The organism is Paraburkholderia caffeinitolerans (genome assembly GCF_902859945.1).
GTDB lineage: Bacteria > Pseudomonadota > Gammaproteobacteria > Burkholderiales > Burkholderiaceae > Paraburkholderia > Paraburkholderia caffeinitolerans.
Map to the genome: position 1 here is coordinate 1 of NZ_CADIKL010000032.1, position 57,357 is coordinate 57,357.

At 64.5% G+C, this 57,357-nt stretch carries 48 protein-coding genes and 1 pseudogene (1 of these 49 only partly in view); 29 read left to right on the forward strand and 20 right to left on the reverse strand.

Annotated features, from left to right (window positions below; genetic code table 11):
• On the reverse strand, nt 1–819 hold an 819-nt coding region (locus HV773_RS37290; protein WP_281365300.1), incomplete at its 3' end, for an ESPR-type extended signal peptide-containing protein.
• Nucleotides 820–1,420: 601 nt separating this feature from the next.
• On the opposite strand from HV773_RS37290, the gene HV773_RS25690 reads away from it, so the two are divergent.
• The 4 genes from HV773_RS25690 to HV773_RS25705 all read left to right on the forward strand — a co-directional run bounded on the left by HV773_RS25690 (nt 1,421) and on the right by HV773_RS25705 (nt 7,433).
• Entirely contained in the window at nt 1,421–2,377 is a 957-nt protein-coding gene (locus HV773_RS25690; RefSeq protein WP_174220049.1) for a hypothetical protein, read from the forward strand.
• A gap of 100 nt (nt 2,378–2,477) precedes the next feature.
• Nucleotides 2,478–3,695: an HlyD family secretion protein gene (locus tag HV773_RS25695; RefSeq protein ID WP_129561937.1), complete on the forward strand. Its 1,218-nt coding sequence runs from the start codon at nt 2,478–2,480 to the stop codon at nt 3,693–3,695.
• Nucleotide 3,696: 1 nt separating this feature from the next.
• Nucleotides 3,697–5,811 carry a peptidase domain-containing ABC transporter gene (locus HV773_RS25700; protein ID WP_129561938.1) on the forward strand — a complete coding sequence of 705 codons (2,115 nt, stop codon included), beginning with the start codon at nt 3,697–3,699 and terminating at the stop codon, nt 5,809–5,811.
• 23 nt (nt 5,812–5,834) lie between these two features.
• On the forward strand, nt 5,835–7,433 hold the full coding sequence (locus HV773_RS25705; RefSeq protein ID WP_129561939.1) for a TolC family outer membrane protein: 1,599 nt from the start codon (nt 5,835–5,837) through the stop codon (nt 7,431–7,433).
• Between the two features lie 120 nt (nt 7,434–7,553).
• On the opposite strand, the gene HV773_RS25710 is transcribed toward HV773_RS25705, so the two are convergent.
• Both HV773_RS25710 and uraH read right to left on the reverse strand, forming a co-directional pair.
• Nucleotides 7,554–8,747 (reverse strand): urate hydroxylase PuuD, encoded by a 1,194-nt coding sequence (locus tag HV773_RS25710; RefSeq protein WP_129561940.1) that lies wholly within the window; start codon nt 8,745–8,747, stop codon nt 7,554–7,556.
• Between the two features lie 194 nt (nt 8,748–8,941).
• Nucleotides 8,942–9,295 (reverse strand): hydroxyisourate hydrolase, encoded by a 354-nt coding sequence (gene uraH, locus HV773_RS25715; protein ID WP_129561941.1) that lies wholly within the window; start codon nt 9,293–9,295, stop codon nt 8,942–8,944.
• A gap of 612 nt (nt 9,296–9,907) precedes the next feature.
• On the opposite strand from uraH, the gene HV773_RS25720 reads away from it, so the two are divergent.
• On the forward strand, nt 9,908–11,311 hold the full coding sequence (locus tag HV773_RS25720) for an 8-oxoguanine deaminase (RefSeq protein ID WP_129561943.1): 1,404 nt from the start codon (nt 9,908–9,910) through the stop codon (nt 11,309–11,311).
• Between the two features lie 147 nt (nt 11,312–11,458).
• On the opposite strand, the gene HV773_RS25725 is transcribed toward HV773_RS25720, so the two are convergent.
• On the reverse strand, nt 11,459–12,391 hold the full coding sequence (locus HV773_RS25725; RefSeq protein WP_035532552.1) for a LysR substrate-binding domain-containing protein: 933 nt from the start codon (nt 12,389–12,391) through the stop codon (nt 11,459–11,461).
• A gap of 279 nt (nt 12,392–12,670) precedes the next feature.
• Between HV773_RS25725 and HV773_RS37560 the strand changes: the two are divergent.
• From HV773_RS37560 to HV773_RS25745, 5 genes and pseudogenes are all read left to right on the forward strand, one after another.
• Nucleotides 12,671–13,210: pseudogene (locus HV773_RS37560) on the forward strand (ATP-binding cassette domain-containing protein); the annotation flags it as partial.
• A complete protein-coding gene (locus HV773_RS25730; protein WP_377729205.1) occupies nt 13,205–14,320 on the forward strand; it encodes an ABC transporter ATP-binding protein in 1,116 nt (371 codons plus the stop codon). The pseudogene HV773_RS37560 and the gene HV773_RS25730, both read left to right, overlap by 6 nt.
• Nucleotides 14,321–14,400: 80 nt before the next feature.
• Nucleotides 14,401–15,507, forward strand: coding sequence for an ABC transporter permease (locus tag HV773_RS25735; protein ID WP_129561945.1), 1,107 nt, complete (start codon nt 14,401–14,403; stop codon nt 15,505–15,507).
• Nucleotides 15,508–15,562: 55 nt separating this feature from the next.
• Complete coding sequence (locus tag HV773_RS25740; RefSeq protein WP_129561946.1) at nt 15,563–16,492, forward strand: ABC transporter permease; 930 nt, start codon at nt 15,563–15,565, stop codon at nt 16,490–16,492.
• 101 nt (nt 16,493–16,593) lie between these two features.
• Nucleotides 16,594–17,679 carry a BMP family ABC transporter substrate-binding protein gene (locus tag HV773_RS25745; protein WP_129561947.1) on the forward strand — a complete coding sequence of 362 codons (1,086 nt, stop codon included), beginning with the start codon at nt 16,594–16,596 and terminating at the stop codon, nt 17,677–17,679.
• A gap of 43 nt (nt 17,680–17,722) precedes the next feature.
• Here the strand turns inward: HV773_RS25745 and HV773_RS25750 are convergent, their stop codons facing one another.
• Entirely contained in the window at nt 17,723–17,932 is a 210-nt protein-coding gene (locus HV773_RS25750) for a dodecin (RefSeq protein ID WP_129561948.1), read from the reverse strand.
• Between the two features lie 224 nt (nt 17,933–18,156).
• Between HV773_RS25750 and HV773_RS25755 the strand changes: the two genes are divergently transcribed.
• The gene (locus HV773_RS25755; RefSeq protein ID WP_129563325.1) at nt 18,157–19,059 is read left to right on the forward strand and encodes an NAD(P)-dependent oxidoreductase; all 903 of its coding nucleotides are present in this window, start codon (nt 18,157–18,159) and stop codon (nt 19,057–19,059) included.
• Nucleotides 19,060–19,296: 237 nt separating this feature from the next.
• Nucleotides 19,297–20,889 (forward strand): ABC-F family ATPase, encoded by a 1,593-nt coding sequence (locus tag HV773_RS25760; protein WP_129561949.1) that lies wholly within the window; start codon nt 19,297–19,299, stop codon nt 20,887–20,889.
• 97 nt (nt 20,890–20,986) lie between these two features.
• On the opposite strand, the gene HV773_RS25765 is transcribed toward HV773_RS25760, so the two are convergent.
• Nucleotides 20,987–21,727 carry a PA3715 family protein gene (locus tag HV773_RS25765; RefSeq protein WP_129561950.1) on the reverse strand — a complete coding sequence of 247 codons (741 nt, stop codon included), beginning with the start codon at nt 21,725–21,727 and terminating at the stop codon, nt 20,987–20,989.
• Between the two features lie 158 nt (nt 21,728–21,885).
• Between HV773_RS25765 and HV773_RS25770 the strand changes: the two genes are divergently transcribed.
• The 3 genes from HV773_RS25770 to HV773_RS25780 all read left to right on the forward strand — a co-directional run bounded on the left by HV773_RS25770 (nt 21,886) and on the right by HV773_RS25780 (nt 25,410).
• Complete coding sequence (locus HV773_RS25770) at nt 21,886–23,319, forward strand: aldehyde dehydrogenase family protein (protein ID WP_129561951.1); 1,434 nt, start codon at nt 21,886–21,888, stop codon at nt 23,317–23,319.
• A 171-nt stretch (nt 23,320–23,490) separates the two neighbouring features.
• Nucleotides 23,491–24,681 carry an NAD(P)H-dependent flavin oxidoreductase gene (locus HV773_RS25775; RefSeq protein WP_129561952.1) on the forward strand — a complete coding sequence of 397 codons (1,191 nt, stop codon included), beginning with the start codon at nt 23,491–23,493 and terminating at the stop codon, nt 24,679–24,681.
• 84 nt (nt 24,682–24,765) lie between these two features.
• Nucleotides 24,766–25,410 carry an OmpW/AlkL family protein gene (locus HV773_RS25780; protein WP_129561953.1) on the forward strand — a complete coding sequence of 215 codons (645 nt, stop codon included), beginning with the start codon at nt 24,766–24,768 and terminating at the stop codon, nt 25,408–25,410.
• Nucleotides 25,411–25,485: 75 nt separating this feature from the next.
• On the opposite strand, the gene HV773_RS25785 is transcribed toward HV773_RS25780, so the two are convergent.
• On the reverse strand, nt 25,486–25,689 hold the full coding sequence (locus tag HV773_RS25785) for a DUF1289 domain-containing protein (RefSeq protein WP_129561954.1): 204 nt from the start codon (nt 25,687–25,689) through the stop codon (nt 25,486–25,488).
• 481 nt (nt 25,690–26,170) lie between these two features.
• Here HV773_RS25785 and HV773_RS25790 point away from each other — a divergent pair, with 481 nt between their 5' ends.
• The 6 genes from HV773_RS25790 (at nt 26,171) to HV773_RS25810 (ending at nt 31,526) form a co-directional block, all read left to right on the forward strand.
• Nucleotides 26,171–27,271 carry a polyamine ABC transporter substrate-binding protein gene (locus tag HV773_RS25790; protein ID WP_129561955.1) on the forward strand — a complete coding sequence of 367 codons (1,101 nt, stop codon included), beginning with the start codon at nt 26,171–26,173 and terminating at the stop codon, nt 27,269–27,271.
• Between the two features lie 146 nt (nt 27,272–27,417).
• On the forward strand, nt 27,418–28,578 hold the full coding sequence (locus HV773_RS25795; RefSeq protein ID WP_129561956.1) for an ABC transporter ATP-binding protein: 1,161 nt from the start codon (nt 27,418–27,420) through the stop codon (nt 28,576–28,578).
• Entirely contained in the window at nt 28,575–29,510 is a 936-nt protein-coding gene (locus HV773_RS25800; RefSeq protein WP_129561957.1) for an ABC transporter permease subunit, read from the forward strand. Before HV773_RS25795 ends, HV773_RS25800 begins: the two co-directional genes overlap by 4 nt.
• A complete protein-coding gene (locus HV773_RS25805; RefSeq protein ID WP_129561958.1) occupies nt 29,507–30,325 on the forward strand; it encodes an ABC transporter permease subunit in 819 nt (272 codons plus the stop codon). The genes HV773_RS25800 and HV773_RS25805 overlap by 4 nt, the downstream gene beginning before the upstream one ends.
• Nucleotides 30,326–30,532: 207 nt before the next feature.
• A complete protein-coding gene (locus HV773_RS37295; protein ID WP_257791192.1) occupies nt 30,533–30,661 on the forward strand; it encodes a hypothetical protein in 129 nt (42 codons plus the stop codon).
• A gap of 46 nt (nt 30,662–30,707) precedes the next feature.
• A complete protein-coding gene (locus HV773_RS25810; RefSeq protein WP_129561959.1) occupies nt 30,708–31,526 on the forward strand; it encodes a class I SAM-dependent methyltransferase in 819 nt (272 codons plus the stop codon).
• Here HV773_RS25810 and HV773_RS25815 read toward each other — a convergent pair.
• The 4 genes from HV773_RS25815 to HV773_RS25830 all read right to left on the reverse strand — a co-directional run bounded on the left by HV773_RS25815 (nt 31,508) and on the right by HV773_RS25830 (nt 36,032).
• Nucleotides 31,508–33,010 (reverse strand): flavin-containing monooxygenase, encoded by a 1,503-nt coding sequence (locus HV773_RS25815; RefSeq protein ID WP_129561960.1) that lies wholly within the window; start codon nt 33,008–33,010, stop codon nt 31,508–31,510. The two genes, HV773_RS25810 and HV773_RS25815, sit on opposite strands and share 19 nt — an antisense overlap.
• 105 nt (nt 33,011–33,115) lie before the next feature.
• Nucleotides 33,116–34,294, reverse strand: coding sequence for a tetratricopeptide repeat protein (locus tag HV773_RS25820; protein ID WP_129561961.1), 1,179 nt, complete (start codon nt 34,292–34,294; stop codon nt 33,116–33,118).
• Nucleotides 34,295–34,399: 105 nt separating this feature from the next.
• Complete coding sequence (locus tag HV773_RS25825) at nt 34,400–35,080, reverse strand: PspA/IM30 family protein (protein WP_129561962.1); 681 nt, start codon at nt 35,078–35,080, stop codon at nt 34,400–34,402.
• 355 nt (nt 35,081–35,435) lie between these two features.
• Nucleotides 35,436–36,032 carry a plasmid mobilization protein gene (locus tag HV773_RS25830; RefSeq protein ID WP_129561963.1) on the reverse strand — a complete coding sequence of 199 codons (597 nt, stop codon included), beginning with the start codon at nt 36,030–36,032 and terminating at the stop codon, nt 35,436–35,438.
• A 505-nt stretch (nt 36,033–36,537) separates the two neighbouring features.
• Here HV773_RS25830 and HV773_RS25835 point away from each other — a divergent pair.
• Nucleotides 36,538–39,048: a penicillin-binding protein 1A gene (locus HV773_RS25835; protein WP_129561964.1), complete on the forward strand. Its 2,511-nt coding sequence runs from the start codon at nt 36,538–36,540 to the stop codon at nt 39,046–39,048.
• A 291-nt stretch (nt 39,049–39,339) separates the two neighbouring features.
• Here HV773_RS25835 and HV773_RS25840 read toward each other — a convergent pair whose 3' ends face one another.
• On the reverse strand, nt 39,340–39,759 hold the full coding sequence (locus HV773_RS25840) for a YfiM family lipoprotein (RefSeq protein ID WP_129561965.1): 420 nt from the start codon (nt 39,757–39,759) through the stop codon (nt 39,340–39,342).
• Here HV773_RS25840 and HV773_RS25845 point away from each other — a divergent pair.
• Nucleotides 39,758–39,946 carry a hypothetical protein gene (locus tag HV773_RS25845; protein WP_175197113.1) on the forward strand — a complete coding sequence of 63 codons (189 nt, stop codon included), beginning with the start codon at nt 39,758–39,760 and terminating at the stop codon, nt 39,944–39,946. The two genes, HV773_RS25840 and HV773_RS25845, sit on opposite strands and share 2 nt — an antisense overlap.
• 113 nt (nt 39,947–40,059) lie before the next feature.
• Here HV773_RS25845 and HV773_RS25850 read toward each other — a convergent pair whose 3' ends face one another.
• The 3 genes from HV773_RS25850 to HV773_RS25860 are packed head-to-tail and all read right to left on the reverse strand — an operon-like array spanning nt 40,060 to nt 46,003.
• Entirely contained in the window at nt 40,060–41,667 is a 1,608-nt protein-coding gene (locus HV773_RS25850; protein WP_129561966.1) for an efflux transporter outer membrane subunit, read from the reverse strand.
• Nucleotides 41,664–44,843 carry an efflux RND transporter permease subunit gene (locus HV773_RS25855; protein ID WP_129561967.1) on the reverse strand — a complete coding sequence of 1,060 codons (3,180 nt, stop codon included), beginning with the start codon at nt 44,841–44,843 and terminating at the stop codon, nt 41,664–41,666. The genes HV773_RS25850 and HV773_RS25855 overlap by 4 nt, the downstream gene beginning before the upstream one ends.
• Nucleotides 44,840–46,003, reverse strand: a complete 1,164-nt coding sequence (locus HV773_RS25860; protein ID WP_377729207.1) for an efflux RND transporter periplasmic adaptor subunit — start codon at nt 46,001–46,003, stop codon at nt 44,840–44,842. The genes HV773_RS25855 and HV773_RS25860 overlap by 4 nt, the downstream gene beginning before the upstream one ends.
• A 421-nt stretch (nt 46,004–46,424) precedes the next feature.
• Between HV773_RS25860 and HV773_RS25865 the strand changes: the two genes are divergently transcribed.
• Nucleotides 46,425–47,057 carry a TetR/AcrR family transcriptional regulator gene (locus HV773_RS25865; RefSeq protein WP_129561968.1) on the forward strand — a complete coding sequence of 211 codons (633 nt, stop codon included), beginning with the start codon at nt 46,425–46,427 and terminating at the stop codon, nt 47,055–47,057.
• Between the two features lie 19 nt (nt 47,058–47,076).
• Here the strand turns inward: HV773_RS25865 and HV773_RS25870 are convergent, their stop codons facing one another.
• From HV773_RS25870 to HV773_RS25890, 5 genes are all read right to left on the reverse strand, one after another.
• On the reverse strand, nt 47,077–47,307 hold the full coding sequence (locus HV773_RS25870) for a DUF2795 domain-containing protein (RefSeq protein WP_129561969.1): 231 nt from the start codon (nt 47,305–47,307) through the stop codon (nt 47,077–47,079).
• Nucleotides 47,308–47,506: 199 nt separating this feature from the next.
• Nucleotides 47,507–47,776, reverse strand: coding sequence for a hypothetical protein (locus HV773_RS25875; RefSeq protein ID WP_129561970.1), 270 nt, complete (start codon nt 47,774–47,776; stop codon nt 47,507–47,509).
• Between the two features lie 260 nt (nt 47,777–48,036).
• The gene (locus HV773_RS25880; protein ID WP_129561971.1) at nt 48,037–49,785 is read right to left on the reverse strand and encodes a ClcB-like voltage-gated chloride channel protein; all 1,749 of its coding nucleotides are present in this window, start codon (nt 49,783–49,785) and stop codon (nt 48,037–48,039) included.
• Nucleotides 49,786–49,831: 46 nt separating this feature from the next.
• Nucleotides 49,832–50,566, reverse strand: coding sequence for a glutathione S-transferase (locus tag HV773_RS25885; RefSeq protein ID WP_129561972.1), 735 nt, complete (start codon nt 50,564–50,566; stop codon nt 49,832–49,834).
• Nucleotides 50,567–50,865: 299 nt separating this feature from the next.
• Nucleotides 50,866–51,930: a YeiH family protein gene (locus HV773_RS25890; RefSeq protein WP_129561973.1), complete on the reverse strand. Its 1,065-nt coding sequence runs from the start codon at nt 51,928–51,930 to the stop codon at nt 50,866–50,868.
• 117 nt (nt 51,931–52,047) lie between these two features.
• Between HV773_RS25890 and HV773_RS25895 the strand changes: the two genes are divergently transcribed.
• The 5 genes from HV773_RS25895 to HV773_RS25915 form a co-directional block, all read left to right on the forward strand.
• Entirely contained in the window at nt 52,048–53,016 is a 969-nt protein-coding gene (locus HV773_RS25895; protein ID WP_129561974.1) for a LysR family transcriptional regulator, read from the forward strand.
• 196 nt (nt 53,017–53,212) lie between these two features.
• The gene (locus HV773_RS25900; protein WP_129561975.1) at nt 53,213–54,010 is read left to right on the forward strand and encodes a TIM barrel protein; all 798 of its coding nucleotides are present in this window, start codon (nt 53,213–53,215) and stop codon (nt 54,008–54,010) included.
• A gap of 66 nt (nt 54,011–54,076) precedes the next feature.
• Nucleotides 54,077–55,054: a sugar kinase gene (locus HV773_RS25905; protein ID WP_129561976.1), complete on the forward strand. Its 978-nt coding sequence runs from the start codon at nt 54,077–54,079 to the stop codon at nt 55,052–55,054.
• A gap of 113 nt (nt 55,055–55,167) precedes the next feature.
• On the forward strand, nt 55,168–56,454 hold the full coding sequence (locus HV773_RS25910; RefSeq protein WP_129561977.1) for an MFS transporter: 1,287 nt from the start codon (nt 55,168–55,170) through the stop codon (nt 56,452–56,454).
• A gap of 61 nt (nt 56,455–56,515) precedes the next feature.
• A protein-coding gene (locus HV773_RS25915) for a 2-hydroxyacid dehydrogenase (protein WP_129561978.1) crosses the window boundary here: on the forward strand, nt 56,516–57,357 show its 5' portion. It continues 124 nt past the right edge of the window; the window shows 842 of its 966 coding nt (coding positions 1–842); it begins with the start codon at nt 56,516–56,518; the stop codon falls past the right edge of the window.

Here is a 57,357-nt window from a genome sequence, read left to right on the forward strand (position 1 = left end):
GCCGGCGAGGTTCGAGATGTTCGAGTTCGTGGCGTAGAGCTGGCCACCGTTGACCGCATCGGTGCTGGCCGCCGAGAGTTCGCCGTTGGCGACGTTGTGCAGTGCGACCGGCTTCATGGCTGCCGCGCCGCCCAGCGTGACAGAATCCTGTGCCGGCGAGTCGTACTGCACCGCGTTGCCGACGCCGATGCTGAGGGCGTAGAGCTGCGAGCCGTTGACCGCTTCCGTGCTGTCCGCCGATACCTTGCCCGGCGCGAGTTGCACGATCTTCTGGTTGCTCATCGTGACGACGCTATCGAACGTGGTCGGTCCGTAAACCATCACGCTGGCGCCGCGGATAGCGAGCGTGCCGTTCTCGTAGCCGGCCACCTGCGCGGTCGACGCGCTGAATCCATAGCCGCCCTTTGCGTCCCCGGCGTTGTTCAGCGAGAAGGCGAGGCCGTCCGACGTGCCGTTGCCGCTGGAACAATCGAGCGACTCGCTGCCACCACTGGAGCCCCACGAATATCCCGATGCACCCGAGCAAATCTCAAGGCCGCCCTGGCCCACGGTTCCCGGCACCGGGGCGACGGTTGTGCCCGTTGCGGGGCTTGTGGTGGTTTTGGAAGCGGAGGACGCCGCGGAGAGAGCGGCAAGCTGCGCGGGTGTCAGCGTTGCAGCGCCGGTTGTTGCGGAAGAGAGGCCTGCGGCGAATCCAACAGCGCCGGTGGCAAGGACAGCAAGCCGACGTGAAGATTTGCGGTGTGCCGTTGCGGTTTCGGGCGCGGCGACCCAGGTTTGGTCTGTTTCGCTCCAGACAGAGCGATAGGTCTTATTCATTCAGGCAACCATATTAGAGTTGATTTTCGTCAGCGCATGCGCCACTGACCTCCGTGTGAGTGCACGGCTGTCGAAAAAGGAAACCCTATTTCGGCGATGCGTTGCGCAACTCTATGGGTGGAATACCGGTGTCAGGAATACGAATATTCTTAATTCGAGCTATAAGGATGACGTAATTTATGATTTGGAATTTTTTTACATAAATATAGAAATGAAATTTCTACCCCTTGACGGCAGTGATAAAAGCAAAATTCTTATTTTTCCGGCCATAAAAACTATTTAATTAAGAAATATGTGGAATTTTGCGAATTAATATGAAAATTTGTCAAAAATGGATTGGATTTAATTCGGGCTGTTAAGATAGCCGCGCCACCAAAACGGGGTGGCTTTCATCTGAAAATTGGAGAACCAAAATGGAAAAAATCGATCGTGGCCAACTGGCCAATGCCAAGCTCGCAGGCGGTTGCTGCAAGTCGAAGAACCAACCGCAGCCGGATCCGACGCCGGTTCCGCGTTGATCGTCTGATCTGATCGAAAGGGGGCATGTACCCCCTTTCGGCTTTTGAGACTTCGGTTCATTCCGGCATCGTTGGACCATGCAATGTCCGTCGGCACACTCTCACAATACTTCAAACATTTTTGCGCACGACTTGCCCGTGGGCGGGTGGTGCTGCGTCGGCAGTTGCTCGCACGCTTGCCATTCATCGCGGTCGAGCGCGCGGCGCTTGCCAACTGGATGGTCAAGTCGGCGTTCGACGGCGGTATCCGGGCAAACGGCGTGTCTCGTTACGAGACGGGCCGCATTGATATAGGCCTCGGGCGACCTCATGCGCTACGTACGATGAGCGCGAACGTGCGCGAGGCGTGGCTCGACGAACGCATTTATGCCGGGCGCGCACTGCGCCGGGACGCCTGGCCCGATTTGCGCGCGGTCGCTCAGCAACTGGCTTTGCGAATCAATCAGATCAGGACTAAAGAGCCTGGTCGCGTTGTGGTGCTCTCGCCGTTTCACTATGTATCGCAATACGCGAACATCTGGGTGGTCGACGAGGTGCGCCGTCTCCTGGGGATGGAATCGATGGCAGTCGTTTCCGGCGTGCAGCGTGACATGTACGGTAACGACGCGGCGATGATTCCTTCAATCCGCGTGCTTTACACCTATGACGAGAATGGCCGCGAAAGCCGCAACGGTTTGGGCTTGCGGGTCATACGCGCATTGCGCCGCGATGGCGTGGCCGTGGTGTTTTCCGATGTTCCGCCCTATACATTGGCAAAATTTCCCATGGAGACGGTTGGTGTGACGATCGGCGGCCGGCCCGCGCGCGTGCATAACGGCGTGTTCCGGATCGGTACTCCCGTAGACGCACTTCTGCTTCCGTTTTATCTGAGTTTCGAGAAGGGACGGTTTGGCGTTAGGATGTTCGATCCTATCGCGCTTGCCGATACCCATGCGCCGCAACATCTCGCCAACGATATTGAGATTGCGCGTCGCGAAAATTATCCGCATTGGCTCTATGCTGGGCATCCGTCGGTATATCACTTTGCGGCAGCCCGTTAGACATCCTTAAGAAGTAGAAGCACGAGTAGACCAAAAGGCGCACGGCGCCAAAAAAATATACTTCGGCCGGCACGACCGGCCGCAGGGGAACGATAACAACGTGGAACCGATTTATCTTCCCGAGTTCCGGGATATCCGCTGGCGTTGGATTGCCTACGCGGCATCGACAATCGTGGTGTTGGGCGTGGTGTTTGCCTTCACGCATGAGGTGGAATTGAAGCAAGACGTGCGCTGCGAAATTGTGTCGCCGGCTGAAATCAAGATCCAGGGTGCGAGCGGTTTGATCTCGTCGATCTATGTTCAGCCGCCTGAGCAAGTCAGCGCGGGCCAGCCGCTTTTTCGTGTCGAGCGCGACTTGTCGCTCGCGACCGATGGCAGGCGCCGAACGGCCTTCGACGCTCAGGTGCGTGACGAGGAGCGCCGTGCTGCCGACGCGCGCTATACCCAGCGTCGCATCGAACTCACGACGCAGCTCTCCACGGCGCGCAGCAATGAAGCCAGTCGCCACGCGGAGCTCACTGAACTGGGCGTGCAGGGCGCGCAGAACAGCCTGCTCGTGAACGAGGCGCAAAAGAAGCTCGCACGTCTCGAATCCGTTTCGGATTATGTCGCCGCCGATCGCGTCGAGCAGGCGCGAGCGGACTTGCACCAGAGCCGCATTGCGAGCGCAGAAGCGGCTTCGCGACGCCAGCAGGCCCAGGCGGCAATCGCCGATCTGCAAAATACCCAGACCGCGCTTGCCGCGCAACTCAAGGAACTCGAATCGAGCCATGCACGCGAGCTCCAGGAAGCGGACGTGCGTTTCGAGCAAAACCGGCGCGACGCAACGATTTCGGCGCCGCAGGCGGGCATGGTGACGTTTTCGCGTCTCGTGCAGGGAAGCACGCTGCAGCCCGACGACGTCGCGATGGTGATCGTCACCGATCCGAAGCAGCCCTTGCGCGCCGAATTGCGCATTCCGTCACGCCGTCGCGGTTTCGTACACGAGGGGCAGACGGTGCGCCTCAAGTTCGATGCATTTCCCTACGCGCGCTTCGGCTCATACGAGGCACGCATCAACTCGATTTCGCATACGACGGTAGCGGCTGCGTCGCCGCCCACCGGAGCCGACGCAGCCGCCGCGGCTACCGGCGGCGCACCACCGGAGCAGGGCGACGAGTACGTTGCATGGGTCACGCTGCCCGGCAACACGTTCCACTATGGTTCGCAGCGTTTCGACATTCTGCCGGGCATGCAGGCGACCGCGAGTGTCGTCGTCGAGCGGCGCACCATCGCGGAATGGGTGCTCGAGCCGTTGTTCAAGATCGTACGAGGCTGAAATGCAGGTGATTTACCAGAACGAAGTCGCAGAATGCGGCTACGCGTGTCTTGCCATGGTGCTCTCGCATTTCGGCCGCGCCACGGAGGTCCGCGAGCTTTCGGCTTACCGGCCGATCTCCGCGAACGGTCTTTCGTTGATGGACCTGTACGACACGGCAACCGACTTTGGCCTCGAAGTCCAGGCGTTCCGCTTCGACGCCTCGCAGGTGGGCGAGATCAAGCGCGGCTCAATCATCCATTTCGGCGGCGCGCATTTTGTGGTGTTCGAGCGCGCCTCACGCCATTACGTCACGTTGCTCGACCCGGCGGTCGGACGCCGGCGCATCGCAAAGGACACCTTCCTCGCGTGCGTATCCGGCTATCTGATCGAATGTGCACCAACCCCGGCGCTCACGCAGATCAAACGCCGCTCACGCGTGCCAGCCGCGCTCGCACGCGTGCGTGCGCTCAATCCGCAACTGCGTGACCAGTTTGTAAAGATTCTCTTCGTTGCGCTCGGGGCGCAGTTCGCGATTCTCGCGCAGCCTTATTTCGGCTCGTTCGTGCTCGATCATGTCGTGTCCGCTGACAACCTCGAGCTGCTCAACGTGCTCGCGCTCACGTTCGGGTCGATCTTCCTCGTGGGCGCGCTCAGCCAGTACGTGCAGGGCGTGCTGGTTGAGCTGCTCTACGCGCGCACGAGCGTGAATGCCACCGAGGGGTTGTTTGCGCATCTGTTGCGCGTGCCCATCGGGTACTTCGAGAAGCGCAACGTCGGGGATATCTTCACGCGCTTCAAATCCCAGGACGAGATCAACGGTTTCGCGTCGCGCAAGGCCGTGTCGTTTTACATCGACATCACGGTGGGGCTGCTGGCGATGTTCCTGATGTTCGTTCAGAACGTCAAACTTTCGCTCCTCGTACTGGTGATCTTCGCGGCCTATGTCATCGTATCCGGTGCGATCTTCGCATCGATGCGCGATGCGCACGCGCGTGTGCTCCAGGAAGGCGCACGTTGCGACGACGCGCTTTTCGAGACCGTGCGCGGCGCATCGCTCATCAAGCTGTCGCAAGGCGAGACGCGGCGCGTGGCGCGTTACATGGAGATCTTTCGCACCTATGCGTCGGCGCTGTTTCGAAGCAGCCGGCTCGCCGCCACGCGCGACGCGGTGCTCAAGCTGCTCATGCATGTGGAAACGCTGGTCGTCACCTGGTTCGCTGCGAAGCTGATGCTCGGCGGCGTACTCTCGGTCGGCGCGTTCTACTCGTTCATGATTTACAAGGCGCTGTTTTCGGAGCGGATCGCTTCCACCATCAATACGGGCTTTGCGTATTACATGCTGAGCGTGCCGGTTGCGCGGGTCGACGACATCGTCGCCTGCGAGCCGGAGCGTTATACGGCACTCGCGGACGTGCACAAGACCGTCGAGGTGCGCGAGTTCGAGCGCATCGGCGTGCGCAATGTGACTTTTGCCTATGGCGTCTCCGACCAGCCGGTGCTCGCAGGGGCGAGCATCGACATCGCGCGCGGTGACAAGATCGTCATTACCGGACCGTCGGGCGCGGGAAAATCCACGCTCTTCAAGTTGCTGGCTGCTTCCGAAGTGCCGCAGCAAGGAGAGATCACGCTTAACGGCGTCGCCTGGCCCAATCTGAGCGTCGACGAAATCCGCCGCCACGCGGTTCACATGCGTCAGGGCGACATCATCCTGCACGGTTCGATCGCCGACAATATTTCGCTCTTCGAAGGCAATCCGGACGAAGCGCGCATTCTCGCGCTGCTGGAGGAGGTCGGGCTGCTCGATGACGTGATGCACTTGCCGATGCGCACGCGTACGATCATCAGCGATTCGCTCGCGAATATTTCCGCCGGGCAGCGGCAACGGCTGTTGCTTGCCCGCGCGCTTTATCAGCGGCGCGAGTTGCTGCTGCTCGACGAGCCGACTTCGAATCTCGACCCCGTTGCGGTGCGGCGCATATCGGCGCTGCTTCAGCGGATCGATCGCACGGTCGTGGTCATCACGCACGACGTTGCCATGGCCGAGGGTTTCGAGCGGCACTATCGTCTCGTCGACGGAGCGTTCGTGCGCGTCGAGCGCGAGCACGCCGGCGCGGCGATGGAGGGGATGGCATGAGGGGCGAGCGTCCTCGGCGCGTTATGCGTGCGCTCGCACTCGCGTGCTTCCTGCTCGCAAGCGGTGCGCATGCCGCAGACCTGCTTTCCGTGGTCGACGATGCACTCGATCACGATCCGGCACTGGCCGCTTCGCGCGCGGCAACGCGCGCCGCAGCGCAGGCTGTGCCCAAGGCGCGCGCGGGGCTCCTGCCTCGGGTCACGGGCGGTTGGGGACGGGCCTATAACGGCATCGTCATGGAGGACTTCCCGACCCAGCATTACTGGCAAAGCGGCTGGACGATCGGGTTGACGCAACCGGTCTTCAACTGGGCGAACTGGACTGCGTACCGGCAGGCCGACTACGAGGTGGTGCGCGCTCGCCTGCAGGCGGCCAATGCGACACAGGACACCATCCTCGCCGCAGCGCGCGCGTATTTCGATGCGCTTGCGGCCGGCGACGAGGTGGCGCGCGCGGCGGACTATCTGCGCGCGCTCGATGCGCATCTCGCGCTGGTCAAGCGCGCGAAGGCGGCGGGCGAGGCGACGCTCATCGATGTGCAGGACGGCGAGGCGAGCCGCGCCCAGGCGCAACTCCAATTGCTTGACGCGCAGAGCCAGGCGCGTCTTGCGCGCGCGGCGCTCGAGCGGCTCTCAGGAAAGTCTGCGGAGACGCTCGCGCCGCTGCCGCCCGGCGGCGCGCCCATGCTCCAGCCCGCCGATGTCGAACCTTGGGTTACGCAGGCGCAAACGCACGGCTACACGGTGCAGATCGGCGAGGTGGCGCTTCAGATTGCGAAGTTCGACACGGAAAAGGCGCGGGCGGAACGTTATCCGACAGTCGACCTGCAGGTGAGTCACACACCCGCCGGCGCGGCGGGCGGCTATGCGAGACCCACGACGACGACGACCGGCATGCTTGCTGTAACGATTCCGCTTTTTGCGGGCGGCGAGATCACGGCGAAAGTCGACGAGGCGAAGGCGCTGGAGGACAAGGCGCGCGACGAACTCGACGTGGCGGTGCGCGACTCGGGAGCGGGCGCACGCGACGCGTGGCTGCGCGTGACTTCGGGGCGGGCTCGCGTGAGTGCGCTCGAGCAGGTCGTACAGCGCTCGCAGACGGCGCTCGACGCAACGCGTATCGGCTTCGGCGTGGGCAGCCGCACGAGTCTGGACGTGCTGCGCGCGACCGATACGTTCTACTCTAGCCGCCGCGACCTGATTCGCGCTCGCTATGAATCCGTGCTCGCGTTGTTAAAGCTGCTCTCGCAGACTGCCACGCTCGACCTCGACGAAGTGGGGCGCATCAACGCGCAGCTTTTCGCGAGCGGCGGGGCGCTTGGGCAGGCTCAGGCTCAGGCTCAGGCTCAGGCTCAGGCTCAGGCTCAGGCTCAGGCTCAGGCTCAGGCTCAGGCAAGCAAGCCCATCGCCAAGCCGGTTGTGCGCGATGTCGTCGATAGCGGGGCTTCCGTCACGCGCCCCCCGGCACCCTACGAGAAGCCTGTCACGCCAGAACGCGCAGAGGCGCAGCCCCCGCAAAGCGCGCCGCCCCAGGTTGCGCCGCGAGCGCAGCGCGTGCTTTCGGCAGCGGATATGGCGCCCGCTGCGCCGGCCCTGCACAGCTACGCGCCGCTCGTTCGCTGAGCGCCGCATGCATGGCTATTGATCGACTATCGATCAACAATAGAAAAAAGCCCGAAGCGTTGCGCTTCGGGCTGCTTCGGGCTTCATCTTGCATGACTGCTTAAGTCGCGGCCAGTGCGATTACTGCTTTGCACCACCCTGGAACCACATCGCAATCTTTTGACGCTCATCGTCGGTCATGTGCGTGACGTTGCCAAGCGGCATCGCCTTGAGCGTGACAGCCTGCTGATACAGACGCTGTGCGTTCTGCGAGATTTCGTCAGGCGTATCGAGCATCACGCCGGCGGGCGCTGCGCCCATCATCGTCGGGTGAGCCGAGTGGCAGCCTGCGCAGCGCTGCGTCAGGATCGGCTGAATGTCCGAGATCTTGAGCGCCGGAGCGTTTGCAGCTTCAGCTTGCGGCACGACCGGCTTCGGCAGCGTCCAGACCAGTGCGACGAACATCAGCACCACGCCGCCGATCGGCAGATACCACAGCTGCTGACCACGGTGACGCATCACGAAGAACTGGCGAATCATCGCGCCGGCCAGCATGATCACGACGAGCACGGCCCAGTTGTAGGTGTGTGCGTACGTCATTGCGTAGTGGTTCGACAGCATCGCGAACACGACGGGCAGCGTGAAGTAGGTGTTGTGCACCGAGCGCTGCTTGCCGCGCTTGCCGTAGATCGGGTTCGGCGTTTCGCCCTTGAGCATCGCGGCAACCATCTTGCGCTGGCCCGGGATGATCACGAAGAACACGTTCGCCGACATGATCGTTGCCAGCATGCCGCCCATGATCAGGTACGCAGCGCGGCCCGAGAAGATGTGGCAGGCGAGGTAGGCTGCGACCACGACATAGATGCCGACGCAAACGCCGAGCAGCTTGTCGTTCGTGCCGAGCGTGCGGCACAGCGTGTCATAGACGATCCAGCCGGCGGCGAGGAAGCCGAGTGCCGAGAAGACCGCGACGACCGGGCCCATGTCGAGCACGTTCTTGTCGATCAGGTACGTGTTCGGCGCCATCAGGTACAGCACCGTGAACAGCGACGCGCCCGAGAGCCACGTCGTGTACGAAGGCCACTTCGACCAGTGCAGGTCGTCGGGCATTTCGGGCGGGGCGACGGTGTACTTCTGCATGTTGTAGAAGCCGCCGCCGTGCACGTGCCACAACTCGCCGAACACGCCGCGACGCTTCTGGTTCGGGTCCGTAGGCGGTTTGAGGCTATTGTCGAGTGCGACGAAGTAGAACGACTCGCCAATCCAGGCGATGGCCGCGATGACGTGGAACCAGCGCAATGCGAGGTTCAGCCAATCGGTAATAAAGCCTTCCATGAAACTCCTCCAATCCTGATTCGTTGCGCGCGGACGGCAATGCGTCTCGCGCTGACTGCGGGGACGGCGCGCAGGAACCGGGTAATCCGGTCTCGCACCAAACGCCGAGAGAAAGTGCGGCGCGTCAAAAGCGGAGCATCGCTTGCGCGGACCGCTTTCAGTCTGTTATGCGTTTTTTGGTTTGGCGGGACCGTTCAGCTACCGCGATAGGTGCTGTAGGACCACGGCGAAACGAGCAGCGGCACATGGTAGTGTGCGCCCGTGTCGGCGATGCCGAAGCGCAGCGAAACGCGATCGACGAAGCGCGGTTCCGGCACTTTGGTGCCCAGTGCGGCGAAGTAATCGCCAGCGTGGAAGATCAGTTCGTATTCGCCCGTGACGAGCGCCGTGCCTTCGAGCAGCGGTTCGTCGCAGCGGCCGTCGTGGTTGGTCGTGACGGTCTTCAGCGCACGGCGGGTTTCGCCCTCGAGCGCATAGAGTTCGACCTTGATGCCCGCGCCGGGACGGCCGTTCGCGGTGTCGAGCACGTGGGTAGTCAGCTTGCCCATTCGCAGTTTTCCTTGTCTTTTCCTGGTGTCATTGCGAGGTTTCGGCGGCAGTCCGATCCGTCGAACCCGAAGGTTCTTGGCGGATCGAGGCTCCACGTCAGCTGTGGCTACATACCCGTCGGCGGATCGATATGAGCGCCGTGCACGCATTTTAAGAACAATGCGGCATAAGCGCGCGACCGATAGGAAAGATAATCCCGGCAGCATGTACCCGGCGCTCCGAGCCTTGCTCCATGGGGCTTACAGCGTAATTCGGAGTTGGGGTTTTCACCCATGGATGAATCGTAAACGAGCCAAAAATCGACCTTTATACGTATTCTGTGAATGTGGTTATCTTGTCCGGGTGAATTGTCAGCATTATTTTGGCCAAGCAAGGTAACGGTCATGTGCGGCTCACGAGTCGAGCCGCGCGTCCCGAAGACGGCGCCAGGCGCTGGGTAACCGGGCCAGCGGCGTCTGCAGTCGGGACGCGTCGGCACCGGAGTCCCGGATTGACTGGCGCGTGCGGCAAGGGCGTCTGCTTCATATTCACGGTCATCTCAAACGCGGCGTGCGGAGCGCTTATTAGCGCGAGGCACGCACCGCGGCAAGACAACGGAGCGAACAGACACAATGGAACCCACCAACCGCACAGTGCAAGGCGCAACTCAGGGGCGCGGCAAGACCCTGCTGGTGAAGAACGCCGACATGCTGGTAACGATGGACGGCGCGCGGCGCGAGATTCGGGGCGGCGGCCTCTACGTCGAAGATAACCGCATCGTCGCGGTCGGCACGGCCGACGAGCTGCCCGAAACCGCCGACGAAGTGCTCGACATGCGCGGCCACCTGGTGCTGCCGGGTCTCGTCAACACGCACCATCACATGTACCAGAGCCTCACGCGCGCCATTCCCGCCGCGCAGGACGCCGAGCTGTTCGGCTGGCTCACGAATCTCTACAAGGTCTGGGCGAACCTCACGCCCGAAATGATCGAAGTCTCGACGCTCACGGCCATGGCCGAGCTGCTGCTCTCCGGCTGCACGACTTCGAGCGACCATCTCTACATCTACCCGAACGGCAGCCGGCTCGACGACAGCATTCGCTCCGCGCAGCAAATCGGCATGCGCTTTCACGCGGCGCGCGGCAGCATGAGCGTCGGCCAGAAGGACGGCGGCCTGCCGCCCGATTCCGTGGTCGAAAACGAAGACGCGATTCTCGCCGATACCCAGCGCCTCATCGAGACGTATCACGACGAAGGCCGTTACGCGATGCTGCGCATGGTGGTGGCGCCGTGCTCGCCGTTCTCGGTGAGCCGCGACCTCATGCGCGAGTCGGCGACGCTTGCGCGCCACTACGGCGTATCCATGCACACGCACCTCGCGGAGAACGTCAACGACATCGCCTACAGCCGCGAAAAATTCGGCATGACGCCGGCCGAGTACGCCGAGGATCTGGGCTGGGTCGGCCACGACGTCTGGCATGCGCACTGCGTGCAGCTCGACGAGCACGGCATCAGCCTGTTCGGGCGCACCGGCACGGGCGTCGCCCATTGCCCGTGCTCGAACATGCGGCTTGCATCGGGCATCGCGCCCATCAAGAAAATGCGTCTTGCCGGCGTGCCGGTGGGGCTCGGCGTGGACGGCTCGGCTTCGAACGACGGCGCGCAGATGGTGGCGGAAGCGCGCCAGGCCATGCTGCTCGCGCGCGTGGGCTTCGGCCCCGATGCGATGACCGCGCGCGAAGCGCTCGAAATCGCCACGCTGGGCGGCGCACGCGTGCTGGGCCGCGACGACATCGGCGCGCTCGCACCGGGCATGGCCGCCGACTTCATCGCTTTCGACCTGCGCCAGCCGCACTTTGCGGGCGCGCTGCACGATCCGGTCGCGGCGCTCGTGTTCTGTGCGCCGTCGCAGGTTGCGCTCTCGGTGATCAACGGGCGGGTCGTGGTGAAGGAGGGTGTGCTGCAGACCGTCGAACTCGGACCCGTGATCGAGCGGCATAACCGGCTCGCGGGGCAGCTCGCGCAGTCGGCGCGGTAAATGGAGTAAGGGCGGGAGACAGGATGGACCGGGCGGTGCGCGTGTGCGTGCCGCCCGGCCACAAATGGATAAAGCAGGGAAGGAACGTAGAAAGTGCAGCGGTGCAACCTCAGACGGCTAGCTTGCCGCAGCAGCGTTGCCTGCCGTTCAGGGCTTGTCGATCAGCGTCTTCGTCGCTTCGGCCACGAGACTGCGCAACCAGCGTACTTCGTCCGAGTAATGACAGCGTTCATGCCACAACTGGTAGTACTGCATCGGCGGGAAGTCGAGCGGCGCCGGCACGACCGTGAGCGGCAGGAAGCGCGCGTAGTGGTCGGCGAACAGGCGCGTGGTCGTGAAGACGAGGTCCGACTTGATGAGCACGTACGGCGCGAGGTTGAAGTACGGCAGCGTGACGACCACGTGGCGCTTGAGGCGCTCGCGCGCGAGATGCACGTCGATGGCGCCGCGCTGGCCCACGGAGTACGGCGTGGGCGCGAGGTGCGGCGCGTTGAGGTACTGGTCGAGCGTGAGCCCGCCGCGCTTGGCGTAAGGGTGCGTGCTGTTCAGCAGGCAGACGATCTGGTCGACGAACAGATTCGAAAGGTGCAGCTGCTCGGGCGGCTCGGGCCAGTTGCCAATCACGATGTCGAGCTTGCCTTCCTCGAGCGCGAGTTCGTAGTCGAACGCGGGCCCGAGCGAATGGAACTCGAGCGTGGCGTTGGGTGCGGCCTGGCGGAAGCGCTCGACCACGGTGGGCACGAACAGCACGTTCAGGTAGTCCGGGCAGCCGATCCGGTAGCAGCGGATGGAGGTGGCCGGATCGAAATTATGCTGCTGGAAACGGATGCGCTCGATCTCGCGCAGGGCGTTCTGCACGGGTTCGAGCAGGCGCAGACCGTATTCGGTAGGCACCATGCCGGACTTGCCGCGCACGAGGAGCGGGTCGCCGGTGATGTCGCGCAGGCGCCGCAGCGCGGCGCTGATTGCGGGTTGCGATTGATTCAGTTTGACGGCGGCGCGCGTGACGCTGCGCTCCATCAAAAGGGTATGCAAGACGCGCAAAAGGTACGTGTCGATCGCCTCGCGTTGCTGGCTCATGAACTCTCCGGATTATATGTTTAGGCTGATCGAGGGACTTTGTCAGTATACGATTTTTAATATGAACTGAAAGCTCCGTCAAGGGCGGCTTTCTACCAGGCATTCCTGTCGAGCCTGCGCCGCGCGGGGAAACGCGGGTTTTTGGCGGCTCGACGCTGGCACCGTGAACCAGTATCGTCATCTCGCGCGGCGACGCTAAACGGGGACTCGCCACGGCATCGAGCGGCACCGCACCACGTCGGAACACAAATAGTCATAACGTACTACGGTGGAACCTCCATGGGCGATTCATCTTCACGTCTGGCCGGCAATCCACACGCGGGGCACGCCGCTGCGCGCGTGCCGCGGCTGGCGCTTGCCGGCATCACGAAGCAATATCCCGCCGTGCGCGCAAACGACGACGTCACGCTCACGGTCGCGCCTGGCGAGATTCACGCGTTGCTCGGCGAGAACGGCGCGGGCAAGAGCACCCTCATGAAGATCGTCTACGGCGCGGTGCGCCCGGACGCCGGCGAAATCCGCTGGGAGGGCGAGACGGTCGAGATCCCCAGTCCGGCCGCCGCGCGCAAGCTCGGCATCGGCATGGTGTTCCAGCATTTTTCCCTGTTCGAAACGCTCACGGTGGGCGAGAACATCGCGCTTTCGCTCGACGAGGCGTTCGACCTCAAGGCGTTGGCGAAGCGTATCCGCGAGGTGTCGGCGCAATATGGGCTCGACGTCGATCCCCAGCGCCACGTGCACAGCCTCACGGTAGGCGAGCGCCAGCGCGTGGAGATCGTGCGCTGCCTTCTGCAGAACCCGCGGCTGCTGATCATGGACGAACCGACCTCGGTGCTCACGCCGCAGGCCGTGCGCAAGCTGTTCGGCACCTTGCGCCGACTGGCCTCGGAAGGCTGCAGCATTCTCTATATCAGCCACAAGCTCGACGAAATTCAGGAACTCTGCGACACCGCCACGGTGCTGCGCGGGGGCAAGGTGACCGGTAACGTGACCCCGCGCGAGGAAACGCAGGCCTCGCTCGCGCGGTTGATGGTGGGCCACGAGTTGCCCGCCTACACGCGCCGCGCGCATGCACCGGGCGAGGTGCGGCTCGAGGTCAAGCATCTGTCGATGCCAAGCGAGGATCCGTTCGGCACCTCGCTCGACGATGTCACGTTCGCGGTGCACGCAGGCGAGATCCTGGGGATTGCCGGGGTGTCCGGCAACGGCCAGGCGGAACTGCTCGCGGCGCTCTCGGGCGAGGCGCGCGATGCGCTCCAGTCCAGGGCGGGCCGCCACGGAGTAGCCGCCGACACGGTGACGATCTGCGGCAAGCCGGCAGCGCGTCTTTCCGCTGGCGCGCGGCGCAAGCTGGGCTTCGCTTTCGTGCCCGAAGAGCGGCTCGGGCGCGGCGCCGTGCCCGCCATGTCGCTTGCCGAAAACGCGCTGCTCACGGGGCATCGCCAGGGCATGGTCCGCTCCGGTTGGTTGCGCACCGGAGCGATGCGTTCGTTCGCCGAGCGCTGCATCGACGCATTCGATGTGCGCTGCGGCGGCCCCGACGCGCTTGCCCAAAGTCTCTCGGGCGGCAACCTGCAGAAGTACATCGTCGGGCGCGAGATCCTGCAGGCGCCGCAGGTGCTGGTGGTCGCGCAGCCCACCTGGGGCGTGGATGTCGGCGCGGCGGCGTTTATCCGGCAGCAACTGCTCGATCTTTCGGCGCGCGGCGTGGCGATCCTGGTGATTTCAGAAGAGCTCGATGAGCTCTTCGACATCTGCGACCGCATCGCGGTGCTTGCGGGTGGCAGGCTTTCGCCGGCGCGCCTCACAGGCGAGACCAATGCGGAGGAGATTGGCCGCTGGATGGCGGGCCTGTTCGGGGAGCGCGGCGAGGACGCTGGGCGCCCGGATGGCGGCCCGCCGCCCGCCGAGCCTGTGATGCATCCCTGACCGAAGCGCAGCACCGGCGCACTGGGTTTTTCCGCTGAGCCAACACCACGATCACCGGACCGATTGACGATATCGCCATCATGATCCTTCCGTACCGCCTCGAAGCCCGCACGACGCCGTCCCGCACGGTTCGCATCGCCGTTCCGCTGGTCGCAGCGCTCCTCACGCTCGCCATCGGCTTTCTGATTTTCGGTCTTGTCGGGCGCGATCCCGTACAGGCGATGCGCGCGTTCTTCATCGATCCGCTCTCCAGCGTCAACGGGTGGTCCGAACTGCTGCTCAAGGCGTCGCCGCTATGCCTGATCGCGCTCGGCCTTGCGGCCGGCTACCGCGCCAACGTCTGGAACATCGGCGCGGAAGGGCAGATGGTGCTGGGCGGCATCGCGGCGAGCGGCGTGGCCATCTACTTCGATCAATCGACGGGTTGGTGGATCCTGTTCCTCATGATGCTCGCGGGCGTGCTCGGCGGCATGGCCTGGGCCGCGATCCCGGCCTGGCTCAAGAGCCGCTTCAACACGAGCGAAATTCTCACGAGCCTGATGCTCACCTACGTCGCCACACAATTGCTGATCTGGCTCGTGAGCGGTCCATGGCGCGACCCGAACGGCATGAACTTCCCGCTTTCTGAGATGTTCAGCGGCGACGCGCTTTACCCGACCTTCGGCGGCGACTGGCGCATTCACTGGCTGCGCGGCACGCGCCTGAACGCGTCGATCTTCCTCACGCTCGCGGCTGTTCCACTTGTCTGGCTGTTCATGCGTCGCAGCTTCGCGGGCTACCGCATGAGCGTGGGCGGCCTCGCGCCGCTCGCCGCGCGCTACGCGGGCTTCTCGGAGAAAACGACGGTCTGGACCTCGCTGCTGCTCTCGGGCGGCCTCGCCGGCCTCGCGGGCATGAGCGAGATCGCCGGCCCGATCGGCCAGTTGCAGGCGACATGGTCGCCGGGCTACGGCTTCACAGCGATCATTGTTGCGTTCGTGGGGCGCTTGCATCCAGTCGGGATCGTGCTCGCGAGCTTGCTGATGGCGCTGCTTTATCTGGGCGGCGAAGCGGTGCAGACCTCGCTGCAACTGCCCCAGGCGCTTTCGGGCGTGTTTCAGGGCCTGCTGCTGTTCTGCCTGCTCGGCGCGGATCTTTTTGTAAATTACCGCGTGCGCCGCCGCCATCCCGTCGCCGCAGCCCGCTGATCCGCCAATCGACGCACTCACGAACGAAAAAGCCCCTCTAAAAAGGCCTCGGAACATGGATATCCAGCAAGCCAGCTCGCTCGCATCGAGCGCCGTCACCGCCGCGATCCCGCTGATGTTCGCGGGCGTGGGCGAACTCATCACGGAAAAGTCGGGCGTGCTCAATCTCGGCGTGGAGGGAATGATGCTGATGGGCGCGGTGACCGGCTACGCGCTCACCACGGTGACGGGCGACCCATGGCTCGGGCTGCTCGCCGGCATGGGCGCGGGCATTGCCATGGCGCTGCTGTTCGGCTTCCTCACGCTCACGATGCAGGCCAATCAGGTTGCCACCGGCCTGTCGCTCACGATCTTCGGCGTTGGGCTCTCGGCGTATGTGGGCAAGCCGTACACCTCGGCGGCCACCTCGGCGACGATTGCCGCATGGCCAATTCCGGGCCTCTCGCATTTGCCCGTGGCCGGCCCGGCGCTCTTCAGCCTCACGCCCGTCGATTACCTCGCATTCCTGATGTTCGCCGTGGTCGGCTGGTTCCTCTATCGCACGCGCGCGGGGCTCGTGCTGCGCTCGGTGGGCGAGTCGCCGCAGGTCGCGCACTCGGTGGGTTTTCCGGTGATCGGCGTGCGCTACGGCGCGACGGCGTTCGGCGGCGCGATGGCGGGACTCGCGGGCAGCTACTACTCGGTCGTGCAACTGCATCTGTGGCAGGAGCAGATCACGGCGGGGCGCGGCTGGATCGCGCTCGCGCTCGTCGTGTTCGCGACGTGGCGGCCGGGGCGTTTGCTGATCGGCGCGCTGCTGTTTGGCGCGGTCACGGGCGCGCAGTTCTATGCGCAGGCCGTGGGCGTGCCGGTGCCCACGCAGTTTCTCGCCATGCTGCCTTATGTGGCGACGATCGTGGTGCTGGTCCTCATTTCCCGCAATCCGAACACGATTCGCCTGAACGCGCCGGCTTCGCTCGGCAAGGCGTTTTATGGGGCCGCCTAGGTGGGGCAGCGTAGGCGGGACCGCCCAGGTCGGGCCGCGCAGATGATCGTCTTGAAGCTTCGAACGCACGCAGTATCCCTATCCACGACAGGAGATCCACGATGAGAAAAACCATCCTGACTGCATTCGCCGTAGCCGCGACCTGTGGCACGGCGGCGCTTGCGCCGCAGGCCCAGGCCGCCGATGTGCCGGGCGTCGCGTTCGTCTATCTCGGCAACCCGGGCGATGCCGGCTGGACCTACGCGCACGATCAGGGTTCGAAGATGGTCGAGCAGAAGTTCGGCAACAAGATCAAGATTACGCGGATCGAGAACGTGCCCGAATCCGCCGATTCGGAGCGCGTGTTCCGCGACCTCGCGAACAAGGGCAATAAGATCATCTTCGGTTCGAGCTTCGGTTATCAGGATTTCGAACTGAAAGTCGCGAAGGATTTCCCCGACACCGTGTTCCTGCACGCCACCGGATACAAGAAGGCCGCGAACTTCGGCACCTATGACGTGCGCATGTATCAGGGAGCGTATCTCGCGGGCGTGGTGGCAGGCTACATGACCAAGACCAATACGCTGGGCTTCGTCGCCTCGGTGCCGATTCCCGAAGTGGTGCGCAACATCAACGCGTACACGCTGGGCGCGCGTTCGGTGAATCCGAAGGTCCATACCAAGGTCATCTGGATCAATAGCTGGTTCGATCCGGGCAAGGAGAAGCAGGCGGCCGAGACGCTGATCGGCCAGGGCGCCGACATGCTGCTGCAAAACACCGATTCGAGCGCAACGCTCGCGACCGCCGAAGAGAAGCACGTTCACGCCTTTGGCTGGGATTCGAACATGAAGAAGTTCGGCCCACACGCACACCTGGGCTCGGTGGAGGCGAACTGGGGCGTCTACTACACGGCCGTGATCCAGCAGGTGCTGGACGGCAAGTGGAAGAATGATCCGGTCTGGTGGGGCATTCCGCAAAAGGCTGTCGATCTCGGCGACGTGAACACGTCCGAATTGTCCGCCGACGCGCAAAAAGCCGTCGCCGCGAAGCGCGAGCAGATCGCGAGCGGCAAGTGGGACGTCTTCACGGGCCCGATCAAGGATCAAACCGGCGCAGTCAAGATACCGGCCGGCAAGACGCTGACCGATCCGGAGTTGCAGCGCCTGAACTGGTACGTCGAGGGCGTGGACGGCACGTTGCCGAAATAAGCCGAAGCCGGGCCTGGCGACGCCACGCGGCTGCGCGCGAACCTCATTCGTCGATGCGCAGCCCGACCTTGATGGTCACCTGCCAGCGCGTGATCTGGTCGTTTTCGATCATCCCGCGCGTTTCGGTAACCTCGAACCAGTGCAGATGGCGCAGCGTCTTCGAGGCGCGAGCGATGGCGCAGCGTACGGCGTCGTCGCTGGAGACGGTGGAGGAGCCGGTGAGTTCGATCTGCTTGTAGACGTGGTCGTTCATGACAGTGTCTCCTTTTTTGCAGTGCGGCGCGGCGTATTCGGCCCACGCGTCAATCGAGTATAGGCAACCGCGGGCAACGACGGCCGGTATCATTGCGCCTTGCCAATGCGCCGCATCGGCCATGCCGGCCAGGGCCGGAAGGCCGGACAAAGACCGCACGCGGCGCGGAACTTGAAATGTGCCTGACTCGAACGCAGCGAGGCACGATGCAGGAGACGGAGAAGATGCAGAAGCAGGAGCTGGGATTTTGCGGGCCGGGGTTGATGGGCGCGCCGATGATTCGCCACTTGTTGGGCGCGGGTAACACGGTGCACGTGTGGAATCGCTCGCCGGCGAAGGCCGAGGCGCTGGTTGCCGATGGCGCGCAGGTCGCGGCCACGCCGGCGGAAATGGCGCAGCACGCGGACGTGGTGTTGCTGTGCGTCGCGGACGGCGCCGCAGTCGAGCAAGTGGTGTTCGGCGAGCATGGCCTGCTGGCCGCTGCCGAGGGCAAGGACGGGCAAGCCGTGCGCGTGCGCCGGATCGTCGATCATTCGAGCATCCCGCCCGAATTGACGCGCGAGCTGGCCGCGCGCGCGTCAGCGCTGGGCGTGGGCTGGGTAGACGCGCCCGTGTCGGGCGGCGTGGCGGGTGCGCAGGCGGGTTCGCTCGCGGTCATGGCGGGCGGGACGGCAGAAGACGTCGCGGAGGTCGCGCCGATACTGGCCGCCTATGCGGCGCGTGTCACGCACATGGGCGGCCCCGGCGCCGGCCAGACCACGAAGCTGTGCAACCAGGCGATCGTCACGGCGACGGTTGCGGCGATTGCCGAGGCGGTCGGGCTCGCCCGCCGCAGCGGCATCGACGCCGCCAAGCTGCCCGAGGCGCTCGCGGGCGGCTGGGCCGACTCCACGCTGTTGCGCACGTTCGTGCCGCGCATGACGCAGGACGGCCTAGTGCCGATCGGTGCGTTGAGAACGTTCCAGAAGGACGTGGACACGGTCGCGGATGCCGCGCGCCAGACCGGCACGCCCATGCCTGTCGCGGGCGCCGTGCAGCAAATCCTGCGTCTCGGCGCGGCCATGGGGCTGGCCGAGGCCGACTTGTCGGGCTTCGTCGACGTTCTGCAGACGCCGCGCCACGCCTGAGGGCGCGAGCCGGGAAGGGCGGCATCTAACGGCCGCCTCTTGCCCAACGGGCTTCCATCAGGCCCCATCCTGGGTGGCCTCCGTGGTGGTCCATGTGCCGCCTGCACGAATCTGCCACGAATTTCCGGTAGTTTTCATGAGCGCGCCCGCGAGGCCGGAGCGCTGGCAGCCGCGCGCGAACTGGCATAACCTGCTAAAATTACAGGTTTTTCGTCGATCTACTTTCCGGGACGCGCTGTGCTCTCTACCGCCAACATCACCATGCAATTCGGGCCGAAGCCCTTGTTCGAGAACATCTCGGTCAAATTCGGCGAGGGCAACCGCTATGGCCTGATCGGCGCGAACGGTTGCGGCAAGTCCACGTTCATGAAGATCCTGGGCGGCGATCTCGAGCAGAGCGCCGGCAACGTGATCCTCGAGCCGAACGTGCGTCTGGGCAAGCTGCGCCAGGACCAGTTCGCGTATGAAGACGTGCGCGTGCTCGACGTCGTCATGATGGGCCACACGGAAATGTGGGCCGCGATGACCGAGCGCGACGCGATCTACGCGAACCCCGAAGCCACAGACGACGACTACATGCACGCCGCTGAACTCGAAGCGAAGTTCGCCGAGTACGACGGCTACACGGCCGAAGCGCGTGCGGGCGAACTGCTGCTGGGCATCGGCATCGACACGGAATTCCACAACGGTCCGATGAGCGGCGTGGCGCCGGGCTGGAAGTTGCGCGTGCTGCTCGCGCAGGCGCTGTTCTCGAAGCCGGACGTGCTCCTGCTCGACGAACCGACCAACAACCTCGACATCAACTCGATCCGTTGGCTGGAAGATGTTCTCAACGAGTACAACTCGACGATGATCATCATTTCCCACGATCGACACTTCCTGAACCAGGTCTGCACGCACATGGCGGACATGGACTACGGCACGTTGAAGGTCTGGCCGGGCAACTACGACGACTACATGCTGGCGTCGACGCAGGCGCGTGAGCGTCAGCAGGCCGCGAACCAGAAGGCCAAGGAGCGCGTGGCCGACCTGCAGGACTTCGTGCGCCGCTTCTCGGCGAACAAGTCGAAGGCGCGTCAGGCAACCAGCCGTCTGAAGATGATCGACAAGATCAAGATCGAGGACTTCAAGCCTTCGTCGCGTCAGAACCCGTTCATCCGCTTCGAGTTCGAGAAGAAGCTGCACAACATCGTCGTGGTTGCCGAAGAGATCACGAAGACGTACGAGCGCCGCATCTTCAACAAACTCAGCATCAGCGTGCAGCCGGGCGAGCGTATCGCGATCATCGGCGAAAACGGCGCGGGCAAGACCACGCTGTTGCGCTCGCTGCTCGGCAACCTGGCTGTCGACAACGGCTCGGTGAAGTGGGCCGAAAACGCGAACATCGGCTACATGCCGCAGGACACGTACGAAGAGTTTCCGGCTGACGTCACGCTGATGGACTGGATCGACCAGTACCGCCAGGAAGGCGACGACGAGCAATCGGTGCGCGGCACGCTGGGCCGCCTGCTCTTTAACGCCGACGACATCCGCAAGTCGGTCAAGGTGCTGTCGGGCGGCGAGAAGGGCCGCATGATCTGGGGCAAGCTGATGCTCGGCCGCCACAACGTGCTGCTCATGGACGAGCCCACCAACCACATGGACATGGAATCGATCGAGTCGCTGCAGATCGCGCTCGAGAAGTTCGAAGGCACGCTCATTTTCGTGTCGCACGACCGCGAGTTCGTGAATGGTCTCGCCAACCGCATCATCGAAGTGAAGACCGATGGCAAGATCAACGACTACAGCGGCAACTACGAGGACTTCCTCGCGAGCCAGGGGCTGCATTGAGGTTTGGCTCGTAGTCTGAGCCACGGATGAAAAATGAAAACGGGCGGCGCGAATGCGTCGCCCGTTTTGCTTTTTTGCGCGCTACGTGTCTCGTTTGTCAGTCGGTGTACTGCATACTTTTGGGCACGCCATATTTGCCGTTCTTGTATTCGAGCGTGAAGTTCGTGCGTTTCTCCGTCTTCGTGTCGTCCTTGCAGTCGCCATGGTGGACCGAGTTGACGGTAACCGACGACAACTCGGTGACTTTCAGCGCCGCATAGCCTTCCTTGCCCGCTGGCCCGAGGCCGAGTATGCGGGTCGTATTGTTGAAGGTGCCGGCGCAATTGCCGTCCCACTCACCACCAGAATCCGACACGATCAGGCCATCGACGACCGTGCGCAGACTCTGGCCATCGATCACATAGAGGTTCAATGCCGCCTGGCCGAACGGATTGATGCGCGAAGAGCCTTCGTGTGTTACGCGCACGCCGAACGCACGGTTTTGTGGTGTGAGTTGGTAGCGTGCTGTATCGAGCGTCAGGCCGGAGAATCTAACGGCGTCGTAGGAAAAGGCCGACTTCTGAAATTGATGCGCGATGATGGTGCCCGATGCCGTGTCTGCGACCAGCACTTCGAGATCGTCGGTGCCCTCATCGTCATTGTTGTTCTTCTGTGGCAACGGCAGCGCCGCGATGGTCAACGCTTCATTGGCTGGCCAGATCTTGCAGGCCGCGTGTTCGGCGTCGAGCGTGCGGCCGGGGTGCAACTGTTGTGTCCACTTCTGGAGGTTGTCCTCGCAACCCGCGTGAGCGAGTAGCGGCGAAAGGCTTGCAGCGACACCGAGGAGAATGTGTTTCATATAGCGCATGGGCGAGTGGCGGAACGCGAAAGTATAAGGACGCGAATGTCGGCATGTGCCGCGCTTGCGCAATACATTACGTAATCGTCAACCACGCTAGAATGCGAAGTTGCTACGGCGCAGATTGCGCTGCAAATGCAAGCGAACACGGAGACACCATGCACAACTACGACCAGCTCTACATCAACGGCCAGTGGGTCGCGCCGCACGGCAAGGGCACGATCGACGTAATCGATTCGGGCACCGAGGCCGTCATGGGCCGCATCCCCGAGGGCAACGAAGCCGATGCCGAAGCGGGCATTGCCGCCGCGCGCGCCGCCTTCGACAAATGGGCCGCGACGAGCTCGCAGGAGCGGGGCGCTTACCTCCAGAAAATCGCAGAGAACCTCAAGGCCCGCACCGACGAACTCGCCCAACTGATCGCGGGCGAAGTGGGCATGCCGTTGAAACTCGCGCGCGCGATCCAGGTGGGCGGCCCCGTCTATAACTGGGGCGCTTATGCGAAGCTCGCGAACGAGTTTCAGTACGAGGAGCGCGTGGGCAACTCGCTCATTGTGCGCGAGCCGGTGGGCGTGGTGGCGGCCATCACGCCGTGGAACTATCCGCTCAACCAGATCACGCTCAAGGTGGCCGCCGCGCTCGCGGCAGGCTGCACCGTCGTGCTCAAGCCGTCCGAAGTCGCGCCGCTTAACGCGTTCGTGCTCGCCGAGGCGATTCACGAGGCCGGTCTGCCCGCGGGCGTCTTTAATCTCGTGACCGGCTACGGGCCGGTAGTCGGCGAACTGCTCGCGCGTCATCCCCAAGTCGACATGGTTTCGTTCACGGGTTCGACGCGCGCGGGCAAGCGCGTCTCGGAAGTCGCCTCGGCCACCGTCAAGCGCGTCGCGTTGGAGCTCGGCGGCAAGTCGGCCTCGGTCGTGCTGGACGATGCCGATTTCGCGGCAGCCGTGAAGGGCACCGTGGGCGCATGCTTCCTGAACTCGGGCCAGACCTGTTCGGCGCACACGCGCATGATCGTGCCCGAGGCGCGTTACGAAGAAGCGCGTGCACTCGCGAAGGAGGCCGTCGAAGCCTACACGGTAGGCGACCCGCGCGACGAGAAGGCGAAGCTCGGGCCGCTTGCCTCGAAGGTTCAGCAAGAACGCGTGCAGCAGTACATCGAGCGTGGCATCGCGGACGGCGCCGAACTCGTGACAGGCGGCGCGGGCATGCCCGAAGGCGTGGCGAAAGGCTTCTTCGTGAAACCGACCGTGTTTGGCCGCGTGCCGCGCGACGCCGCGATTGCACAGGAGGAGATCTTCGGCCCGGTGCTCACGATTCTCACGGCGAAAGACGAGGACGACGCCGTCGCCATCGCCAACGACTCGCTCTATGGCCTGGGCGGCGCGGTGTGGGCCGGCAGCGACGAGCGCGCGGCACGCGTGGCGCGACGTATCCGCACGGGGCAGATCGACATCAATGGCGGCACCTGGAACATGGCCGCGCCGTTCGGGGGTTTCAAGCAGTCCGGCCATGGGCGCGAGAACGGCGTATATGGTCTCGAGGAGTATCTCGAGTACAAGTCGATGCAGTTCAAGGTGCCCAAACCGTGATCTGACGGTGTTTTCGCGCCTTGCAAATGTTTTGGTGCGACGTTTTGATTTAAGTCAAAAACGCGGAGATCCATGGGGATCTCCGCGTTTTTCATTGATATGAATCAATATCGTCTGTGGGCAGCGCGCGACTATTGATGTTTTGCCACCGACAACGCAAAGCGGTCCACCATGTTTCCTAACTATTCTTTCGCGCCGCTCCACATTCGCGGCCGCCAGTTGCTGCCCATCGTGCAAGGCGGCATGGGCGTGGGCGTCTCGGCGCACCGGCTCGCGGGCAGCGTCGCGCGCGAAGGCGCGCTTGGCACCATTGCGAGCATCGACCTGCGCCATCACCATCCCGACCTCGTAGAACTGTGCCGCGCCGACCCTCGGCACGAAACGCTCGAGGGCGCCAATCTCGTCGCGCTCGGTCGCGAAATCGCGGCTGCGCGCGAGCTGGCGCAGGGCAACGGCATGATCGCCGTGAACGTGATGAAAGCGGTCAATGCCCACGCCGACTACGTGCGCGCGGCCTGCGAGCATGGCGCTGATGCAATCGTCATGGGTGCGGGCCTGCCGCTCGATCTGCCGGATCTCACGCAGGGCGTGGACATCGCGCTCATCCCGATCCTTTCCGATGCGCGCGGCGTCTCGCTCGTGCTCAAGAAGTGGATGAAGAAAGGGCGTCTGCCCGACGCCATCGTGCTCGAGCACCCCGCACACGCGGGCGGCCACCTCGGCGTGACCGACATCGCCGACATGGACAACGAGCGTTTCGGCTTTGAGCGAATTTTCGAGGAGCTCGACGGCGTTTATGCGTCGCTCGGCATCACGCGTCGCGAGGTGCCGCTCATCGTGGCGGGCGGCGTCAACAGCCACGAGGCCGTGCGCAAGTGGCTCGAAGCGGGCGCCAATGGCGTGCAGGTGGGCACGCCGTTCGCCGTGACGGAAGAGGGCGACGCGCACCCGAATTTCAAGCGCGTGCTCGCCGACGCCAAGCCCGAGGACATCGTCGAGTTTGTGAGCGTGACCGGTCTGCCCGCGCGCGCGGTGAAAACGCCGTGGCTCGATCGTTACCTGCGCAACGAGTCGCGCATCCGCATCAAGATCGGCTCGAAGAAGAACGCTTGCCCGACGGGGCTCGAATGCCTGTCGGTCTGCGGCCTGCGCGACGGCATCGAAAAATTCGGCCACTTCTGCATCGACACCCGCCTTTCGGCGGCACTGCGCGGCGATGTCGCGAATGGCCTGTTCTTCCGTGGCCGCGAAGCGTTGCCGTTTGGCAACGCCATTCGCAGCGTCAGGGACCTGCTGGAGCTGCTTTTGACCGGTGTGACGCGGCCTCAGGTCGCACAACAGCCGGCATTGGCCATGTCCTGACAGCCGTCAAATTCGTGATGGGAACTCCCGCAGAGAATCTCTGCGGACCTGCGAATCTACGCGGGGATAAAAGGGGTAATCATCATGAAGAGGCAATTGAAATCCGTTGCGGCCGCTGCCGCATTGGCGCTGGGCGCCGCGTTTGCCGTATCGGCCGCCCACGCCGCCGATAAGCCCGCCACCGGCATCTACGCGGGAGACTGGCTCGTGCGGTTGCGCGCGATCGCCATCACGCCGCAGGTGAGTTCGAGCGGCGCGCTCAATACGCTCCAAGCCGACGTCAACAACGCGATCGTTCCCGAGCTCGACTTCACCTATATGGTGACGAACAACATAGGCGCCGAGCTCATTCTCGGCACGTCGCGCAACCAGGTCACGTCGAGCCTCGGCGCGCTGGGCGGAGTCGGCGTGCTGCCGCCCACGCTGCTGTTGCAGTATCACTTCAACAACGCAGGAGTGTTCCGGCCATACGTGGGCGCCGGCATCAACTACACGCTGTTCTACAACAACGGGCTGCACGCAGGCGGTCAGCCCGTGTCGATCGACAACCATAGCTTTGGCCCGGCGCTGCAGTTCGGCGTCGACTACGAGGTCGCGAAAAACGTTTTCGTGAACGCGGACGTCAAGAAGATCTGGATGCGTACGGGCGCGTCGCTCAATGGCTCGTCGCTCGGCACGCTCTATATCGATCCGATCGTGGTGGGCGTGGGTGTCGGCATGAAGTTCTGAGTGCCGCCGCTCGATATCGACACGAAAGCAACGCCGGTTCATCCGGCGTTTTTTTTGCGCCGTGGGCCGCTGGAGTCAGGCTCGGCTTTTCTGGAAGCGCATGGCGGTGCCTTCGCGCTCGATACGCGTCCAGACGGCGCGCTTTTCCTCGTCGGTCAGGAACACCCAGTTCGAAACTTCCGTCGCGGTGCGGCCGCAGCCTTTGCAGATTTCGTCGAACAGCGTCGAGCACACGCCGATACAGGGGCTGTCGGGAAGGTCGTGGAGATTGGAGGCCATCGATATGTCTTGGGGCAGGATGGCCGGCGCGCGGACATGCGCACCGGCTTTGCGGAAAACTCCGCTATGTTAATCGATTCGCGGGCGCCGCCTGCTTAGCCGCATTTCGCGGAGGGACGATGGCCTGGTGGCGGGAGGCGTCGCGCGAATGTTGCGCGGGCCGTTTTTTTGGTGGACAGGGGCCGATAAACGGCTAAAATTGCGCGCGATTTACTGTCAGCGGCGCCCATTCAGGGCGCGCGCGGGTTTGCGGCCAGCCTGGCTGCACGGCAGGTCCTGTTCCGTTTGTGCGACAGGCCGGCGCGCTTTCTTTGTCGCCCGGCAGGTTTGATGGTAGTTTCGACGAATTCAGGCGGGGCCGCCCAGGCGGGCCGCCGCTGGGCTGAACACCGGCAGGGACAAGCAGCACGCAAGCTAACAGGCAGGTTAACAATCAGGCTATCAGGTAGGCCATTAATCAGGCTAACAAGCGGAGAACGGGATGAAGAAACGGGTTTTGGCGAAACTGGCTGTACTCGCGCTGTGCGCGGCGCCGTGGGTGACGTCGGTGGCGAAGGATACGCAACTGAACGTGTACAACTGGTCCGATTACATCGCTAAAGACACGATTCCGAACTTCACGAAGCAGACCGGCGTTCAGGTCAAGTACGACAACTACGACAGCGACGATACCCTCCAGGCCAAGCTGCTCGCGGGCAATTCGGGCTACGACATCGTGGTGCCGACCAGCAACTATGCGGGCAAGCAGATCGCCGCTGGCATTTTCTCGCCGCTCGACAAGTCGAAGATCCCCAATCTCAAGTATCTCGATCCGCAGCTGATGGAACTGGTGGCCGGCGCGGATCCGGGCAACAAATACGCGGTGCCCTGGGCATACGGGACGACGGGTCTGGCCTATAACGTCACGAAGGCGCAGCAGCTCCTCGGCAAGAATGTGCCGCTCGACAACTGGGACGTCCTCTTCAAGCCCGAGAACATCTCGAAGCTGAAGGCTTGCGGCGTGTCCGTGCTCGATGCGCCGGATCAGATGTTCGCGGCCGCGCTGCACTATATCGGCAAGGACCCGCTGTCGACGAATCCGGACGACTATCGCGCCGCGCTGGCGATGATGAAGAAGATCCGCCCGTACATCACGCAGTTCAGCTCGTCGGGCTATATCAATGACCTCGTGGGCGGCGACGTCTGCTTTGCTTACGGTTATTCGGGCGACGTCGTGATCGCCAAGCATCGCGCGCTCGACGCCAAGAAGCCGTACAAGGTCGAGTACTACATTCCGAAGGGCGGTGCGCCGATCTGGTTCGACGTGATGACCATCCCGAAGGATGCGCAGCACAAGGAAGCCGCACTCGAGTGGATCAACTACATCGAGACGCCGCAGGTTCACGCGGCCATCACGAATGCGGTTTACTACCCGAGCGCGAACGCCGAGGCACGCAAGTACGTGAACAAGGACATCGCCAACGACCGGGCCGTGTATCCGTCGCCGGAAGTCCTGAAGACGCTGTTCCTGCTCAAGCCGCTGCCGCCCGAGATCCAGCGTCTGCAGACGCGTCTGTGGACCGAGTTCAAGTCGGGCCGCTGATGCGCTGGCGTGCCGCTTGCCGACTGCGTTGGTGGTGCGCGTAGTGTCTCCTAATCGTTTTACCCGAGCCCTCGGCATGCTGCCGGGGGCTTTGTTCATCAACCCGGTCCAGCATCAACGCAGAACCAGGCAGGGCAGAGAGAATCATGAGTGACCAGTCGAGCATGCCGGCAGCCCCCGGCGTGCTGCCTTCGGGCAACGCCACGGCGGATAGCGCCGCGGACAACTTCGTGCAGGTCGTCGACGTCGTCAAGAAGTTCGGCGAAACGGCGGCCGTCAAGGGTGTCAACCTGTCGGTGAAGAAGGGCGAGCTGTTCGCGCTGCTCGGCAGCTCGGGCTGCGGCAAGTCCACCTTGCTGCGCATGCTTGCCGGCCTTGAGACGGTGACCTCGGGCAAGATCCTGATCGACGGTGAGGATCTCGCGATGCTGCCGCCGTACCGTCGCCCGGTCAACATGATGTTCCAGTCGTATGCGCTCTTTCCGCATATGACCGTGGAGTCGAATGTCGGCTTCGGGCTGCGCCAGGAAGGCGTGAAGAAGGCTGAACTCAAAGACCGCGTGGCCGCTGCGCTCGAACTCGTGCAGATGTCGCGCTTCGCCAAGCGCAAGCCCCATCAGCTTTCGGGCGGCCAGCAGCAGCGCGTGGCGCTCGCGCGTTCGCTCGTCAAGCGCCCCAAGCTGCTGCTGCTCGACGAGCCGATGTCGGCGCTCGACAAGCAGATTCGCCAGCGCACGCAGATCGAGCTCGTCAATATTCTCGAAAATGTGGGCGTCACCTGCATCATGGTCACGCACGACCAGGAAGAGGCGATGACGATGGCCGACCGTCTCGCGGTCATGAGCGAAGGCCAGATCGTGCAACTCGGCGCGCCCAATCAAGTCTACGAGTTTCCTAACAGCCGTTTCTCGGCGGAATTCATCGGCTCCACCAATCTGTTCGAGGGCAACGTGGTCGAGGACGAGCCCGATCACGTATTCGTCGAGTCGCCGGACCTGTCCGTGCGTCTTTATGTGAGCCACGGCATCACCGGCCCGCTCGGCATGCCCGTTACGATCTCGGTGCGGCCCGAGCGCATTGCGCTCACACGCAAGCCGCCCGAGGGCACATTCAACTGGGGCAAGGGCGTCGTCAAGAATGTCGCGTACATGGGCGGCTACTCGCTTTATCACGTCCAGCTCGAATCGGGTAAGACCGTGATCGCGAACATGTCGAGCCTCGCGCTCTCCGAGATCGACTCGCCTACTTGGGAAGACGAGGTCTATGTGCGCTGGAGCGCATCGGCCGGGGTGGTGCTGACGTCATGAGCGCGCTGAGCTTCAAGAATCTGCTGCACTGGCCGGCGAAGCGTTTCAACCTGACCGGCCGCACGGCTGTCGTGGCGGGTCCGTTCTTCTGGCTCCTGCTGTTCTTCCTCGTGCCGTTCGTGCTGGTGGTGAAAATCAGCTTCGCCGACCAGCAACTTGGCATTCCGCCCTACACGGAGCTCACGTCGTACGCGGACGGTGTCTGGCACATCGCGCTCGACTTCTCGCACTACGCGTTCCTGCTTCAGGACAGCCTGTATTTCGCGACCTACGTGAATTCGGTCGTGGTGGCGGCCATTTCGACGCTGCTGTGTCTCTTGATCGGCTATCCGATGGCGTACTACATTGCGCGCTCGAATCCGGCCAGCCGCAACATCCTCATGATGGCGGTGATGCTGCCGTTCTGGACGTCGTTCCTGATTCGCGTGTATGCGTGGATCGGCATTCTGAAGAACAACGGACTGCTGAATAATTTTCTGATGTCGCTCGGCATCATTCATTCGCCCATCGAGCTTTATCACACGAACACGGCGGTCTATATCGGCATGGTGTATTCGTATCTGCCGTTTCTCGTGATGCCGCTCTATGCGCACCTCGTGAAGATGGATCTCACGCTGCTCGAAGCCGCCTATGACCTCGGCGCAAAGCCGTGGCGCGCGTTCGTGGAAATCACGCTGCCGCTCTCGAAGAACGGCATTATCGCGGGCTGCCTGCTGGTGTTCATTCCGGCGGTGGGCGAGTACGTGATTCCCGAATTGCTCGGCGGCGCGAACACGCTCATGATCGGCCGCGTCATGTGGAACGAGTTCTTCGACAACGCCGACTGGCCGATGGCCTCCGCCGTGACCTGTGCGATGGTCTTGCTGCTGCTCGTGCCGATGGCGCTGTTCCAGCACTTCCAGGCGAAGGAACTGGAGGGCCGCGGCAAATGAAACCGAATCGTGTACTGCAGTTCATCGCGCTCGGCATCGGCTTTGCGTTCCTCTATATTCCGATCCTGAGCCTGATCGTCTACTCGTTCAACGACTCGCAACTCGTGACGGTGTGGACGCATTTCTCGACGCGCTGGTATCAGGCGCTCGCGACCGACGACGAACTCATCACCGCCGCGTGGCTGTCGCTGCGCATCGCGCTGATGACGGCGTTTGCCTCGGTGATCATCGGCACATGGGCGGGCTTCGTGCTCGCGCGCATGGGACGCTTTCGCGGCTTCACGCTCTATACCGGCATGATCAACGCGCCGCTCGTGATTCCCGAAGTGATCCAGGGCATTTCGCTGCTCCTGCTGTTCGTGGAAATGGGCAAGCTGTTCGGCTGGCCGGCGGGGCGCGGCGTGTTCACGATCTGGATCGGCCACGTGATGCTGTGCATTTCCTACGTGGCCATCATCGTGCAGTCGCGCGTGCGCGAGCTCAATCCGTCGCTGGAAGAAGCCGCGCTCGACCTCGGCGCCACGCCGTTCAAGGTGTTCTTCCAGATCACGCTGCCGCTGATCTCGCAGGCGCTCGCGGCAGGCTGGCTGCTGTCGTTTACGTTGTCGATCGACGACCTCGTGCTCTCGGCCTTCCTCTCGGGCCCCGGTTCGACGACGCTGCCGCTCGTGGTGTTCTCGCGTGTGCGCCTCGGCTTGAACCCGGAGATGAATGCGCTCGCGACGCTCTTCATTCTCGTGGTGACGGCGGGCGTGATCGTCGGCAATTACTTTATGCAGCGCGCCGAGCGCAAACGCATGGCGATGGCAGTCTGACGCGCTCGCGAGCGGGCGCTTCCGGCCAAAAAGGCGGCGCGTGGGCTTCGGCTCACGCGCCGTTTTTCGTTTCCGGCGTGTCCGCACACAGGCAGCACGCGGGAGGTTTTAGCGTGCCAGGCGGCTAAGGGGCTATGATCGGGAAATACAGGCGGGCAGCTATTGCCATGCAGCACGGCCTCCAGCGTGGCCCGCAGCGGGAACACGATGATTGAAGCAATATTGAAGGAGGGCGCGATCGTAGCGCTCTGGCAACAACTGATTCAGCTCTGGGAGCTGATCGTCATGGTCTGCCGCTTCCTTTGGGGGTTGCTCAAGCTCTTGAGCGGCGCCTGAGTGCGAGGCAGTGCGGAACGCGACGGACACCACACGAGGGCACACGATGATCGACGATTCCACCCGACGCTTCACCGATCGGGTCGCGGACTACGTGAAGTACCGGCCGACCTATCCACGCGAAGTGGCGACCTTCGCTCACGTCGAATGCGGCATTGCGCCAGGCGCCACGGTAGCCGACATTGGCGCGGGCACCGGCATTTCGGCGAAACTCTTTCTCGATGCGGGCCACCCGGTCGTGGCCGTCGAGCCGAACGCGGCGATGCGCGAGGCCGCGGACCGCTATCTCGCGAATTATGCAGATAACCCCGGTTATCGCAGCGTGGCAGGCACCGCGGAGAACACGACGCTCGACACCGCGAGCGTCGATCTCGTGACGGCGGCGCAAGCGTTCCATTGGTTCGAGAAGACGGATGCACGGCGCGAGTTCGCGCGCATCCTCAAGCCGCGCGGCAAGATCGTGCTGTTCTGGAACAGCCGGCTCGTGAAGGGCTCCGCATTTCTCGAGGGCTACGAAGCGCTATTGCGCGAATTCAGCACCGACTATGCGAGCGTGGCCGAAACCTATCCCGACGACGACGCCATGGCCGACTGGTTCGGCGACGGCTTCGAGCAGAAGACCGTGTTTCCGAACGCGCAACTGCTCGACTACGATGGGCTGCGCGGGCGTCTTGCGTCCTCGTCGTATGCGCCGAAGCCCGGCGATGCGCGTCATGAGCCGATGCTCGCGGCACTGCGCACGCTGTTCGACGCGACACAGCGGGATGGGCGCGTGAATTTCGCCTACGAAACACGCGTGTATGCAGGCAAGCCGATGGCCGCCCCGGTTCGGGCGAGCCAGGACGCTCAGCGCCCGAACTCGTAGTCGCGCTCGCGCACACGGCGCGTGCGGCGCCGGAACGTGAACGTGAAGCCAGGCCACAGCGATGTGACCTTGCCGTTCATGGTCTGGTAATAGCTGCGGCAGCCCGAAGTCCACACCGTGTGCGCGAGTTGCGCCTGCAGCCGCGCGTTGAAGGCGCGCTGCACCTCGGGCCGTACGTCCATCGTGCGCGCACGCCGACGCCGCAGGGCGTCGATGCAATCGGCGATATAGCGGACTTGCGACTCGATCATGTAGATCATCGAGTTGTGCCCGAGGCCCGTGTTCGGCCCGACGATGATGAAGAAGTTCGGAAAGCCGGCAACGGACGTGCCCAAATATGCTTCGGGTCCGTCGCGCCGCCATGCCAAGCCCAGATCCGCGCCGTTCAGGCCGGTCACGCGAAACGGCGCATCCACATCGTTCACCTGGAAGCCGGTGCCGCAGACGATCGCATCGAACGTACGGTATGCGCCATCCGCAGTGACGATTCCATCGGCGACCACTTCGCGAATCGGCTCGGTCACGAGTTCCACGTTCGGTTGCGATATCGCCGGGAAATAGTGACTCGACAACAGCACGCGCTTGCAGCCCAGCACATGGTCGGGCGTGAGCTTGGCGCGTAGCGCCGGGTCCTTGACCTTGTGCGCGAGATAGTTGCGCGCGAACTTCATCGGCGCATTGAGCAGGCGTCGGTCGACGATGAAGCCCAATGCGCGCGATTCGAGCTGCCAGTAAATCGCCGCGCGTGCGAGGCGCCGTGCGAGCGGCACATGGCGATACACCCAGCGCGTGCGCGCGCCGATGGCGCGATCGCGGCGCGGCATGATCCACGGCGCGGTGCGCTGGAACACCGCGAGTTGTGCAACGCGCGGCTGAATCATAGGCACGAACTGGATCGCGCTCGCGCCCGTGCCGATCACGGCGACGCGCTTGCCGTCGAACGCGTAATCGTGATCCCAGCGCGCAGAATGAAAGCGTGCGCCTTTGAAGCGCTCGAGCCCGTCGATGGCGGGCAGGGCGGGGCGCGAAAGCGGGCCGTTCGCGGCGATCAGCAAATCGGCCTCGACGGTGTGCAAGACCCCTTCGCGCTCGATCTCGATCATCCACACGCTGCTCGCGGCGTCGAAGCGCGCGGCGCTCACGCGCGATCGATAGCGGATATTGCGCTCGACGTCGTATTTGTGCGCGCAGTGGCGCAGGTAGTCGAGAATCTCACGCTGTGGCGCATAGGTGCGCGTCCAGTTTGGGTTCGGCTCGAACGAAAATGAATAGAGGTGCGAAGGAACATCGCAGGCGGCGCCAGGATAGGCATTGTCGCGCCACGTGCCGCCGAGACTATCGGCCGCCTCGTAGATCGTAAACGTGTCGATGCCCATGCGCCGCAGCTGGATCGCCATGCCGATGCCGGCAAAGCCGCTGCCGATGATCGCGATGCGCGGCGTGGTTTGCGTGTCTTGCCGCGACGAGGGCGTGTGAGTAGTCATGTCTGAATGTAGAGGAGCGCCGCGCGAAAGAGCGAACGCAAGCGGCGAATGATGCAAAACGGGCTCCGCGAGGGAGCCCGTTATAGCGTGCATCGGCTGGTGCGCTCAGGTATTCCAGTCGCCCGAGTTGTCGCTGCTGCCCAAATCGACGCCGCCGCCCGAGCCATCGTTCCAGTCGTTCGAGCCCTGGCCAAAGTCGACACCGCCGCCGTTGCCGCCATCGCGCGCAATGCGTCGGCCTTCGTCGTCGACGAGCACGTCGCGCTCGATCACACGGTCGCGGCCTTGATTGAGCACCTGGCCCAGCAGCACGCCGGTCAGCAGCCCACCCATGCCGCCCATGCCACCGCCGCCTTGTTGCACGATGACTTGCGGTTGCTGCTGAGGCGGGTACTGCGGAGGATACTGCGGGTTGTGCCCGAACGCGGCATCTGCCTCGCGCGCATAGGCCGAACCATCGCCATAAGGCTGCGCGGCGGCGGCTTGTGCGTTCGGATCGGGCCGGCCTTCGGCGCGCGCCTTGAGGCTCGCGAACTGGCGTTCGAGATCCTCGATCTGATACGGCGCGACCGGGTTCGTGCTGCCCGAGAGCGTTTCAACCACGCTGCGCAATTGCGCCTCGAAGCCTTCGACTTCCTTTTCGAGCGCTTCATGGCCGGGCGCCGTCGACAGCTTCAGGTCGAGCTTGAGCGAGCGCACGGCGTTGAGCAGGTCGGTGGCGCGCTTGAGCTGGTCGCGGCGGTCGTCGCCGGCCTTCGCGTCTTCCGTGGATTTCGCGCGGCGCAGCGTCCAGCGCAGCACGAGCGCCACGCCCACCAGCACGACGGCAATGCCGATCCACATGCCCATGCCGGGACCGTGCTTTTGCGGCGCGGCGGCGGCGAGCGCCGCCGGAGCGGCCGCTTGGGTCTGCTGGGCGAACGGGTTGTTCGCGCGGTTCGTCGTGACGGCGCCAGCGCGCGTCGCGTCCGAGCGGATCTTTGCTTCGACCTGTGCGAAACGCTGCGGCTGCGTGAAGCGGACCTGCGGATCGAGCGACTTCGCCTGCTGGATTTGCGTGAGTGCGTCGGCGTAGCGGCCTTCGCGATTGAGCACCTGCGCATACAGGTAATGCGCGCGGGCATTGTCAGGGTGGGCCTGCAGGACTTCGGTGAGTCCCGAGTCCGCACGTTGCCAGTCGCCTTGCGACATCGCGGATTCGATCTGCTGCGCGCTCGGCACGGCGAACGCCAGGCCGCTCACGAGTGCGAGCGATGCGAGAAGTGCGACGAGAAACTTTTTCATGTTGCAGGCCGGGCGTTTTGCCGCCCGTCTCCATGACTTACGAAACGTGGATGTGGCGCGTGCTGGAGCTGACCAGCCGCGCCGCATCCTTTACGTCCGGCGCATTTACTGTGCCGGCGTATTGAGCTGCTTCTTGAGGGCTTCGAGGCGGTCGTCCACCGACGGGCCCTTGTTCAGTGCGGCGAGCTTGTCTTCGAGCGCCTTGCCGCTCGACGTATCCGCCGAGTTCAGGCGGGCGTCCGAGCGCGCATTCGAGAGGTTCACCTTGTCTTCGAGCTTCTGGAAGTCCTCGGACAGATTCTTGCCGCCAATGCCGCCGAGCGCCGTGGCCGCGACATCCTTCGCCTGGGCGATCTGCTGCTTCGCCTGCAGGATGTTCGAGCGCGCGTTGAGGTCGTTGCGGCGCGAACGCATGTCGTCGATCTGCTGCTTCAGTTGATCGACCGACGGTTCGAGCTTGGCGAGTTCTGCCGCGAGCGCATCGCGTTCGGCTTCGGCCGTGCTCTGGGCGCCGAGCGCTTCGCGCGCGAGGGCTTCGTCGCCCGACTGCAGCGCGCGCTTCGCGCCGTCTTCGTACTTCTTCGCCTTGTCGGCGGCTACGTCGCGCTTGCTTTGCTGCATCGCGACCTGCGCCTGGATCTCGACGAGCGAGTTCTCCGCCTTCCCGATACTGTCGTCGAGTTCGCGCACGATCTGGCGCGCGTCGCGCGACGGGTCTTGCACGGAGTCGGCGGCGTCGTTCAGGAGACCCTTGACCGTGCGAGAGATGGAGTCGAAAAGCGACATGTATTTCTCCAGTGAAATGAGATTGGCCCCGCCGTGTTCCAGCGGGCCGCGATGCACGCTTGCACGTTGCGTCGCGATGTATTGCGGCAGACCCGATCGGTTCGCCCGGCAATCTCGCGTTTAGCTTACGCCGCTTTGTGCGAGCCGCGCATACAGCGCGCAATTCGGGGCGCTTTGGCCAATTGCAACAGGCCAAAGCGGCTAAATTAATCGTTGCGCCGCCGATCCGGCCCTGACGCATCGCTCGCGGATATTACACCACGGGGTCTCTTAAAAGGGACTTAAAGGGCCGCAGGCCATGGTGCGATTCGCGCGCGTTCGAACCGCGTATTCGAACGTTAAAGCGATCTGACGTTCAGGCGAATTTTCCCGCGTTGGGTGCGGCGTCGCTGCTGTGCGCGTCGTCGTCATCGCCTGCCGCGCGCGCGAACGGGGTGCCGCTCAGCGGCTGCGGGGGATCGGCGTCCGCCTTGCTCGCGACATCGGCTTGCACGTCCGTAACCTGGGCGCCCTCGGCGGCTTCGCTGGACAGGCGGGCAACGGCCTGAGCCAAGGTGCGCTCGGCGTGTGCGGAGTCAGGTTCGAGTCCGGCCTCAGGTACCGCATCTGCGCTTTCGTCAGTCCGAGCCGCAAGCGCAGCGGCGGCCTCCGCGTTTGCTTGTGCCCCGGCTGGGGGTTCCACGGCAGCCGGCCGCAGCCCAGCCGAGTGCCCCGTTCGCAGCGGCTTGGCCGCCTTGCGCAGCACTTGCGCGAGCGCGTCGGGCTCGCGCGTCGCGCTCAGCCGGTCGACGATGCTCGCTGCCTTCACCTGATCGCTCGTCGCGCTAAAGGCGAGCACGGCGCGGCGCATCAGCTCGCTGATGCTGATGCCGAGCTCATCGGCGGTGGCGGAGATCGCGCGCTTTTGCGCGGGCGTGACAAAGACAACGATGCGTTCGCTGGGCTTGTTCATAATCGGCTGGCCGTTGGATCGGCTTCGAGTGAACCGGGGTCCCGCATGCGCGCGACGGCTGGTGAAGCAGGGCGTATCGGCCATTGGCCGGCAAGCAAGGCGGGCAAAGCGTGCAGTAACTTTTCCATCATATGACGAGTCGGGCGATGCGCAACGCAAAGATGCGCGTGCAAAATGAGGGTCGCAGGCCGTTGCCAAAAAAATCTTACAAAAAAAGCCCGACCGGCCGCGTACGAATTATTTAGAATGCGCTGTTACATTTCGCACGGGCGCTTCCCGAGAGGCGCTCTCACGAAAGGATATTGAAAGAGTAACCTTGCGACGGCGCGCCGGCCAGGCGCGCCACGTGGCCGAACGGGGGCGTTGCCGGTCACGCTAGAGCGCCGCGCTTAAGCCAGCGGCGCTGTCACATGCCGCATTGGCGCCATGACGCCAGGATCGAGATCTATGCGCACAAGCTGTGCGCAGCCGGGGGCGCGAAACCCACGCGCCAATCATTCCAGTCATGCCTATCATCAAACGACCGCCTTCCGCGCAGTACCCGAACAACGATCGGGAACCCTCCTTCAACCATGGACGTCAGCCACCGCGCGGCCCGCGCGGTGACGATTCGCGCAACGAGCGCCCGCGCCGTCGCTCGTTCGGTGCGTCGATCGCACTCTGGTTCGCCGGCCTGATTGCCACGCTATGCGTGATCGGCGCGCTGATCGTCGGCTACGCGCTCGTCGTGATGGGCCCGCAGTTGCCATCACTCGATGCGCTCACCAACTATCAGCCCAAGGTGCCGCTGCGCATCTACACCGCCGATCACGTGCTGATTGGCGAGTTCGGTGAAGAGCGGCGTCAGCTCGTGCGCTTCCAGGATATCCCGGACGTGCAGAAGAAAGCGGTGCTCGCCATCGAGGACTACCGCTTCTACGAGCACGGCGGCGTGGACTTCGTGGGCATCCTGCGCGCCGGCGTCGCCGACCTGATGCACGGCGGCGCGTCGCAGGGCGCGAGCACGATCACAATGCAGGTCGCGCGCAACTTCTTCCTGTCGAGCGAGAAGACCTATACGCGCAAGATCTACGAAATGCTGCTCGCCTACAAGATCGAGCGCGCGCTCACGAAGGACCAGATCCTCGAGCTGTACATGAACCAGATCTATCTGGGGCAGCGCGCCTATGGCTTCTCGGCGGCCGCGCGCGTGTACTTCGGCAAGGACCTCAAAGACATCACGCTGGCCGAGGCCGCGATGCTCGCGGGCCTGCCGAAGGCGCCGTCCGCGTATAACCCGATCGTCAATCCGAAGCGCGCGAAGATTCGTCAGGAGTACATCCTCAAGCGCATGCTCGACCTGAACTACATTACCCAGGCGCAGTACGACGAGGCGATCAAGGAACCGCTGCATACGCGCACCGCGGGCACCGAGTACAGCGTGCATGCGGAGTACGTCGCGGAAATGGTCCGCCAGATGATGTATGCGCAGTACAAGGACGAAACCTACACGCGTGGCCTCACGGTCACCACGACGATCGATTCCGCCGATCAGAACGCCGCCTACGCGGCCGTGCGCAAGGGCGTGATGGATTACGAGCGCCGCCACGGCTATCGCGGCCCCGAGGGCTTCGTGCAGTTGCCCGCGCCGGGCGACGACCGCGATCAGGCCATCGACGATGCGCTCACCGATCACCCCGATAACGGTGACATCGTTTCGGCGGTGGTCATCGACGCGAGCCCGAAGTCGGTTACCGCGCAGTTGCTCGACGGCACCCAGGTCACTGTCACGGGCGACGGGCTGCGCTTTGTCGCGGGCGGGCTTTCGGCGCGTGCGTCGGCGGCCTTGCGCATCAAGCCGGGTTCGATCGTGCGCCTGATGACGGACAACAAGAACAACTGGCAAATCACGCAGCTGCCGCAGGTGGAAGGCGCGCTCGTTTCGCTCACGCCGCAGGACGGCGCGATTCGTGCGCTGATCGGCGGCTTCGACTTCAACAAGAACAAGTTCAACCACGTCACGCAGGCGTGGCGCCAGCCGGGTTCGAGCTTCAAGCCGTTCATCTATTCGGCCTCGCTCGAGAAGGGTCTCGGGCCGGCCACCATGATCAACGACGCGCCGCTGTACTTCCCGCCCAGCACGCCGGGCGGCGACGCGTGGGAGCCGAAGGACGACGACTACCCCGAAGGCCCGATGTCGATGCGCCTCGCGCTGCAAAAGTCGAAGAACCTCGTGTCGATCCGCATCCTCTCGTACATCGGCACGAAGTATGCGCAGGACTACGTCACGCAGCGCTTCGGCTTCGACGCGGACAAGACGCCGCCGTACCTGCCGATGGCGCTGGGCGCGGGTCTCGTCACGCCGCTGCAGTCGGCGGGCGCGTACTCCGTGTTCGCGAACGGCGGCTATCGCATCAACCCGTACCTGATCGCCGAAGTCGACGATGCGCACGGCCAGCCGATCCTGCGCGCCCAGCCGCTCGTGGCGGGCCAGAATGCGCCGCAGACGCTCTCGCCGCGCAACGCGTTCGTGATGAACAGCCTGTTGCATTCGGTGGCGACGGCGGGCACGGGCGCGGGCACCAACGTCCTCCACCGCGACGACCTGCAGGGCAAGACCGGCACGACCAACGACGCGCACGACGGCTGGTTTGCCGGCTACCAGCGCAACCTCGTGGCGGTAGCGTGGATGGGCTACGACCAGCCGAAGAGCCTCGGCAGCCGCGAGTTCGGCGCGCAGCTCGCGTTGCCGATCTGGGTGGAGTACATGAGCAAAGCACTGCGCGGCATGCCGCAGGAAGAGCCGCCGATGCCGGCGGGACTCTCGACGATCGGCGGCGAGCTGTACTACTCCGACGCGACGCCGGGCGCGGGCTTCATCTCGGCGATCGGCATGGAGTCGGGCAACGCGACGGGCGCGGCCAGCGATGCGAGCGGGGCGACCGGCAGCATGGGGCCGGGCGGACTGCCTACGCCGAGCGTCACGCAGAGCGAGCGCAAGCAGATCATGGATCTGTTCGAAACGAACAAGCCTTGATGGGCGCTCGTTGACACAAGAGCCGTCCTGAACGCGGCACACCGGCAACGGTGTGCCGCGTTTTGTTTAGGCGCGCAGTTTTGCTTTTACATCAAGGACTTGGTTGGGTTGCCCAGGGCTTTTCCACAGGGCCTTCAACAAAAATTGGGGATAAGCCTGGCGTCGGCCGGATGCTCCGTTGTCCACAGTTTTTGTTGAAGGCCCTGTTGATAACGTTGGGAGAGCGAAGCTAACTCACTGATCCACAAGGGTGTCCGCGCACACGGGCAGATTGGAGCACCTCGTGGCGCATCAGAACGTGTTGCCGTACTGCAAACCGATGGTGTGGCTGTGCGGTTCGCGCGAATAAGTGAGCGCCCAGTGCGTGAGCCACGCGCCGGTGAGCGCACCCAGCGCATCGGCGAACAGATCCTTGTACGAGAAGCCGCCAGTGGGGCAGGTGCCGTTCAGGACCTGCAGCGCGAGCCCGGGCGCCGTGCCGATCAGCGTGCCGTAGACCACAGGATGATCGGTGTCGCGCGTGAGCCATCCGCCGATCGCGCCGAATGGCGCAGAAACGGCGAAGTGCTCGAGTTTGTCGGTGCCGGTCCAGCTATCCGATTCCACGCGGAAGCCACCGCGCTCCGTGGAACATTGGAGATCGGCATGCGCGGCGGCGCTGGCCATGAGAAGCGCTGCGGCGCAGAGGCCGCGATTCGATACGAGTGCCATGATCGATGTCGTCGAGGTTGTAATGCGCCGTCGCGCACAGGCTGCATGGACAGCACGCGGCGATGGCGGGGCGCAAGTCGAGGTGCTTGCTGTTTATGTAGTAATCCGAATAAATTTGTTTTCGTTATCTCGATTTGCGACGCAGTTTAGCAGCAGTATCTTGAAATTAGCGCTCAGATTTTTCTGACAGATATAGAGGGCGGAGACCGGAAGGAAGCCAGGTGGAGGGGGCCTGGACGAAGCGCGCGGTGTGGAGGTTGTTTTATTGCTTTCGCGCGCTCCGCGGCCGGGGCGGGCTTCTTAGTCCCGCGCCGGGGTTGTCGTCGGGGTGCCGTTCGCGTTCGCGTCACGAGCTTGAGCGTTCGAAGCCGAGGCGTCGGCGCCCGTTGGCGGCTGCCCCATGGCCTGGAACAGCGCGGCCGTATCCGAGAGACGTGTGCCGCGATAGCGGATTTCATCGAGCCGCGCATTGCGCCATTGCTGCTCGCTCTGGCGCACGGCGTAGTAAGGCACGGCACCCAGCCGGTAGCGCGCGTTCGTCTCTTCGAAGACGCCCTGCGCGGTCTGCGCCGACGTGCTGGCCGCGTCGAGCGCCTGAGCGTCGTGCTCGAGCGCGGCAAGCCGGGTGGCGACGTCCTGGAACGCCGCGAGCACGGTCTGCTTGTACGACGCGTTAGCTGCGTCGTAGGACTGCAGCGCCGCGCGGCGCTGCGCCAGGAGCGCGCCGCCGTGAAACAGCGGTTGCGTGAGCGAGGCGCCGAGGATCCAGAGCGCGCCCGCGCCGGAGGTCAACATGGGCCAACTGAAGCCGGCTTTGCCGAGGTCCGCGGAAAGCGTGATGCTCGGGAACATCTGCGCCGTGGCGGCGCCCACATCGGCGGACGCTGCAATCAGCGCTGCGCCGGCAGCCTGGATATCGGGCCGCGACTTGAGCAGCTCCGAGGGCACGACGACCGGCACCTGCGCGGGCAAGGTCAGGCTCGCGAGGTCGAGGTTGGGCGGTGCGGCGTCGGGCGTGCGCCCGAGCAGCACGGCGAGCGCGTGGCGCAGCGCAGAGAGTTGCTGGCGCAGCCCCGGCAGATTCGCGGCGAGCGAAGCCGCGCTTTGCTGCGCGTTGAGCAGGTCGGTGTGCGAGGCCGCGCCCAGCGCATAGCGCTTTTGCATGTCGTCGGCCTGAGCGTTGGCGAGCGCGACGAGCCGCTCGGTCGCGTCGATCTGCGCGTGCAGCGTGGCCGCGCCCAGCGCGCTCGTCACGATGTTTGCCGCGAGCGCACGGCGTGCCGCCTCGTACTGGAATGCCTGCATGTTCACGCGCGCGGCGAGCGCGGTGTTGTTCAGGCGCGTCGCGCCGAAAATATCGAAGGTATAGCTCGCCCGGACGAGGCCCGCGAACACGTCGTACTGGAGCTTGTCGACGCCGAGTTGCGCAGGGGCGGGCACATGCTGGCGCTGGGCGAAGCCGAGCGCGTCGACAGTGGGCAGCATCGTGCTGCCGATCTGGGCGCGCAATTGCTCGCGCGCGGCCTGCAGGCTGTGATCGGCGGAGGCGAGATTCGGGTTGTTGGCGAGTCCCTCGTCGACGAGCCCATCGAGTTCGGGCGAGCCGTAGAGCGCCCACCATTGCGGCGCCGGTTGGGTGCCCGTCACGAACTGCTGAGCGACGCCCTGCGCGGCGACGGTCTGCGCGGGCTGAGCCTCCACGCCATAGTGCGCTGGCTCCGGCATCGCGGGCGGCGCGCCGCCCGGACCCCATGTGCAGGCGCTCGCGAATATCGCGCATAGTGCTGCCGAGCCCGTGCGCAGGCCCACCAGATGCGACGCGAGCGAAAGGCGTGCCTTGATCGGCGCACCATCGGCACCATCGGCACCATCGCTCAGAATGCGGCCCAGAATGCGGTTCCGTTTCATGATGCGTTCTCCGCATGGGGGCGTGGCGCGTCGGTTTCGTTGCTGCGCACGCGGAACGCGGCGGCGTAAAGCGCAGGCAGGAAGAACAGCGTGAGCACGGTCGCGCTCGTGATGCCGCCCATCAGCGCGGTCGCCATCGGTCCGAAGAAGTTCGAGGGCACGAGCGGAATCAGCGCGAGCACGGCAGCCGCCGCGGTCAGGATGATCGGGCGGAAGCGCCGCACCGTTGCGCCGACGATGGCGTCGAAGCGCTTGTGCCCGGCGCGGATGTCGCTCTCGATCTGATCCACGAGAATCACCGAGTTGCGCATGATGATGCCGAACATGGCGATCACGCCCAGCATCGCGACGAAGCCGAATGGCTCGCGGAAAACGATCAGCGCGAGCGCCACGCCGATCAGCCCGAGCGGTGCGGTGAGCACGACCATCATGACGCGCGAGAGGCTTTGCAACTGGATCATGAGCAGCGTGAGCACGGCGATCGCGAGAATCGGCAACTGCGCGTAAATCGACGCCTGGCCTTTCGCGCTTTCCTCGACGGAGCCGCCTACCTCGATGCGGTAGCCGGAGGGCAGCGTCGCGCGCATCGGCTCCAGTTGTTTTTGCAGCGCGTGCGTGACGTCGATGCCTTGCGCGCCCGTGCGCACGTCGGCCTGCACGGTGAGCGTGGGCTGCCGGTCGCGCGACCAGATCACGCCGTATTCGAGCGTGTTCTCGAGGTGCCCGATCGCGCCGAGCGGCACGGGGCCGTTTGGCGTGGGCATGGCGAGCGAGAGCATATGGGCGGGAGCCACGCGTTCGTTCGGCGGCGAGCGCAAGTCCACGCCGATCAGCTTGTCGCGCTCGCGGTACTGCGTGACGGTGTAGCCGGAGTAAGTCATCTGCAGGAAGTTCGCGACGTCCTGTGAGGAGATGTTGAGCGCACGCGCCTTTTGCTGGTCGATCTCGAAGTGCAGCGAGCGCTCGGCGGGTTCGTCCCAGTCGAAGTGGACGTTATCGGCGCGTTTGTCTGCGCGCATGATCGCGGCCACGCGCTCGGCGATGCCGCGCACGGTCGCGATGTCGTCGCCGCTCACGCGGAACTGCACGGGATAGCCCACGGGCGGCCCGTTTTCGAGGCGCGAAAGGCGCGTGCGCACGGCCGGGAAGTCGTTGCGCAGCTTCATCTCGAGCCAGCTCGCGAGCTTCTCGCGATCCTCCACGGACTTGGTCGTGATGACGAACTGCGCGAAATTCGGCTGCTGCAATTGCTGATCGAGCGGCAGATAGAAGCGCGGCGCGCCGGTGCCGACAAAGTCGATCGAGTGGTCGATCTCGGGCCGGCCCTTCAGCGCTTCTTCAAGGCGCTTCGTTTCGCGCAGCGTGGCGTCGAACGCACCGCCCTCGGGCAGACGCACGTCCACGAGCAGCTCGGGGCGGTCCGAGCTCGGGAAGAACTGCTGCGGAATCGCCGCGAAGCCCGCGAGCGCGATCACGAACAGCACGGCGGTCAGTGCGAGCACAACGAGATGGCGCTCGATGCACCAGCCAACCCAGCGACGCAGGCGGTGGTAGAAACGCGTGTCGTAGATGTCTTCTTCGTGATGTTCACCGTGCGCCGCGGCCTCGGTGGTGCCCTGCGCGCCGGCGCCGGGTTTGCGCTCGGGCAGCAGCCGATAGCCGAGCAGCGGAATCAGCACGACCGCCGCGAACCACGAGGCGATCAACGCGATCGCCGATACCTGGAAGATCGATCGTGTGTATTCGCCCGTGCTCGACTTCGCGAGCACGATGGGCAGGAAGCCCGCGACCGTGACGAGCGTGCCGGTGAGCATCGGGAACGCCGTGCTCGTGTACGCGAACGCGGCGGCGCGGGTGCGGTTCCACCCTTGCGCGAGCTTCACGGCCATCATCTCGACGGAAATGATGGCGTCGTCCACGAGCAGGCCCAGTGCGAGCACGAGCGTGCCGAGCGAGACCTTGTGCAGGCCGATGTCGAATAGATTCATCACGAGCGCGGTGACGGCGAGCACGATCGGAATCGTGATCACGACCACCATGCCGGTGCGCACGCCGAGCGAGACGAGGCTCACCACGAGCACGATGCCCACGGCCTCGGCCACTGCCTCGATGAAGTCGTCGACTGAACGCGAGACCGCGTCGGGCATGCTCGACACTTCCACGAGCTTCAGGCCCGCGGGCAGTTCGCGGCGCAACTCGTCGATGCGCTTGTCCAACGCGTGGCCAAGCTGGATCACGTCGCCGCCCGGTTGCATCGTGACGCCGATGCCGAGCACGGCCTTGCCCTGGAAGCGCATCTGCGTGGCGGGCGGCTCGTCGTAGCCGCGCCGGATCGTGGCGATGTCGCCGAGACGGAAACTGCGGCCATTCACGCTGATGAGCGTGTCCGCGAGCGCCTTGAGGTCGGTGAATTGCCCGCTGGGACGCACGAATACGCGATCGTCGGCGGTGTTGAGCGTGCCGGCCGCCGCGACGCTGTTCTGCGCGCCGATCGCCTGGCCGATCTGCGTGGGTGAAATGCCCAGACGCGTGAGCTGCGCGTTCGGGATCTCCACGAAGATGCGCTGGTTCGGATCGCCGAAATAGTCGACCTTGCCGACATCTTTCACGTGCAACAGCTCCTCGCGCAGATTGTCGGCATAGTCGTGCAGCTGCGCGGGCGAGAAGCCATCGCCTTCGAGTGCGTAGATGTTGGTGTAGACGTCGCCGAACTCGTCGTTGAAGAATGGGCCTTGCACGCCGGGTGGCAGCGTCGCCGCGATGTCGCCCACTTTCTTGCGCACCTGGTACCAGGTCTCGCGCACCTCGCTCACGGGCGCTGAGTCCTTCATCACGAAGAACACGAGCGATTCGCCGGGGCGAGAATAGCTGCGCAGGTAGTCGATATTGGGCGTTTCCTGGAGCTTGCGGCCGATGCGGCCAGTGACTTCGTCCTCGACCTGGCGCGCGGTGGCGCCGGGCCAGAAGGTCTGGATCACCATCACGCGAAACGTGAACGGCGGGTCCTCCGACTGCGAGAGCCGCGAGTAGGAGAGCGCGCCGAAGATCGTGGCGAGGGCGATCAAGAAGGTGACCAGCACCTGATGGCGCAGCGCCCATGCCGAAAGATTGAAGCGCCCCTCGTCGTGATCGAAGCCCGGGGCCTGGTCACTGCGCTGGTCACCGAGCTGGCTCATGACGCGAAATCCTCAGGGTGCAACGGCGCGACCGGGCGCACCTTTTCGCCCGCGGTGACCGTGTGCACGCCTTGCAGCACGATGCGCTCGCCGTCGTTCAGGCCCTGCGTGACCGTGATCGTGCGCGCGTCGTAGCGCGAGACGCTCACGCGGCGCAATTGCAGCACGTTGTCGGCGCCTTGCACGATCCACAACGCGGGCGCGTTGCCGTCGTGAAAGAGCGCGGTGGCCGGTATCGTGAAAGCGCCGCCGTCGGGCTGCGCGGCGTTGGTAACATTAGTGGCGTTGACCGCGAGCGCGACGTTCGCGGTCATGCCGAGACGCACTTCGGCGTCCGGCTGGTCGAGCGTGAGCTTTACTCGCCAGGTGCGGCTTTGCGGGTCGGCGGCGGCGGCCAGCTCGCGCACTTTGGCCGTGTACTGCCGGCCCGGCAGCGCGGGCAGCATGACTTGCGCGGTGTCGCCGGTGTGCAGGGCGGCGATGGCGTTCTCGGGCAGATCACTCACCACGTCCACGTCGCCCGCCCATGCGAGCTGGTAGACCGCTTGGCCCGCCTGCACGTTCTGGCCAGTGTCGGCGTTTTCGGCGGTGATGACGCCCGCGTGATCAGCCGCGAGCAGGGTGTAGCGCCGCTGGTCCTGGGCGAGCGCGAGCTGTTGCTTCGCCTGATCGCGCTGGGCCGTAGCCGAAGCATAGGCATCCTGCGTTTGTTCGAGCTGCGCACGCGCGATGAGATTGGCCTGGGCCTGGGCGGTGTCGCGATCGAGCTGCTGCTTCGCGAATTCAAAGCGGTGCTGCGCGGCGTCGTACTGCGCCTGCGCGCTCGCGGCATTCTTGTCGTAATCGGCCGGATCGAGACGCGCGAGCACCTGGCCGGGCTTCACGGTATCGCCGAGACGGGCGCTGCGTTCGACGATCTTGCCGTTCACGCGGAACGAGAGCGGCGTGGCATAGCGCGCCTGCACCGTGCCGGGCCAGGTGGCCGACGCACCATTGCCGTCGCGATGGACGATCATCGAGACGACCGGGCGCGGCGAGGGCGCCGTTTCCGGTTTTTTTCCGCAGGCCGCGAGGCTGGCGAGCGCGCATAGCGCGATTAAAGACGTGAGCGAGGTAGCCCGGGCACGCGGGCTCGCGAGACGCGCCCAGCCGCGCCGCAGCGCCTGTGGCGCTCGCCGGAGGAGCTGGACCGATTCGACGAAACCACTCGATTGATTGCGCATCCCGCTCGATGCGCCGCGACCGCGATGATTCACATGGACCTCGATACCAGGGCCTGTCATCAGCGTGAAATTCGCGTGAACAGTCCCTGACGCAGGCCCAGTGCGCCATGCTGGCAGAGAGGGCCGGGTTGACCGGGTCGGATGACCTCGGGGTTGGCTTGTTGTGCACCGTTGCTGAGTCCGTCCGCGCGTGGCGCGCTTCGATGTCTCCTGCCTTGCGGGGCGGCCGGCCTCAGATAATCCTGTGAATTCTAATACATCGGTGTATCTGAATACCCATCTGAATCAGAGGAATCATTCAGTGCTAGACTCGCGCTACTATCGCGCCGTCTCAAATTCTGTCCGATTCGCCTACGCCATGACGCGCCAACCCGCCAAGCGCACTCGACTCACCCGCGAGCAAAGCCGCGACCAGACGCGCGCGCGCCTGCTCGATGCCGCTCAGGCCATGTTCATGCGCAAGGGGTTCGTGGGCGCGAGCGTGGAAGATATCGCTCAGGCTGCGGGCTATACACGCGGGGCGTTCTATTCGAACTTTCGCAGCAAGTCGGAGCTGCTGGTGGAGTTGCTGCAGCGCGATCACGAGGTCATGCAGGCCGACTTGCGGGCGATTTTTGCCGAGAACATGTCACGTGACGACATGGAAGCGCGGGTGATTCAGTACTACAGCCGTCTGCCGCAGGACAACAAGGCGTTCTTGCTGTGGGTCGAGGCCAAGCTGCTCGCGGCGCGCGACGCACGCTTTCGCACGCGATTTAACGCGTTCATGAAGGACAAACGCGATCAGCTGGTTGCCTATATCGAGGAATTTTCGGCGCGCGCAGGCACGCCGGTCACGCTTGCGCCCGAGCTGCTCGTGATCGGGCTAATGGGCTTGTGCGACGGCGTGCAATTTCTTGCCGCCTCCGATCCGCAGCACGTTACGCCAACGGTTGTCACGGAGGTGCTTGCCCGCTTCTTTGCGCGCGTGGTGTTCGGGCGCGACGCCTGAGCTTCGCGCGCAACGGGCATCAGATGCCGAGGCCTGGACCGTAGTTGCTGCCGATCAGGCGCGTGACTGAGGCTACGTCGCGATAGTCCTGTTCGGGCAGGCCGTCGAGGATCGCCAGCACCTCGTTGCTCGCGCCGGCGGCGCGGGCGGCTTCCACGAGTTCGTCCTTGTTGGTCGGCCAGCGCACTTCGCGCAGCACGTCGGCGAACTGGAGATCGATGGGCTCTTCGGGGATGGGCGTGGCGGACATCTATCAGGTCCTTTGTTGAGCGGATACGCGGGAGCGGCGGATGACGTCGCCGATCTAGCATACCCAATCCATTCCGGGCGCCGCCGCAGAATGTGCGCGGTGCGCGGGCTCCGGTGTCGCCGACCACTGACCACGTTGACCAACCGCATGGCAGGGCACACGCGTCACGGCGAATCGCCGCGCACGTGCGGACCATGACTCAGGTCTGCTGATGCAAGACCGGGATTACCGACTGATCCAGGCGGTGCGATTTCGGCAGGGTCAGATATTTCCAGTGCTGGGTGCCCGTCGAGGCGACCGGGATATCAGGCGCGGGCGGAGCCACAGGGGCGTCGTCCATCGGCGAGCGCACGAACGGTGCGTGGGCCGTGGCGCTCGCGCGGTCGACCTGGGCGTCCTGGGTGTGCACAGGTGCGGCAAAGCACGAGGCAGACAACAGCACGGTGGCCATCAGTGTCGAGGTTTTCATCGCTCGACCTCCTTTCCTCATGCGGCCCAAGGGTCGCAGCAAGTGCCGTGCCGCGACGATCCGGCTGACCGGGGTGGCAGGGCTGCCACGGTTCTGGGGCAGGGCCTCACGGCGGACCCGGGAAGAGCGTGGCGCGCCGCGGCGCGTGCAATGAGGCTGGAAACGAGGCCCGCCGGTGCGCACGCGCAAGCGACAATTCCATAATGGCAGCAAATGTGCCAGTGCGTCTCGAACGCGCGTGCTTTTTTATCGTGGGCGCGTCAGCGCTCCGGTGTCATGCGCTGGTACGCGTCGAGCAGCGAGGTCTTGTAGACCACCCCCGCCAGCGTAGGATGGCGCGCGCTTTCGATCACGGGCAGACGCTCGCCCTGGAACGACATGAAGTGCTGCAAGGCCACCGCGAGCGGCATGTCGGGCGTGAGCACGTCGAACGAGACCCGCAGGTAGTCGCGCGCACGCTTGTTCGAGGTGTCGTGCTTTTGCAGGAGGTCGTCCGTGATGTCGGCAAGCGCGACCGCGCCGAGGAAGCGGCCGTCATCGTCGGTTACGTAGAGATACTTCACCGGGTATTCGAGGAACACGCGCGTCATGTCCTGCACGGTGGCATCGGAGCGCACCACGGTGTCGGCTGGGCGGATCAGCTCGCGCATCTGCGTGGCGCGCAGGCGCAGGCGCTCGGCTTCCTCACGGTTGCGGTGCAGCGTGATCTCGTACATCGACTTCTTGCCGGTCGCGCGCGCGACGAAATACGCAACCACGCACGAGAGCATCAGCGGCAGCACCACCTGATAGCTGAGCGTCATCTCGAAGATCATCAGGATCGCCATGAGCGGCGCCTGGGTCGCGCCCGCGAGGAACGCGCCCATGCCGACCATCGCATACGCGTACGGCGCCGAAATGCCGTGCGGCCAGATCGCCTGCATCCCCTGGCCGAACAGGCAGCCGATCACGGCGCCCATGAAGAGTGTCGGCGTGAATACGCCGCCCACCGCGCCCGAGCCCACGGTCGCGGCGGTCGCGACGAGCTTGAACACGAGCACCGTGGCGAGCGCGGTCCAGGTCCACGGCGAATGCAGGAGCGAGTTCACAACGCTATAGCCGTTGCCCCAGACCTCGGGCGTCCAGATCGAAAGCACGCCGCAGACAAAGCCGCCCAGCGCGAGCTTTGCCGGCAGCGGCAGCTTGAGCCGGCCGAAGCCGGCCTTGGCCACGTCGAGCAGCGACAGGAAGCGCGGCGCGAGCACCCCGCACAGCAAGCCGAGCGCCACGAACAGCAGCACTTCGACGCCTGTGACGGGCGGAAACACCGGCATCTCGTACGGCGGCTTGTAGCCGGCGAATTCGCGCATGGTGATGTTCGCCACCACCGAGGCGACGACGATTGGCCCGAAGCTCTCCATCACGATCGCGCCGAGCACGATCTCGGTCACGAAAAAGGCGCCCGCGATCGGCGCGTTATAGGCCGAGGTGATACCGGCCGCCGCGCCGCAGGCCACGAGCAGGCGCAGGCGCTGCGGATCGAAGTGGACCCAGCGGCCGATCAGCGAAGCGGCGAGCGCGGCGAGTTGCACCATCGAGCCTTCGCGGCCGATCGAGCCGCCGCTCGCAATGGTGAAGAGCGAAGACATGCTGCGCCAGATGCTCTTGCCGACCGGCATCACGCCGTCGCCGATCGCCACGGCTTCCACGTAGTCGGTGTGGATCGGCTTGCCGCCGTTGCCGGGAGCGCTGCTGCGTTTGGCAATCAGCAGGAAGCAGCCCGCGACGAAGCCGCCCACGGCCGGCAACCAGATGCGCGTGTGCCAGGGCAGGCGGCGCGCCATCGCCACAAAGCTGCCTTCGCTGCCCGAGAAGAGGATCTGCAGATGAGCGATGCCCTCGCGAAAGAGCACGGTCGCGAACGCACCGGCTATGCCGACGATGACCGACCAGATCAGCATCGTGTGGGCGTCGGAGAGGCGAAAGAGATCGCGGGCGCGGGTGCGCAGTTTCAGCAGGAATGACAGCACGGCGGTTAGGTGTTTTTCTGGGTTCTGGTCAGTGGATGCCGTGCAATCAGCGCGCGGCGCGGTCGAGTTCAGGATAGTGGCGGAAGATGCCGGTTTCGTTGAATGGCAGCCGCCGTTGCGAAGCAAGGTAGGCCGCGATGTTCGGGCGCGCGGCCACGGCGTCGTGCAGCGCGCTCACATGCGGATAGCGATCGGCCAGATGCTTCGTGGCTTTTGGAAACGCGTAACGCAGGCCCGCGACGATCTGGAACATCGACAGATCCACATAGCTGAGCGCCTTGCCGACCATATGTTGCGGCCCATCCGGGTTCTGCGCGAGCACGCGTTCGAAGTAGCCCAGGAATTTCGGCAGGCGATGCGCGAGGAAGTCCTCCGCGCGCGCCTTCGCCTCGTCCTTCTGGTCTTCGTAATACCGGCCGCTCGCGATCGGATGATGCGTATCGTGCGCCTCGGTCAAAAAATCGGCGATCGTGAGCTGCAAGCCGTTCGCGATCACGCGCAGCGCCTCGTCGCGCGGCGCGAGGTTCAGCTTCGGGCCGAGATAGAACAGGATGTTCGCGACATGCGGCACGATCAGATCGCCATCCTTGAGAAACGGTGGCGCGAAGGGCGGATACGGGGCGTCGCTGTCGAGCCGGGCTATCATCGCGCTCATGCCGAGACCTTCCTCTTTCGCGCCGCGCGCCACATCGACGTAAGGCGCTTGCGCTTCCTCCAGCGCGAGCCGCACGAATTCGCCCCGGCCTTGCAGGCCGTCCCAGTAATACAGTTCGTATGCCATCGGTCGTCTCCATCCGGACAAAGACTGCCACGACGGCCGCCCGAGCGGCGAGCGGCATGGGACGACAGTATCGCGCGCATTTGCACGTTGCGGCGCGCGGGCAGCGACTTCTCGTTGGGCGCCGATTCGTGTGCTTCGTCGTGTGCTTCTTCGTGTGCGTTGCCGTGCGTCTGGTCGTGTATTGCCGCAGCGTAATTTTCCAGCGCGAAAAACGCAAAAAGCCCCGCCAGGGGCGGGGCAAGCGCCCGGGCAAACCGGTACGCAGTCTCTCAAACGGTAGTAAGGCCCGTCGCCGGCGATCATCCGAACAGTCGCTCCACGGCCCAGGTGATTGCGAGACCGCCGCCGACCAGCCAGACATAGACGATCAAGCCGGTGGTCAGGGCACGCGGGCCGGCCTGGCGGATCTGCGAGACGCGGGTCTCGATGCCGAGCGCCGTCATGGCCATGGTGAGCGCGAAGGTGTCGAGCATGTTGAGCGTCTGGGTTGCCGAATCCGGCAGCACGTGGAGCGAGTTCACCACCACGAGCGCGAGAAAACCGAGCGCGAACCAGGGCACCGCGAGCTTGCGTGCGCCTTGCTTGCCTTCAGCGGCGCCGCGTGCCGAACGGTTCAGCCAGACGCCGAGCGCGAGCAGCACCGGCACGAGCAGCATCACGCGGGTCATCTTCACGATGGTGGCGATGTGCGTGGCCTCGGGGCTCACATTGCTCGCCGCGCCCACGACCTGCGCAACCTCGTGGATCGTGCCGCCGAAGAAGAGCCCGGCGCCCATGGTGTCGAGATGCAACCAGCCGGCGCGATAGAGCAGCGGGTAGAGGAACATCGAGAGCGTGCCGAACAGCACCACGCTGCCCACGGCCATGGCGCTCTTGTGCGGTTTCGATTGCAGCGTGGATTCGAAGGCGAGCACTGCGGCTGCGCCGCAGATCGCGCTGCCTGCAGCGGTGAGGATAGCCGTGTCGCGGTCGAGCTTCATGAGCTTCATGCCGGCCCAGGTACCGATCGCGAGCGTGCTCACCACGATCACCGCCGATTCGACGAGGCCCGGCAGGCCGACCTGGGCGATTTCCTGAAGACTCACCCGCAGCCCGAAGAACGCCACCGCGATGCGCAGCAGCTTGCGCGCCGAGAAGTTGACGCCGGCGGCCCAGCTTTCGGGCATGCCGTGGCGCAGCGCGTTGCCATAAATCGCTCCGCCGACGATGCCGACGATCAGCGGGCTCAAGCCGAGACCCGCGATGGCGGGGAGGGCCGCGATGCGCGTGACGGCGGCGGCGAACAGCGCAACGAACAGCACGCCGTTGAGTTGGCCCCGCGTGGAGGATGACGCGGAAGAAAGGGAAGTCGACGGTGTGGACATAGTGTTTGGCAGCAAATTTGTCTGACTGACGAATGTTCCAATCCTAAATTAGATATAAGGATATGAAAAATCGTCATTTGCGACGTAAAATATAAGTCAACCAAATAGTTGGCTGCAATGACCCCGGAACAACTGATAACTTTCGCTTCCGTTGCCGAGCACCTGAACATCAGCCGTGCAGCGCTCGCGCTGCATTTGTCGCAGCCCGCGGTGTCGGGGCAGTTGCGGCTGCTGCAGGAGGAGTTCGGCGAGCCGCTCTATCTGCGCGATGGGCGTGGCGTACGCCTCACGCCCACCGGCGAGCAACTCGCGGCTTACGCGGCGCGCCTGCGCGACACCTGGCGCGAAGCGCTGGCGTTTCGCGATGCGCTGCGCGGGCTCGAGCGCGGCACGCTGCGCATCGGCGCGAGCACGACGCCCGCGAGCTATCGGCTGCCGTATCTGGTAGCGGCATTCCATCGGAGTTACCCGGAAGTGAAGCTCGATACGGCGAGCGGCAACACGACCGACGTGGTTGCGATGCTCGGCGAGCTGGATATTGCGTTGGTCGAAGGGCCGGTGGGCGAGCAGCTGCCTGCCGATTGCGCTGTGCACCCGTGGCACGAGGACGAAATCGTCGCGATCGCGCCATGCGGCCACGCGCTTGTCGCCCCGTTGGCCGGCGACGCACAGCAGGGGGCCGCATCCGGGCATGCCGGCGCGGGTCCGCTGCGCCGCGATCTGAGCGCCTTTGCAGGGCTGCCGCTCGTGTTGCGCGAGGACGGCTCGGGCGTGCGCCAGGTGGTGGAGCGCGCGTTCGCGCGCGCCGCCGTGCCGATGCGCGTCGCGCTGGAAATCGCTGGCGTAGAAGGCGTCAAGGAAGCAGTGCGAGCCGGCATGGGCATCGGCTTCGTCTCGGCCATATCGATGCGGCACGAAGACGGCGCGCTCCAGCAGATCCGCATCGAGCCCGAGCCGCTGGTGCGGCGCTTTTCCATCATCGTGCCGCACGCGGGCGCGGCGTCTCGTGTTACCCAGCGCTTTCTCGAGCTATGCCTGCTCGACGCGCCGCATGCGGAGGCGGGCAGCACCCGGTTCCCGCCGTGATTTAGGGGATTTCCATAATGGCGTGGTGCGCTGGGGCAGCGCACTATCCGCCCATCAATTGGCATCAAACAGTGTCGATCAGCAACAAACGGGCGCACAGGCGCTTTTTTTCGATATTGATTTGGAACCGGTTCCAAAGCTCGCGAAGCACGAGATCTGCTAGCGCGGGGAACGGGACAAGCATTGGGAAAAAACGATGGCGGAAGTAGCGATAGTGGCGAGCGCATTCGGCGCCGGATCGATCCGGCGCGACGGACATGCGGCGTGGTGTGGCGCAACCCGTGAGGCGGGCGCGCGTGCATTCGAAGTGCGGCGCGAGCTGATGGACGACGCCGACGCCGAGCCGCAGGCGCTGCGCACGCTCGGTATGGCGCTCGAACGCGAGGGCCTGTGGCCCGTGTGGTCGACGCCCGACACGCTGTACCGCGAAGACGGCGCGCTCGACGAAGCCGCGCTGCGCGCAGCCGTCGCCTGCGGGCGCGCGTTGGGTGCGCGCTTCGTCAAGCTGCAGCTCGGCGGTCTTGCGGGCGATGCGCAGGTCGCGCGGCTCGTGGCGGTGCTTGAACATCTCGGCCTCGCGGGCACGCAGGCCGGCGACGCATTCCCGATGCCGCGCGTGGTTGTCGAAAACGGCCAACTCGAGCAAGGCGGCAGTCTCGCCCAGTTCGTCGGCCTTTTTCAGGCGCTGTGCGCCGCCGGGCACGACAAGCTGATCGGCATGACCTTCGACATCGGCAACTGGCAATGGGCCGGCGAAGCGCCGCTGACGGCCGCCGCCGCGCTCGCGCCTCACGTCGAATACATCCATTGCAAGGCCGTGGAAGGCGCGGGCGCGCGCCGTTTCGCCTGCGCGCCCGCTGCCGACGATGCGCTGTGCCGCGCTGCGCTCGCATGCCTGCCCGCGGACGTGCCGCGCGGTATCGAATTTCCGTTCGACGCCGTGCGCATGAACGAGGACGCCGCGCGCTACGTGGCGTGGCTCGGCAACGCCTGATATGTCACGCGCCGGACGATCCCGACAGTCTGGCTACCCGAATCTGTTTTTTCAGGAATGCACTCCATGACGCACTCACTCGATGTCATCACCTACGGCGAGGCCATGGCGATGTTCGTGGCCGCCGACACCGGCCCGCTCAGCGACGTCGCGCACTTCACCAAGCGCGCGGCCGGCGCTGAGCTCAACGTGGCGACGGGCCTTGCGCGCCTGGGCTTCAAAGTGGGCTGGATGAGCCGCGTGGGCAACGATTCGTTCGGCCAGTTCGTGCGCGGCGTGCTCGCACAAGAGGGCATCGACGCGCAGGGCGTGCAAACCGATGCGCGCCATCCCACGGGTTTCCAGCTCAAGTCGAAGAATGACGACGGCAGCGATCCCACGGTCGAATACTTCCGCCGCGGCTCGGCGGCGAGCCATCTGTCGATCGACGATTTCAGGCGCGACTATGTGCTCGGCGCGCGCCATCTGCACTTGAGCGGCGTGGCGCCCGCGATTTCGGCGAGCTCGCGCGAACTCGCGTTCACGCTCGCCCGCGCGATGCGCGAGGCCGGGCGCACGATCAGCTTCGATCCGAATCTGCGCCCGACGCTGTGGGGCTCCGAAGCGGAGATGGTCGCGACGCTCAACGAACTCGCGAGCCAAGCCGACTGGGTGCTGCCCGGCGTGAACGAGGGGCGCATTCTCACGGGCTCCGACGATCCCGCGACGATCGCGCGTTTTTACATCGAGCGCGGCGCGCGCGGCGTGATCGTCAAGCTCGGCGCCAAGGGCGCGTACTACGAGACGCGAGAAGGCGAGCGCGGTCCGGTGCAGGCGCAGCCGGTGGCGAACGTGGTCGACACGGTTGGCGCAGGCGACGGCTTCGCGGTGGGCGTGGTGAGCGCGCTGCTCGAAGGCCGCACGCTGCGCGAGGCCGTGATGCGCGGCAACCGCATCGGTGCGCTCGCCGTGCAGGTGAGCGGCGACTCGGAAGGGCTGCCCACGCGCGCGCAACTCGATGCGCTCGAAGCCCGGGACGCCGCCCCGGCGCGCGCGAGCGCATAAACACACGACGGGGCGCCGGTCCACGCCGGCACCCGGCACAGATACCCGATACCAACAGCCTTGCCTGCGACCCGCATAAGGCACCAAAAGGCACCCTGAGACTGGAGACTCCGATGACCTCAACCTCGCTCGCCCCGCGCCGCTGGTGGGCAATCATGCCGATCGTGTTCATCACGTACAGCCTGGCCTACCTCGACCGCGCGAACTACGGCTTCGCTTCGGCGGCCGGCATCAATCACGATCTGGGCATCAGCCCCGGGCTTTCGTCGCTGATCGGCGCGCTGTTTTTCCTCGGTTATTTCTTCTTCCAGTTGCCGGGCGCGGTCTATGCCGAACGCCGCAGCGTGCGCAAGCTCGTGTTCGTGAGCCTCATTCTGTGGGGCGGATGCGCGGCGCTCACGGGTGTCGTCACGAACATTCCCTCGTTGATGGCGATCCGCTTCGTGCTCGGTATCGTCGAAGCGGCCGTGATGCCCGCGATGCTGATTTACATCAGCAACTGGTTCACGAAGGGCGAGCGCTCGCGTGCCAACACCTTCCTGATTCTCGGCAATCCGGTCACGGTGCTATGGATGTCGATCGTCTCGGGCTATCTCGTGCATTCGTTTGGCTGGCGTCACATGTTCGTCGCCGAGGGCGTGCCCGCCGTGGTGTGGGCCGTGTGCTGGTGGCTGCTCGTGCGCGACAAGCCGGAGCAGGTGAGCTGGCTCTCGAACGAGGACAAGCGCGCGATCGACGCTGCGCTGCGCGCCGAGCAGGCCGGCATCAAGCCGGTCAAGAACTACGCCGAAGCGTTCCGCTCGCCTGCCGTGATGCTGCTGTCGGCACAGTACTTCTGCTGGAGCATTGGCGTGTATGGCTTTGTGCTGTGGCTGCCCTCGATCGTGAAAAACGGCTCGGCGCTCGGCATGGTCGAAACGGGCTGGCTCTCGGCGCTGCCGTATCTCGCTGCTACCATTGCGATGCTGACCGCTTCGTGGGCCTCGGACAAGCTCGACAACCGGCGCGCGTTCGTCTGGCCGTTCTTGCTGGTCGGCGCGCTTGCGTTTGCGGCTTCGTATGCGCTCGGCACGACGCACTTCTGGGCTTCGTACGCGCTGCTGGTGGTGGCGGGCGCCGCGATGTACGCGCCGTACGGCCCGTTCTTCGCGATCGTGCCCGAGCTGCTGCCGAAGAACGTCGCGGGCGGCGCGATGGCGCTCATCAATAGCATGGGCGCGCTCGGTTCGTTCGTCGGCTCCTGGGTGGTTGGCTACCTGAACGGCGCGACCGGTTCGCCCACGGCGTCCTACGCGTTCATGAGCGTGGCGCTCGTGGTCTCGGTGATCCTCACGCTGCGCGCGGTGAAGCCTCGCCGCGACGAGACCCGTGCCTATGCCGCGCCGGCTCACGGCAAGTGATGCGCGGAAAATCACGCTCGAGAAAATTTCACGGAACATTGCAGACAGAAATAGCCCACTCATGAAGCAAAAAATCGTTGCCTACAAGGCCTTGCCCGAGGATGTGACCGCGTACCTGCGCGAGCATTTCGACGTGATGTTCGTCGACGCGAAAGACTCGCAGGCGTTCGCCGCTGCGCTCAAGGACGCCGACGGCGCGATCGGCGCAAGCGTCAAGATCACGCCCGCGTTGCTCGAAGGCTCGCGCATCAAGGTGCTTTCGACCATCTCGGTGGGCTACGACCAGTTCGACGTGCCCGATCTGACGAAGCGCGGCATCGTGCTCGCGCACACCCCCGACGTGCTGACCGAATCGACGGCCGATACGGTGTTTTCGCTGATCCTCGCGAGCGCGCGCCGCGTGGTCGAGTTGGCCGACTGGGTCAAGGCGGGCCACTGGAAGGCGAGCATCGGCCCCGCGCAATTCGGCGTGGATGTGCAGGGCAAGACCATCGGCATCGTCGGGCTCGGACGCATTGGCGGCGCGCTCGCGCGGCGCGCGGCGCTGGGCTTCAACATGAAGGTGCTCTATACCAACCGCAGCGTGAATGAAGCCGCCGAGCGCGACTACGGCGCGCGCCGCGTCGAGTTCGACGAACTGCTCGCCAGCGCGGATTTCGTCTGCCTGCAGGTGCCGCTCACCGACGCCACGCGCCACATGATCGGCGCGGAGCAACTGCAAAAGATGAAGAAGAGCGCGATCCTCATCAACGCCTCGCGCGGCGCGACCGTCGACGAAAAGGCGCTGATCGCCGCGCTCGAAGCAGGCACGATCCACGGCGCGGGGCTCGACGTGTTCGAACAGGAGCCGATCGACCCGGCCTCGCCGCTGCTGCGCATGCCCAATGTCGTGGCGCTGCCGCA

Excerpts from the sequence above, each read along its gene's own strand:
- HV773_RS25690 (WP_174220049.1), top strand. The coding sequence starts at position 1,421 with ATGTCCGTCGGCACACTCTCACAATACTTCAAACATTTTTGCGCACGA.
- HV773_RS25750 (WP_129561948.1), bottom strand. The coding sequence starts at position 17,932 with ATGAACGACCACGTCTACAAGCAGATCGAACTCACCGGCTCCTCCACC.
- uraH (WP_129561941.1), bottom strand. The coding sequence starts at position 9,295 with ATGGGCAAGCTGACTACCCACGTGCTCGACACCGCGAACGGCCGTCCC.
- HV773_RS25900 (WP_129561975.1), top strand. The coding sequence starts at position 53,213 with ATGGCGGAAGTAGCGATAGTGGCGAGCGCATTCGGCGCCGGATCGATC.
- HV773_RS25700 (WP_129561938.1), top strand. The coding sequence starts at position 3,697 with ATGCAGGTGATTTACCAGAACGAAGTCGCAGAATGCGGCTACGCGTGT.
- HV773_RS25870 (WP_129561969.1), bottom strand. The coding sequence starts at position 47,307 with ATGTCCGCCACGCCCATCCCCGAAGAGCCCATCGATCTCCAGTTCGCC.
- HV773_RS25840 (WP_129561965.1), bottom strand. The coding sequence starts at position 39,759 with ATGGCACTCGTATCGAATCGCGGCCTCTGCGCCGCAGCGCTTCTCATG.
- HV773_RS25865 (WP_129561968.1), top strand. The coding sequence starts at position 46,425 with ATGACGCGCCAACCCGCCAAGCGCACTCGACTCACCCGCGAGCAAAGC.
- HV773_RS37295 (WP_257791192.1), top strand. The coding sequence starts at position 30,533 with ATGATTGAAGCAATATTGAAGGAGGGCGCGATCGTAGCGCTCTGGCAA.
- HV773_RS25820 (WP_129561961.1), bottom strand. The coding sequence starts at position 34,294 with ATGAAAAAGTTTCTCGTCGCACTTCTCGCATCGCTCGCACTCGTGAGC.
- HV773_RS25830 (WP_129561963.1), bottom strand. The coding sequence starts at position 36,032 with ATGAACAAGCCCAGCGAACGCATCGTTGTCTTTGTCACGCCCGCGCAA.
- HV773_RS25765 (WP_129561950.1), bottom strand. The coding sequence starts at position 21,727 with ATGAAACACATTCTCCTCGGTGTCGCTGCAAGCCTTTCGCCGCTACTC.
- HV773_RS25800 (WP_129561957.1), top strand. The coding sequence starts at position 28,575 with ATGAGCGCGCTGAGCTTCAAGAATCTGCTGCACTGGCCGGCGAAGCGT.
- HV773_RS25875 (WP_129561970.1), bottom strand. The coding sequence starts at position 47,776 with ATGAAAACCTCGACACTGATGGCCACCGTGCTGTTGTCTGCCTCGTGC.
- HV773_RS25815 (WP_129561960.1), bottom strand. The coding sequence starts at position 33,010 with ATGACTACTCACACGCCCTCGTCGCGGCAAGACACGCAAACCACGCCG.
- HV773_RS25910 (WP_129561977.1), top strand. The coding sequence starts at position 55,168 with ATGACCTCAACCTCGCTCGCCCCGCGCCGCTGGTGGGCAATCATGCCG.
- HV773_RS25855 (WP_129561967.1), bottom strand. The coding sequence starts at position 44,843 with ATGAGCCAGCTCGGTGACCAGCGCAGTGACCAGGCCCCGGGCTTCGAT.
- HV773_RS25845 (WP_175197113.1), top strand. The coding sequence starts at position 39,758 with ATGATCGATGTCGTCGAGGTTGTAATGCGCCGTCGCGCACAGGCTGCA.
- HV773_RS25735 (WP_129561945.1), top strand. The coding sequence starts at position 14,401 with ATGATCCTTCCGTACCGCCTCGAAGCCCGCACGACGCCGTCCCGCACG.
- HV773_RS25740 (WP_129561946.1), top strand. The coding sequence starts at position 15,563 with ATGGATATCCAGCAAGCCAGCTCGCTCGCATCGAGCGCCGTCACCGCC.
- HV773_RS25775 (WP_129561952.1), top strand. The coding sequence starts at position 23,491 with ATGTTTCCTAACTATTCTTTCGCGCCGCTCCACATTCGCGGCCGCCAG.
- HV773_RS25890 (WP_129561973.1), bottom strand. The coding sequence starts at position 51,930 with ATGTCCACACCGTCGACTTCCCTTTCTTCCGCGTCATCCTCCACGCGG.
- HV773_RS25720 (WP_129561943.1), top strand. The coding sequence starts at position 9,908 with ATGGAACCCACCAACCGCACAGTGCAAGGCGCAACTCAGGGGCGCGGC.
- HV773_RS25755 (WP_129563325.1), top strand. The coding sequence starts at position 18,157 with ATGCAGAAGCAGGAGCTGGGATTTTGCGGGCCGGGGTTGATGGGCGCG.
- HV773_RS25785 (WP_129561954.1), bottom strand. The coding sequence starts at position 25,689 with ATGGCCTCCAATCTCCACGACCTTCCCGACAGCCCCTGTATCGGCGTG.
- HV773_RS25810 (WP_129561959.1), top strand. The coding sequence starts at position 30,708 with ATGATCGACGATTCCACCCGACGCTTCACCGATCGGGTCGCGGACTAC.
- HV773_RS25805 (WP_129561958.1), top strand. The coding sequence starts at position 29,507 with ATGAAACCGAATCGTGTACTGCAGTTCATCGCGCTCGGCATCGGCTTT.
- HV773_RS25725 (WP_035532552.1), bottom strand. The coding sequence starts at position 12,391 with ATGAGCCAGCAACGCGAGGCGATCGACACGTACCTTTTGCGCGTCTTG.
- HV773_RS25745 (WP_129561947.1), top strand. The coding sequence starts at position 16,594 with ATGAGAAAAACCATCCTGACTGCATTCGCCGTAGCCGCGACCTGTGGC.
- HV773_RS25825 (WP_129561962.1), bottom strand. The coding sequence starts at position 35,080 with ATGTCGCTTTTCGACTCCATCTCTCGCACGGTCAAGGGTCTCCTGAAC.
- HV773_RS25835 (WP_129561964.1), top strand. The coding sequence starts at position 36,538 with ATGCCTATCATCAAACGACCGCCTTCCGCGCAGTACCCGAACAACGAT.
- HV773_RS25780 (WP_129561953.1), top strand. The coding sequence starts at position 24,766 with ATGAAGAGGCAATTGAAATCCGTTGCGGCCGCTGCCGCATTGGCGCTG.
- HV773_RS25885 (WP_129561972.1), bottom strand. The coding sequence starts at position 50,566 with ATGGCATACGAACTGTATTACTGGGACGGCCTGCAAGGCCGGGGCGAA.
- HV773_RS25895 (WP_129561974.1), top strand. The coding sequence starts at position 52,048 with ATGACCCCGGAACAACTGATAACTTTCGCTTCCGTTGCCGAGCACCTG.
- HV773_RS25905 (WP_129561976.1), top strand. The coding sequence starts at position 54,077 with ATGACGCACTCACTCGATGTCATCACCTACGGCGAGGCCATGGCGATG.
- HV773_RS25850 (WP_129561966.1), bottom strand. The coding sequence starts at position 41,667 with ATGAAACGGAACCGCATTCTGGGCCGCATTCTGAGCGATGGTGCCGAT.
- HV773_RS25770 (WP_129561951.1), top strand. The coding sequence starts at position 21,886 with ATGCACAACTACGACCAGCTCTACATCAACGGCCAGTGGGTCGCGCCG.
- HV773_RS25710 (WP_129561940.1), bottom strand. The coding sequence starts at position 8,747 with ATGGAAGGCTTTATTACCGATTGGCTGAACCTCGCATTGCGCTGGTTC.
- HV773_RS25705 (WP_129561939.1), top strand. The coding sequence starts at position 5,835 with ATGCGTGCGCTCGCACTCGCGTGCTTCCTGCTCGCAAGCGGTGCGCAT.
- HV773_RS25790 (WP_129561955.1), top strand. The coding sequence starts at position 26,171 with ATGAAGAAACGGGTTTTGGCGAAACTGGCTGTACTCGCGCTGTGCGCG.
- HV773_RS25795 (WP_129561956.1), top strand. The coding sequence starts at position 27,418 with ATGAGTGACCAGTCGAGCATGCCGGCAGCCCCCGGCGTGCTGCCTTCG.
- HV773_RS25730 (WP_377729205.1), top strand. The coding sequence starts at position 13,205 with ATGGACGAACCGACCTCGGTGCTCACGCCGCAGGCCGTGCGCAAGCTG.